We start from the raw sequence: 56,434 nt of genomic DNA on the forward strand, positions 1-56,434 counted from the left end.
CTGACGATCCTGCACGCCAAGGCTGAAAGCGCCGGACGGAAAGTGATCGCTGTGGACCCCCGCAACACCTCCCGGACCTGCCCTGAATGCGGGCATGTCTCAGCGGAGAACCGGCCCACCCAGGAGAAGTTCCACTGCGTTTCGTGCGGCCACAGCGCGCACGCGGACACGGTGGGCGCCCTGAACGTTCTACGGGCCGGGCTGGTCCGTCGCGACGCCAACCCGGCATAACGAGAAGCCCCCTCGTTCACAAGGGGGAGGAGTCACGGCGTTGTGATCCACTCCTGCTGACCGCCCTGTCTGCCTTGCCTGTTCCGGCCGCCCGCCCCCACAGTCCTGACTGCCGCCGAGCGGCAACGGTTGAAGAAGGCGGCCTACGGTCACAAGACTCCGCACCAGGCCAGGGTCCGGTCACAGACCGTGCTCCTGGCGGCTCGGGGCAGGTCCAACGCGCGGATCGCTGTCGGCTCTTCCCCGGCCGCCAACCAGGGCAGCCGATGAACCCCGGCAGCCTCCAGGCCCACCTGCGCGAGATCGGCGTCCCTCCACAGCGCGGCATGACTTCCGCGATCCGCCGACTTGTCCTCCAAGCCCCAGCCCCCGTCATCGCAAAGGCCCTCGGCTACCACGACAAGACCGCCACAGGCCTGGTCACCGAAGCCGGCGGAACCTGGAGCCGATACGCCCCCGGCGACCACGGCCGAACCTAATCCGAGAGGATCTCCAGGTCACTGATCACTCGCTTGCTTCCTCGTGGACCACCACTCGCGACCATCTCGCTGCAGCCATGTCCCGGCTTACCGAGACAGCAGAGATCGACCCAAGCGGAGTGCAGGAGTCGCTTGACCACAATGAACTGGAACTCGCCTTCGACGACCTTGTCGACCTGGGGCATGACCGTGAGCTTCCGCTGGCCTTCTGGCAGCACCTCGACATGGCAGCTCGTGAGATGAACCTCTACTCAGCCGCTCTCGACAAGCCGCACCTCACCTCAGCAGATCTCTGTCGTCGCCACATGGCAGCCGCATCGGAAAGCGAGGCACACGTTGAGTGACTGAACTCCTCCGCAGACAGTGAATACGCGACACCTCAACATGCGAGCCCACCAGTCCCGAGGCCGTTCCTCACCTCTGCCCGCCTCCGCGGGCGGATCGCCTTGGCATGGCCGACCTGTGGCCCCACGACCCCGGAAGCAAGGGCGCCTCTCGACTCGCCTCTGCTGCCCCGCAGTTGAAGGCCTTCAGCCGTCGGTTGGAAGCCTTCAGCCGTCGGTCGGCTGGATGAGGCGAGTCACGATCGCCAGGATCCCGGCGATCACCCGGAGACCCGTCGGGCCGGGCCGGACATTCCGTGCCGCGGCCGGCTGCATGTCCCACATCAGCCGCGCCACACCCCCGTAGTCGCACGCCACCAGGAGGAGTGCACCCACCGGGAGCAACCAGATCCACTCGATGTGCAACTTCTAACCCTTCGCCTGTCCAACAGCCGTCGTCCGCGGGCTTCGATGCGCGAACGGTAGCCGACTGAGCACACCGGTCGCAGTGCCGAGCCTACTTGTACTGGGCGATCTGGATCAGGTTGCCGCAGGTGTCGTCCAGCACCGCCGTGATGACAGGCCCCAGCTCCAGCGGCTCCTGCGTGAACTGCACCCCGAGGCCCCGCAGCCGGTTGAACTCGGCGTGCACGTCCTGCACGGCGAAGGAGGTGGCCGGAATGCCGTCCGCGACCAGGGCGGCCTTGTACGGCTTCACCGCGGGATGACCGTCGGGCTCCAGCACCAGTTCGGTGCCGTTCGGGTCCTCCGGCGAGACCACGGTCAGCCACCGGTACTCGCCGAGCGGGACCTCGGTCTTCTTCACAAAACCCAGGACGTCGGTGTAGAAGCGCAGGGCCTTGTCCTGGTCGTCGACGAAAACGCTGGACAGGTGGATCTTCATGGAGTGCTCTCCGGCACATCGGGCCTGAGCCATCGGGTCACCATGCGCTCAAGCGGTTCGGTGTTCAGATCGTGGAATTTGTAACGGCCCTCGCGTCGTGTCCGGACCAGGCCCGCTGCCTCCAGCACGGCGAGATGCTGGCTGATCGCCTGGCGGGACAGCCCCAGACCGTGTTTGGTGGCCAGCCGCGCGCAGATTTCGAACAGGGACTGCCCGTCCCGTTCCACCAGTTCATCGAGGATGCGTCGGCGGGTGGGGTCGGCCAGTGCCTTGAAGACATCCTCCGCCACAACCACACCATAGGCAAGTGGCCGCTTGCCTGACAAGCCGGATGCCCTCCCATCACCTGAAGCGCCCCCCGATGCGCCACCTGACACGGCGGCACCCGGATGGGCCGCGACCACAGAGCCGAAGGCGCGCCTACTCATCCGCTTGGCCGGGTGGGTCGAGAGCTCGACCCACCCGGGGTCGTCGCGGGCGCGGACACATTGCCGACGGCCCGCTTGAACTGCGGGCAGTCGACGATCGGCTCGTGGTCGCAGACCGCCGCGTGCCGGAGGCTGTCGCGGAGCCGTGTGAGCCGGCCGATCTGCTCGTCGAGGGTGCGGGCCTTGTCGGCCATGCGGTCGCGCAGGTCCGCGTCGGACGGCCGCGCCACCAGGAACCGGCCGATCTCGGCGACCGAGAGCCCGGCACTGCGCGCACAGGTGATGAGCTCCAGGCGTTCCAGCACGTCCGGGTGGTAGGTACGGCGGAGACCGTTGCGACCCGCGGCGGCGATCAGACCCTTCTTCTCGTAGAACCGCAGAGCCGAGGGCGCCAGCCCGGAGCGCCGCGCGACCTCGGCGATGTCCAGCAACGGTTCTTCCCTCACTTCAACGCCCCCTTGACTTGAATCGCGGTTCAAGTCGCAGCCTAGGCGCCATGAAGATCCACCACCTGAACTGCGGCTCCGTCCGCACGATCGAGGCCACCTACGACGGCCCGCAACCCGCACCCGCGGTGAACCACTGCCTGCTCATCGAGACCGATGCCGACGGCCTGGTCCTCGTCGAGACCGGACTGGGTCTCGGTGACATCCGGGACCCGAACGGCACGCTGGGCGCCGACTGGGTCGCGATGACGCAACCCGCGCTCGACGAGGAGGAGACGGCCATCCGCCAGGTCACCGGGCTGGGGCATGGACCGTCCGACGTGCGCCACATCATCGTGACCCACCTGGACGTGGACCACAGCGGCGGCCTTCCCGACTTCCCCGACGCGCGGGTCCATGTGCTCGCCGCCGAACTCGAGGCGGCGCGCGCCGAGGCGCCCAGCTTCCGCTACCGCCCCGCTCACTGGGCACACGAGCCCCACTGGGTCACCTACGATCCCGAGCCCGGCGAGCCGTGGTTCGGCTTCAGCGCGTTGCAGCCGAAGGGGCTGCCGGCCGAGATCAAGCTCGTCCCTCTCGGCGGTCACGCCACCGGGCACACCGGGGTCGCCGTGCACGGCGGTGACCGGTGGCTCCTCCACTGTGGCGACGCCTACTACTACCACCGCGACATCGGGGATACGAAGGAACCTCACCCCCTGCTGGACATCGTCCAGACGCGCTCGCAGGTGCATCGCGACCTGCGGCTGGGAACTCAGGCCCGGCTGCGTGAGCTGGTCCGCGACCACGGCGACCAAGTGGAGGTGGTCTCCGCACACGATCCATGGGAGCTGGCCCGTTATCGCCGCTGAACCGGCTGGCGGCGTCAGGCGGGAACCGGGATCCGCCCGGTTCCCGCCTGACGTCGGCAAGCAGTCGATGCCGCCACCGGGGCCGGTTCCGACCCGCCCCGAAGCCGCTTTCGGACTGGACGGCGTGGCCGACCGCCCCGAGCCTGCCGCCGTGGGCGATTCTGGCCTGGTGCATCGGCTGCGTGCCATCGCGCTCCAGCCCCGCTCGCACACGGGGCCGGAACGCGCCGAGCAGGACGGAGGAGGACGTATGACGACCCTGGCCGACCCTGTCCCCGGCGGACGTCCGAGTGAGGTCGAGCGGGCCACCGCACTGGGCGCGGAACTGTCGGCGCGGGGCGTGCACGGCATCGTGCTGGCGTACGTCGACACGGCGGGTATCACTCGGGTGAAGACCATTCCGACGGCCAGGCTCGGGCCCGCGGTCGCCTGGGGCGTGGGGATGTCACCGGTGTTCGACACCTTCCTGGCGAACGACTCCATCGTCACCACCGACGTACTCGGCTCCCCCGATGGTGATCTTCGCCTGTACCCCGACCTCGACCACCTGGTGGTCCTCGCCGGACAGCCGGGCTGGGCGTGGGCCCCGGTGGACCGGATCACCCAGGAGGGTGAGCGGCATCCGGGGTGCAGCCGGACCTTCCTCCGCCGTGTGGTCACGGACGCCGCTCGACGGTACGGCGTCACCTTCAAAGCGGCCATCGAGGTCGAATGGGCCGTCGGGCGGGGAGCCACGGCGGGCGACGAGTTCGTTCCCGCGACCACGGGTCCGGCGTACGGTGCCACCCGGCAGGTCGAGCTGAGCGACTACACCGTCGAAGTGCTGGCGGCGCTGGCAGCCCAGGGCGTGGACGTGGACCAGATCCACCCCGAGTACGCGGCCGGACAGTTCGAGGTGTCCGTGGCGGCGCTGGATCCGGTGGGCGCGGCCGACCGCAGTGTGCTGGTGCGGCAGACGATCCGCGCGGTGGCAGGACGCCATGGTCTGAGGGTCTCCTTTGCCCCGGCGGTCACCGCGGAGGGCGTCGGCAACGGCGGACACGTCCATCTCTCCACCTGGCGCGGCGGGATCAATCTCCACGCGGGTGGCGACGGCCGGTACGGAATGACGGCGGAGGCCGAATCGTTCGCCGCCGGCCTGCTCGCCCACCTTCCCGCGCTCACCGCGGTGACCGCCCCGAGCCCGGCGAGCTATCTGCGGCTCAAGCCCTCGCAGTGGGCCGGGGTGTTCGCCGTGTGGGGCCGTGAGACACGCGAGTCCGCGGTGCGACTGATCACCGGCACCGCGGGACTGCACGAGCAGGCCGCGAACCTCGAAGTGAAGCCGGTCGACCTGGCGGCCAACCCGTACCTCGCGCTCGGCTGCCTGATCACCGCCGGACTCGACGGCGTTGCTGCCTCCATGCCGCTGCCCGAGGAGGTGACCGGGGACCCCGCGCGGTTCACCGGCCAGGAGGCGCTGAAGCGAGGAGTGCGCCGTCTGCCGGAGTCACTCGAGGACGCCGTGGAAAGGTTCCGTGAGGACCACGAGCTCCGCACGGCGTTGGGGCCGGTCCTGGCCGACGCGGTCATCGCCGTACGCCTCGGAGAGACGGCGGCGGTGGCCGGGCTGGACGACGAGCACGTGGCGGCGGCGTACCGGTGGGTGTACTGATCGTGGCAGAGGACAGCGGATTTCCACGGACCGAGAGCGCCCGCTCATGAGCAGCACGCCACCGGCGGCCGGGCCGGTTCAAGAGGCCCTGGCCCAGCTGCCCCTCGTGGATCATCACTGTCATGGTGTCGTCACCGCCGATCTCGATCCGGAGGCGTTCCAGTCGCTCATGACGGAGGGCGATGTATGGCCCACAAGCGGGGTCACGCCTTTCGACACCCCGGCCGGCGTGGCCATCCGCCGGCACTGCGCTCCCCTTCTGGAGCTGCCGCGGCACGTGCCGGCCCCGGAATACCTCGCGCGGCGGGCCGAGTTGGGCTGGCGCGAGGTCAATCGCAGGTTCCTTGCCGCAGCCGGAACCGATGTGTTCTGCGTGGACACCGGCTACCTCCCGGAGCGCCTCACGACACCGGCGGAACTCGCCGTTGCCGCCGGCCGCCCGGCCGCAGCGGCGCACGAGGTGCTACGACTCGAGGCCGTCGCCGAGGCCGTGGCGGCCGGGGGAGTGGAACCGGACGAGTACGCGGCCGTGTTCCTCACCGCCATGAGCGAGGCCATGACCGAGCGACCCGCGGTCGCGGTGAAGTCCGTCGCCGCCTACCGCACTGGATTCGACCTGGACCCTCGTCGGCCTTCGAACGCCGACGTGACCGCGGCGGCCCGGCGCTGGCTGGCCAGGGAAGCGACAGGGAGTACCGCACGCGATGCCGAGGAGAACCCACCGGATCGCCCGCGGATCGACGACCCCGTCCTCGTACGGCACCTGCTCTGGGCAGCGGTGGACCTGGGGCTGCCGCTTCAACTGCACACAGGCTTCGGGGACAACGACATCCGGATGCACCGGGTCGACCCCGCCCACCTGACGGACTGGCTGCACCTCATCTCCGGCACCATCCCGGTTCTGCTGCTGCACTGCTGGCCGTACCAACGCCAGGCCGCCTTTCTGGCCGCCGTCTTCGAGCAGGTGCACCTCGATGTCGGGCTCACCCTGCACCACGTCGGTCCCGTCCGCGCCCGGGCGATCCTGGAGGAGGCACTGGAGGTCACCCCGTTCCGCAAACTCCTCTACAGCTCCGATGCCTATGGATTGGGCGAGTTCTACCAGCTGGGCGCTCTGGCTTTCCGGCAGGGTCTGGCCGGGCTGCTGCAGGACCGGGTGGATGCCGACGAACTGAGCCTCCCGGACGCGCTGAGGATCGCCACGTGGGCGGGGCGCGACAACGCCCTTCGTGTGTACGGGTTCTCTCCGTGAGAGCCGGTCGGTGACTTCGAGCCTGTCGAAGGCCGCTCGTGGGGCGGCCGCAGGGTGCCCGCGCGTCGCTCCACCGGTGTGATCGCGTCAGGAGGACACCCGGACGGCGCCGGGGCCCAGGGCCGGCTCGACTGCGGAACCGGCGACCTCCTGGCCGCAGGTACAGCGCAGTTCAACGTGGACATGGCCGCCGCAGCCGGAGTGTTCCAGTAGCACCGGTGCGTTTGCGGTGTCGCCGAGATGGGTGTCGCCGTACTGGAGGAGCGCCGCCAGGACCCATTGCAGGTCGTGTGCGCGGGGCGTCAGGTGGTATTCCGGGCGCGAGCGTTGTCCTGCCTCCTGATAGCTGCGGCGCTCCAGCAGGCCCGCGTCGACCAGTTGCTTCAGGCGTTCGGTCAGCACGCGGCGGGAGATCCCCAGGTGGTCCGCGATCTCGTCGAAGCGGTGAAGCCCGGCGAATACCTCGCGCAGGATGAGCAGGGTCCATCGCTCGCCGACCAGGCTCAGGGTCGCGGCGACGCTGCAATTACCAAGATCAAGTTCTCGCCACTCCATAGGGACAGGGTACCCCGGAGTTGTCATTCGGAACTCAGCCTTGACATCACCTGGGTTCCACTTCGAAACTTAGAGGCAGGGTCCTATTCGGCGGATGAGTCCGCCCGACGCAGCCAGGGACCTGATCGCATCCGTGACCTGCCCTGCACGATCACGGGCCGGGCATCCGTTGCGGTGCCTTTTGGCGGCGCCCCGCACCGCACCGGATGAGAGCCGGCGTGGCGGAACATTTCCATACCTCATACCGCTTCGATCCCGAACATGGAGGAAGCATGCCCCGCAACCAGGCAGTCGTGGATGCTTGCCGTCGAGCCTATTCCGGATTCGAGAAGAACGATTCATCCGATCTGGTGGCCCTGATGTCGCCCGACGTGATTTTTCACTTCCCCACGTCCCTTCCCTATGGCGGGACATTCCACGGCCGGGAGGGATTTCTCGCCTTCTATGAGGATCTTTTCGATCACTATTACGAGTACTTCGACTACGACGCGCACGCGGTGCTCGATGCCGGGTCGCACGTGGTGGTTCCCGTCAGGGCCAGGGCGAAGGCGAAGAACGGCCGCACCATGGAGAACGAGCACTGCCTGCTGTTCACCGTGGTCGACGGGCTGATCACGGAGGCGCGACTGTACGCGGACACCGCCAAGGGGCGTGACGTGATCGAGGGCCTTCAGGTTTACCCCTCGGCGGCCTCCTGAGCCCTGAACCGGCGCCGGAGCGCACCGGAGAGGTGCGCCGCATGCCGCCTCGAAATGCTTCCGGCCATACCTATCGGATTCGTCGAGTTCTTGCACTCGCCGGACGGGAAGAAATTCGAATGCCTCTGGGATACAACACTGCGGGCACCGGAGCGACCAAGGTCATCTGGGCCCACTCATGGCTGGCCGGCCAGGAATCCTACGACTGCCTGATCCCTTATCTCGACACCGAGCGTTTCACGTGGGTGTTTCCGGACTTCCGCGGCTACGGACGGTCCAGGGCGCTGGCCGGTGACTTCTCCGTCCGGGAGATGGGAAACGATCTCCTCCAGCTGGCCGACACCCTGGGATGGGACGACTTCCATCTGGTCGGGCACTCCATGGGCGGCCAGGCCGCGCAGTGGGTTTCCGGACAGCCGGAAGCCCGGTCCCGCCTGAGCAGCCTGGTGCTGCTGTGCGCGGTCCCCAGCCGGGCCTTCCCCCTCGACGCGGACGGCACCAAGCTGTTCGAGGAGGCCACCGAGAACCGTGATGCACGGGCCACGGTCATCACCGCAGTGACCGGCGGTCGACTCGGAACAGGTTTCGTTCGCTATGTGAACGAGGTGTCCCACAAGACGGCCGATCCTGCGGCCATGCGCGCCTATCTCCGTGTCTGGACCCAGGAGGACGTATCCGAAGAGGTGCGGGGGTACCAGCGCCCCGTCCTCGTCCTCACCGGCCGGCACGACCCCGTTCTGCCTGCTGCCCTGGCCGAACAGCAGATCGTGCCCCAGTACGCCGACGTGCGCAGCCTCGTCCTTGAGGGCGCGGCCCACCTACCCCCCATGGAAACCCCGGCCCGCACCGTCGCGCTGATCGAGGAGCACTTCCTGGGCGGGGCCGACAACGCGGGCGGCTGACGACCGGAGCCTGACCGTCCGCCTCAAGTCCCCCCTCGTCCGAGAGGCCACCAAGATGATCATCAATAGCGACGACCTGGATGCGAGGGCTGCCTACAAGCTCCTCATCGGGTCGGTCACACCGCGTGCGATCGGCTGGGTGAGCACGCTGTCGCCGTCCGGGATCGCAAATCTGGCGCCGATCTCCTTCTTCACCGTAGTGAGCCGAAAGCCCCCGATGGTGTCCCTGACCATACAGCCCCGGTCTGACGGGAAGACCCTCAAGGACACCCTCGTCAATATTCGGGACACAGGTGAGTTTGTCACCAATCTGGTCACCCTTCCCCACGCCCACTCCATGCATCGCAGCGCTGTGGAATTCGCCAGCGAGCAGGACGAGTTCGACGAGGTAGGTCTGGCCAAAGAGACCTGTGAAGTGGTCGAGGCGCCACGTGTGAAGGGCGCTCCGATCGCCCTGGAATGCACGCTCGACCGGATTATTCCGGCGGGTGAGGCGCAGGACCATGTCGTCTGGGGCAAGGTCGTCCGGTTCCACATCAGGGACGACCTGTACACCGAAAACGGACGGATCGATACGGGGGCCATCCCGACGGTCGGCCGCCTCGCCGCCGAGTACACCCTTGCCGACAACGCATTCGTCACACCCCTCTCAGACGACCTGCTGCGCGCACGCGTCGGCAGCCGTATGCGCCGCATCGACGAGCATCCGGACGGATGGTCGCCGGTGGACAGCGCCGACTGGTCCCCTTCGGGCTCCACCAAGGGGTAACCGGGACCACGCCACTTGAACCGATCGATCGCTGAACAGTGCCAACCCGCCCCATGTGAAAGGAAGATTTCATGCCCGTTTTCAACGCCCACGTTCCCGCCAACCGCTTCTCGTCCCAGCAGAAGCGCGCACTCGCCGACGCGCTCAACCAGTCCCTGGTACAGGGACTCGGAATCCCCGAGGGCGACCGCTTCATCATGATCAGTGAACATGGCGAAGACGAGCTGTTCCTTGACCCGACCTTCATGGGCATGCAGCGCAGCAGCGACGCCATGATCATCACCGTTCTCCTCGGGGCTCACCGCCCCATGGGGGACAAGCGGGCGGTGGCCGAGACCATCAACAGGCTGGTGGTCGAGGCCCTCGGCGTTTCACCCGACGACATATTCATCGCGCTGATCCCGGTGCCGAACGAGAACTTCTCCTTCGGCAAGGGCGAGCTCCAGCTCGCCGAAGGAGCGCCCCGCTGGTGATCGACGCCGATCACTTCCACCAGGTCTGAGGCCCGGTTTCACCTAGGAGGCCAATCATGGTTGAGCGCAAGGACGTCGAATTCGAAGCCGACGGCGGAGTCACGCTGCGCGGATGGCTCTTTCTGCCGGATGGGCCCGGCCCGCATCCGGCGATCACGATGGCCCACGGCTACGCGGGCGTCAGAGACCACGGCCTCGAACCCTTCGCGCGAACCTTCGCCGAGGACGGCTTCGTCGTCCTGCTGCACGACCACCGCACCTTCGGGGCCAGCGACGGCCTCCCACGGCAGGACGTCGACCCCTGGCGGCAGATCGCCGACTGGCGGCGGGCCATCTCCTACCTGGAGAGCCGCACCGAGGTCGACGCCGAACGGATCGGCCTGTGGGGCACCAGTTACGCCGGCGGCCATGCCATCGTGCTGGGCGCCACGGACCGCCGACTGCGTGCAGTGGTCTCCCAGGCACCGACCATCAGCGGCTACGAGCAGGGGCTGCGCCGCGTCGCACCGGACGCCGTGGCAGCCCTGGAGGAGTCCTTCGCCGAGGACGAGCGGGGACAGTTCCGCGGCGAGGCCCCGCGCACGCTGGCCATCGTGAGCAGTGACCCGGAGGTGCCCGCCTCCTACCGGTCGCAGGAGGCCATCGACTTCTACCTGCAGCCGAAGCCCGAGGGCGTGTGGGAGAACGAGGTCACGGTCCGTTCCACCCGCGCGGCCCGCATGTATGAACCCGGGACCTGGATCACAAGGGTCTCTCCCACTCCGCTGCTCATGGTGGTCGCGCTGAACGACACCGTGACGGTCACCGATCTGGCGCTCGGGGCCTACGAGCGTGCGCTGGAGCCCAAGCGGCTGCAGCTGATCCCCGGCGGACACTTCGACCCGTACAGCGACCAGTTCGACCAGGCGAGTGCCGCGGCCCTCGCCTGGTTCCGTGAATACCTCGCCTGACGAACCGGACCGTCCCCACGCAGGCCACCTCGCCGGTCCTGTCCGAGGGAACGTCCGAAGGAAAGACCATGCCCCACCTGATCTACTCCATCGACGACGGCCTCGCCACTCTGGTCCTGACCGACCCGCCGCAGAACCGAATCGATCCGCAGATGGCCACCGAGCTCGCGGAGGCCCTTGAGGCGATCGGCGACAGCAACGCGCGTGCCCTTCCGGTGCGTTCCGAAGGACCGGATTTCAGCTTCGGTGGTGACATCGTCGACTGGCCGGATGCGGACGTGCGGCGGGCGCGTGCCGCGGAATGGGCACTCACCTCCGAGCAGGTACCCGCCCGCGTGATGGCCGAGGCCGGCGTGGTGAATCGTGTCGTCTCCGACGACGCCCTGCCGACCGAGGCGACGGCGCTTGCCCGCAAGGCCGCCAAGGGCCCCACCCGCGCCTATGGCGCCCACAATTCCCCGCTGCGTGCCTGGGCCGTCGGAGGGGTGTCCGCGGCGGACGAGTTAATCTTCGACATCGCCATGCCACTCTTCGAGACGGACGACGTCAAGGCCGCTCTCGCCTCGGCAGTCAGGGCCTTCAACGCGGGGCTGCCCCGGCCCGCACTCGACTTCCGGGGCCGCTGACAGCCCGCGTCCCCGGGCACCGCCGGCGGCCCGGTCGCCCGGCTCGGAGGGCGTGGCCCGGCGACCGAAGCATCCGGAAGGACCGGCCCGCCTCCCCAATCGACCCACCGACAGAACGCAGAGAAGGAGACCAACGTGAATGAGTTGCTCGCCGGTGCCATCGAAGCCCATGGCGGGATCGAACGCTGGCAGGAACTGACCGAGGCACAGGCCACCATCGTCAGCGGAGGCGACCTGTTCACCACCAAGGGCCTGCCCCAGGACCCCGCGCCACGCCGGATGACCGTGCGACTGCATGAGGAGCACGCGTCGGTGACCCCCTTCGGCGCCCCCGACCAGACGACCGACTTCACGCCCGGACGCGTGAGCATCGAAAAACTCGACGGTCGAGTGGTGGCCGAACGCACGGACCCGCGGCGGTCGTTCTCCGGGCACGCGCTGGAGACACCCTGGGATCCGCTGGACCGCGCCTACTTCAACGGCTACGCCTTGTGGACCTATCTCACCACGCCCTTCCTGCTGGCCATGCCCGGCTTCACGGTCACCGACATCGCGCCGTGGCGGGAGGGAGACGAGATCTGGCCAGGACTGCGCGCCACCTTCCCGCCCCGGATCGCCAGCCACAGCACCCACCAGGACTTCTACTTCGGCCCCGACCGGCTTCTGCGGCGGCACGACTACCACGTCGACGTGGCCGGCGGATTCGCCGCGGCGCAGTACGTCTACGACTGCGTGGAAGCGGACGGCATCATGCTGCCCACCAAACGCCGGGCCTACCTCCGTGACACCGACGGCCGGCCCATCACGAGCCGGCTCATGGTCTCGATCGACCTCAGCAACGTCCGCTTCGGCTGACTGAGATGTCAGCCGGGACTCGCGGCGACGCGGGTGCCGGGCCCGCGGTCAGCGCCGGGTCCGAGCCCGCCCGCCGGACGGTCTCGGGCGCCGGGTGCGGTCAGACCGGCAGCAGGCGGGCGATCAGGGCGCTGAGCTGGTGGAGGTTGCGGCACTCGTGGATGTCCACGAGTTCGGCGTAGGCAGCCGTGGCGGAGTCGCCCGTGCCCCACAGGGAGCGCCGCTCGGGGTTCAACCAGTAGACGCGACGGGCCCGTTCGGACATCAGCCGTACCGCCGGCAGGTTCGGGTCACGAAAGTTCGTCCGTGCGTCGCCCAGGACGAACACCGTCGTACGGGAGCCGACCGCGTCGGCATACCGCTCGGCGAACTCACCGAAGGCGACGCCGTAGTCACTGCTGTCATGCCAGTCCGTCAGTACCGCCTCCGACCGGATTCGGGCTCCCAGCCCCTCGGGATCGGCCGCGCCGTGCACCACAAGCCGGGTCACCTCGTCGATGCGGTTGACGAAGGCGAACACCCGCACCTTGCTGAACTGGTCGTGCAGGGCCTGCACCAGCAGCATCGTGAAGTCCGAGAAGCCCGACACCGAGCCCGACATATCGCACAGCAGCACCAGTTCGGGCCGGACGGGACGACGTCTGCGCAGGACGGGCCGCATCGGCACCCCGCCCGTCGACAGCGATCCGCGCAGGGTCCGCCGCAGGTCGATGGTGCCGCGTGCGGCGCGGCGGCGGCGTGCGGCGAGCCGGGTGGCGAGCTTGCGGGCAAGCGGCTGAACCACCCTGCGCACCTCGGTGAGCTGCTCTCGCCGGGCGAACAGGAAGTCGACCCGGTCGAGGGGCGGGGGAACCGCCCGCCGGGCGATCTCGTCCCTGCCCCGTCGCTCGGCGACCCGGCGCCGGGCTTCCGAGGCGACCTGTCCGCGGAAGACGTCGATGCGCCGGCGGATCTCGTCCTCCAGCAGCCGGTCGGTGAAACCCGCCCCGTCCGCCTGTGCCCTGACATCATCGCGGACCCGTGCCAGCAGCGTCTGCGGGCGCAGCCGGTCAAGGGTCTGGTACGACGACCAGCCGTCCGATCCCGGTGAGGAGCCGTATCCGCCGAAGCCGTTCACCGCCTCGACCGCCAGCTGCCCCATCATCGCCTCGTCGTTGGCGGCGAGAGCGGCCGCGAGGCGCTCCCGAAGAGCTTCCCGGTCCGCGGGCGGCTGTGCGTCCGGTGCCCCCACACGGCTCGGGAAGTACACATCGAAGACCGAATCGAACACCCGCCGCTGTGCCTCACCGTGCAGCAGGGTGGCGGCCAGCCCCTCGCGCAGCCGCTCGCGGTCGGTGAGGCCGAGCGCCTGGAGGGCCTGCGCGGCGTCCAGTGTCTCCCCGGTGCCGATCCGGACGCCGTGCGCCCGCAGCGTGCCGACGAGACCCGTCAGCCGCTCGGCGACCCCTGCTTCCGTCGCGGGCGAGTTCACACGGCGCCCAGGTCGAGTTTGGCCGCCGCCTTGAGGATGTCGTCCTGGTGCTTGAGCAGCACGCCGAGGCTGTCGCGTACGACGGCCTCGTCGAGCGTGTCTGCGCCCAGCGCGAGCAGGGTGCGCGCCCAGTCGATGGTCTCGGCGACCGACGGGACCTTCCGCAGATCCATCGCACGCAGTGCTCCGACGACGCGTACCACCGACTCCGTCAACACCTCGTCGAGGGCCGGAACCTTCAGCCGGACGATACGCCGTTCCAACTCCTCCTCGGGGAACCCTATGTGGAGGAACAGGCAGCGGCGGCGCAGCGCCTCCGACAGCTCGCGACTCGCGTTCGACGTGAGGACCACGAAGGGCCGGTTGGTCGCGGTGATCGTTCCCAACTCGGGTACGGTGACCTGGAAGTCGCTGAGCACTTCCAGAAGCAGACCCTCCACTTCGACGTCGGCCTTGTCGGTCTCGTCGATCAGCAGCACCTTCGGGTCGTCGCCTCGGATGGCGGTGAGCAACGGGCGCGACAGCAGGAATTCCTCGCTGAAGATGTCGGTGCGCGTCTCGTCCCATGTCTCGTCACGACCCGCGCTGATGCGCAGCAGTTGCTTGGCGTGGTTCCACTCGTACAGCGCACGTGATTCGTCGACGCCTTCGTAGCACTGCAGCCGGACCAGTTGTGCCCCGGCGACCTGGGCCACGGCCTTGGCCAGTTCCGTCTTGCCGACCCCTGCAGGGCCCTCCACCAGGAGCGGCTTGCCGAGCCGGTCGGCCAGGAAGACCGTGGTGGCGACGGCCGGTGAGGCCAGATAGCCGGTCTCCGCGAGTCGGACGGAGACGTCGTCGACGGATGTGAACAACAACGAGGCCTCCGGCTCGGTGTGGCGGTGTCTGCAGCACTATCTAAGCGCTTGCTCATCCTACCTGTCACGTGTGACGGAGACCACGCGGCCTCGCGCCGTGGCCGGCTCCCTGGTCCGACCGGGCCGCGGTGTCCGCGTCGGCCCGGTGGATGGCGCGTGTCGTGAGCTCCTGGCCGTCGCCGTCCGCGGCGACGTTCCATCGCGCCGGGGCTTCTGTGGCTGGAACGCCCCGCGCCAGGTACGCATCGTGCGCCGCCTGACCGTCACCCTGTCAACGTGCACTCCTCCTCATTCGTGTTGGATCTTAAAACAGAGTTCTGTTTTACTGGCGACCATTGGCATATGAATGCCGAGGTGGACGGGGTGCGCACAGGCTCGCACTGTCCGCCGACGCGGTGGAGCGGGCGGGAGGGACACGATGACGACGAGCCAGGAGATACCTGCCGGTCAGGCGGATACGGCCAAGCGCGAGAGAGGCCTTGACCTGGGTGGGCTGCTGGTGAGGGCTGCGGAGCAGTTCCCGCGGCACGGGGTGCGCTACTGCACGGGAGAGCGGCCCCTCGACCACACCCTTTGCACCTATCCGCAACTCCTCGACGAGTCGCTCCGTCTGCTGAGTTCCCTGCGGGAGGCGGGGGCTCGTCCGGAGCAGGTCGTAGCGCTGTTGCTCGAGCGGCCCGAGGACTTCATTCCGGCCTTCTGGGCGTGCCTGCTCGGAGGGTTCACCGCCTGCCCGCTGGTCCCCGTCCGAAACGACCCGCAGCGGTGGGCAGCGCAGCTCAGCCACGTCAACACCCTGTTCGAGAGACCGCTCGTGGTCACCGACCGTCGTACCCGGCAGGAACTGCCCGCCGTCGAGGACCTGGCGGTCGCCACCTTCGAGGACCTGGTTCTGGCCGCGGCCGGCATGGACGCGCGCACTGTCGCGGTGACGGCTGCCGCCCCGGACGACGTCGCGCTGCTGGTGCTCACCTCCGGTTCCACCGGCGCTGCCAAGGCGGTGCGGCTCACCCACGGCAACCTTCTGGCCTCCATGGCCGCGAAGGCCGAGGTGCAGATGCTCGGCGCGGACGATGTGACGCTCAACTGGATCTCGTACGACCATGTCGCCGCGCTGCTCGAGGCACACCTGCTTCCCCTGTCCGTAGGGGCTGTCCAACTGCAGGCGTCACCGGAGTCGGTCCTGGCCGACCCGATGCGCTTCCTCGAGCTGATCGACGCCCACCGGGTGACGATGACGTTCACCCCGAATTTCCTGCTGGGGTTGATCAACAAGGCTCTCGACCAGCTGCCGGCTTCGCTTCCCCTGGACCTGTCCTGCCTGCGGCACATCGTTTCCGGCGGGGAGGCGAATCCGGTGGCCACGGGCACCGGATTCCTCGACCGGCTGGCCCCGTACGGGCTTCACCGCGGAGCCCTGTGGCCCGCCTTCGGGATGACCGAGACCTGTGCCGGCAGCATCTACAACCGGGAGTTCCCCGACGCCGACCACGGCGCCGAGTTCGCAGCAGTCGGGCGGCCCGTCGAAGGGCTGCGGATCAGGATCGCGGCAGAGGGCGGCAACACCCCCCTTGCCGATGGCGAAGTCGGCGAGGTGCAGCTCACGGGACCGATGATCACCGGTGGGTACTGGAACAACAAGGATGCGACCCAGACCGCGTTCACGGCGGACGGCTGGTTCCGGACCGGTGACCTCGGCCGGCTCACCGGCGGACGACTGAGCCTCGTCGGGCGGAGCAAGGACAGCATCATCGTCAACGGCGTCAACTACTACAGCCACGACCTCGAGTCGGTGCTCGACGACCTCGAGGGCGTGGAGAAGTCCTTCGTCGCCGCTTTCCCGACGCGTCCGCAGGGCAGCGACACCGAGCAACTCGCGGTCGCGTTCGCGGTCACCCCCGACGTGGCCGGCGACGAGGCGGCGCTGCACCGCCTGCTCATCGCGATCAGGAACAGTGTCGTGCTGCACTGGGGGTTCCGTCCGGCGCTGCTGCTGCCGCTTCCCAAGGACGCCTTTCCGAAGACGAGTCTGGGCAAGATCCCGCGAGCGCTCATGCGTCGCCGGCTGGAGTCCGGTGACTACGCCGGCCACCTGGAGTCGGTGCAGAAGCTGGTGACCCGTCAACTCGGAGGTCACGTCGCCCCTTCGGGCTTGGTGGAGGAGACCCTCGCGGAGCTGTACGGTGACCTCTTCGAGGCGGAACCGTCCACCATCAGCGCCACTGCCGGTTTCTTCGACCTCGGCGGTACCTCACTGGACATTCTGCGCCTCAAAAGGCTGATCTCCCAGCGCTTCCCCGGCGCGGAGCTTCCGGTACTGGCGATCCTCACCTCGCCCAGCATCCGCGAACTGGCCGCACGCATCGAGTCGGGCCGCGGCGCAGAGCCCGCCCCGTACGATCCGATCGTTCCGCTGCAGACCAGCGGGGACAAGACGCCGCTCTTCTGCGTCCACCCCGGGGTCGGCGAGGTGCTCGTCTTCGTGAACCTGGCCAAGTACTTCGTCCACGAGCGGCCCTTCTACGCCCTCCGGGCGCGCGGGTTCAACCCGGGGGAGAAGCCGTTCGGGAGCTTTGCGGAGATGGCCCGCAGCTACGCGGACGCGATCCGCTCCAAGCAGCCGCACGGCCCGTACGCGATCGCCGGATACTCCTTCGGCGCTGCGGTGGCCTTCGAGGTGGCCAAACTCCTGGAGGCGGAGGGCGAGCGCGTGGACTTCCTTGGAAGCTTCAACCTCCCCCCGCACATCAAGTACCGCATGGACGAACTCGACTTCATCGAGACCGCGGTCAACCTGGCAATGTTCCTGGATCTGATCTCCAAGCAACAGGCGAGCACACTGCCCGCCGAGCTGCGCCCGCTGAGCAAGCGGGAGCAGCTGAGCCGATTGATCGACATCGCGCCCCCGGACCGTCTCGCCGAACTCGACCTGGACCTGGAGCGGTTCACCGCGTGGGCCGAGCTCGCCAACGGCCTCACCGGCCTCGGCCGGACCTACCAGCCCACCGGCAGCGTCGCCCGGATGAACGTCTTCTACGCCGTCCCGCTCCGCGGCAGCAAACAGGACTGGCTGAACAACGAGCTGAAGCGCTGGGAGGACTTCACCCGCGAGGCTCCCCGGTACATCGATGTGCCCGGCGAGCACTACACCCTCATGGGGCCGAAGCACGTGGCCGTCTTCCAGTCCATCCTGCGGGCCGAGCTCGACCGGGCGCTGTCCGCACCCCCCTCCGCGCCACACCCGACCGGGCCGAGCGGGAACTGAGGGAAGGCAGAACACCCAGATGCTCGGAAAGAAGATCCTGATGACCGGGGCGACCGGTCTGGTGGCGCGCACGGCGGCCGAGACGCTCGCGGAGCACAACGAGGTGTGGTGTCTCGGCCGGTTCACGGAGCCGGAGGTGGAGCGACGACTCAGCGACCGGGGAATACGGACCTGGCGTTGGGACATGGCCGGTGACGGACTTGACGGGGTCCCCGACGACTTCACCCACGTGCTGCACGCGGCGGTCGAGCGCGGCGACGGGGACTTCGAGGAGGTGGTGGCGGTGAACTCCGTCGCCACCGGGCGCCTGATGACCCACTGCCGAGCCGCCGAGGCCTTTCTGTTCGTCTCCACCAGCGCGCTCTACGCACCCCAGGCTCCGGACCACCGGCACACCGAGGACGACCCGCTGGGGGCCGAGTCGGCATGGCTGCCGACGTACCCGGTCGGCAAGCTGGCCACCGAGGGCGCCGTGCGTGCGCTCGCCGCGACGCTCGGCCTGCCCACCACCATCGCCCGGCTCAACGTCGCCTACGGGCCGCACGGGCACGGCGGGCTTCCGGTCATCTTCTACCGGTCGATGCTTGCCGGACAGCCGATCGCTGTTCCCCACGCAGGTCAGCACTATTGCTCCCCGATCCACACCGACGACATCGCCCGTCACATTCCACGGCTGTGGGCCGCGGCAGGAGTACCCGCGACCGTCGTGAACTGGGGAGGAGACGAGGTCGTCGGCGTGCAGGACCTCATGACCCACGTCTCCGAGCTCACCGGGGTGCCCGTCGACTTCGTGCCGAGCGACGTCACCCGCGCTGTCATCGCGTTCGACGACACCCGCCGCAGAAGCATCGTCGGCGATTGCGAGAAGTCCTGGCGCGACGGGGTCCGGGAGGCCCTGGACGCGCACTTTCCCGGCACCGTCGAAGCCGGCACCAAGAGAGAGGTTTCCCACCGTGACCAGTGAAACGTCTGCCGAACCGCAAGTGCTGGGGCTGCTGGAACGCGCGCTGAGCGCCGGCTGCGCGGCCTCGCTGCGGGCTGCCGTGAAACTCGGCCTCGCCGACGCCCTCGGCGACACCCCGGCGACGGCGGACGACCTCGCCGCCGCGGTCGACGCCGACCCGGACGCGCTGCGGCGACTGCTGCGCTCGCTCACCTGCTATGAGGTCTTTGCGGAGGACTCCGGGGGCCGGTTCGTCCACACGGAGGTCTCGCGGCTGCTTCGTGCGGACGCTCCGGACAGCCTCAACCACCTCGTGCTGTGGATGACGGAGCCGTGGACCTGGGAGCTGTGGGGCCGTCTCGACGAGTCGGTTCGCACCGGGAAGGACGTATTCGTCGATCTGCACGGCCGGGAGTTCTTCGACCACCTGCACGTCGCCTGGCCGGAGTCCGCGGCGGTGTTCGACCTTGCGATGACCCAGGCGAGCAGGCAGTCCGCCACCGCGATAGCCGGCGCCCTGCCGCTGTCCGGCGCCCGGACCGTCGCCGACATCGGTGGCGGACAGGGTTTCCTGCTGGCCTCGCTGCTGGAGCACCACCCCGACGTCCGGGGGATCCTGTTCGACCGGCCGGACGTGGTGGCCAACGCCGACGCCCGGCTGCTCGACGGCGGGGCGCTCGCCGAGCGGGTGCGGCTGATGCCCGGCGACTGCCGTCAGGAGGTCCCGGCCGACGTCGATGCGTACGTCTTCAAGAACATCCTCGGGATGAACGACGAGGACGCCGTCGTCGTGCTGGGCAACGTCGTGAAGACCGCCCGCGCGGGCGCCCGGGTGATCATCGTGGAGAACTTCGTCGACGACGGCCCGGGGCAGAGGTTCAGCACCGCGATGGATCTGCGGATGCTCCTCACCGTCGGCGGCAGAAAGCACACCCGAGAGGGATTGCTCGGGCTCGTGGAGCGGTCGGGCCTCGTCGTCCGCGACGTGCGGCCGGTCAACTCCTACCAGCACATGATCGAAGCCACGACCCCCGCGTAGCCGCGGTGCGGCCCGCACAGGGCCGATCGGCACGGCAGTTGGTCCGAGGGAACCGGAGAAGGGTGGATGCACATGACCGAGGCCGCCGACGTACTGGTGGTGGGGGCGGGACCCACCGGCCTGCTGTTGGCCGGGGACCTGGCCGCCGCCGGGGTACGGGTCACCCTGCTGGAGCGGCGCCGGCACGCCGACGCCAACCTGACCCGCGCCTTCGCCGTGCACGCCCGCACCCTGGAGGTGCTGGACGCACGGGGCCTCGCCGACGAACTGGTCGCCCTCGGAAGGACGGCGCCGGTGGTAGGGGTCTTCGGCAAGCTCGAACTTCACCTGCACCGGCTCCGCACCCGCTTCCCGTTCGTGCTGATCACGCCGCAGTACAACCTCGAGGGGCTGCTGGAGCGGCGTGCGCTCGACGCCGGGGTGCGGATCGTGCGAGGTGCCGAGGTGGTGGCGCTGCGCCAGAGGGACGACGGCGTCGAGGTGGAGACGGCCGGCCAGGGCAGCTTCAGCGGCCGGTACGTGGTGGGGTGCGACGGCGTGCGCAGCGCGGTGCGGCGGCTGACCGGGATCGGGTTCCCCGGCCGGTCGGTGGTCCGTTCGGTGATGCTGGCCGACGTCCGGCTCAAGGACATCCCCGCCGAGGCGGTGACCACCAACTCCAACGAGTACGGATTCGCCTCCCTGGTGCCTTTCGGCGACGGCTGGTACCGGGCGATCGGCTGGGTCGCCGGGGACGACCGGCCCGATGACGCGCCGGTGACGGCGGAGGAGCTGGCCGGACTGCTGCTGCGGGTGCTCGGCTCCGACTACGGTATGCACGACCCGCGCTGGATCTCGCGCTTCCACAGCGACGAGCGGCAGGCCGTGCGCTACCGCGAGGGACGGGTGCTGCTGGCGGGCGACGCCGCACACGTGCACTCGCCCGCCGGGGGCATGGGCATGAACACGGGGCTGCAGGATGCCGTCAATCTGAGCTGGAAGCTGGCCGCGGTGGTTCAGGAACGGGCCGGGGAGCAACTGCTCGACTCCTACGAGCAGGAGCGCTACCCCGTCGGAAAGCAGGCGTTGCGTGTCTCCGGTTCCATCACCCGGGGAGTGCTGGGCACCCGCCGCAGCGGTCGACTGCGCCGACTGCGCGGCCTCGTACTGCCCCTGGTTTCCCGGGTGAGCTCGCTCACCGCGCTGGGGGAGCGTCTGCTCTCCGGCATCGGCATCGCCTATCCCGCGCCGCGTGGCAGCCACCGGCTCACCGGCCACCGGGTGCCCGACCTGCGGCTCGCGGGCGGGAGGCGGCTGTACGAGGTGCTGCGCGACGGCAGGTTCGTGCTGGTCACCCGGGGCCGGCCGGTGCCGGAGTCGGAGTGGCTCCACATCGCCGCTCCCGCCGGATCCCTGCGCAGCACCCTGTTGATCCGCCCGGACGGCCATATCGCCTGGGCCGCTGAGGACCCGGACACCGGGCAGCTGCGTGCTGCGCTGGATCGTTGGCCGGTGGCGGTTCGCTGAGCCGCGCTCAGGCCGAGCCCTCCCGGCGCGGCCGCGTGGCGATGGCCGGGGCGGCCGGGCCGCCGCCACCGGGGCAAGGCGGTTCGGCAGCGTGACGCCGCAGAAACGTCCCCGACATGCGGACGTAGATCACAACACGGACACAGCGTCACTCGAGGATCACTGAAAGTGCTTGTCCGGGTGCATGATGCCGCCACCACCGGCCTCCGAGGAGACCCATGCGCCGCACTTGCATCTCGATACTCGCCACTGCCGCACTCATGCTGACCGGATGCTCCAACTCCGACTCGGGCAGTGACAAACCGTCGGCGCCGAGCCCCGCCGGGACGGCCGGCTCGGCCTCCGACCCCGCCCGTGCACGGCAGATCGCCGCGTGCGCCGCCGCGATCACCGCCGCGAAGAACGACTCCGCGGACAGCGGTCTGCCCCAGTGCGCGAAACTGTCTCCGGACGACTACCTCAAAGCGATCAAGGACGCGAACAAGCGATAACGCGCGCGCTGCAGAGGCGGATCGACGAGCCCACGGCGTCCGCCGCGGTCAGCGATCAGGATGCGGCCCCGCACAGGCCGAGGAGCCCGGCGGGTGCCGTAATCCAGCATGAAGACCGCCGCACCCGGTGCGGCCGCGACCGGCCACGGCGGCGGCGGGTACAGGGTCGGTGTCCCAAAGCGGACCCCCCGAGGCGTGCGTCAAGGGCCGTACCGGTCGTCTTCGGCCAACTGAAGCGGAAGCCGGCAGGGACCGGGCCCCCCGGGCGACCGCGACAACCCGGCGGTCGAAGGCAGTGGTCACGGGGCGGTTCGGGCCTGCCGTGACCGGTCGGTCCTGCGGGGCGGGTGGCCCACGCGACCGTCCTGATCTGGCGGCGAACCACCGGCGATATTCAGTTAAAACGGCTGGAGCGGCCGACTCGGGGGTTTTGAAGGGTACCGTCGTGAAACATCTCGGTGAGGTTGAAAAAAATTCCTTCGGAAGGAAACGAGTTGTCGCTCACCGCCGGGCCCGATCGCCGACTCCTTCACGTCCTCAGCCCTTCCCATGACGGTTCTCTGATCGCCGAGTTGGCCGGTGGAAAAGGGAGAAACCTCCACGCTCTGACGGAGTACGGTTTTCAAGTACCGCGCTGGTCCGTGCTCGGCCTCGACGTTTTCGGAGAATTTTGCCGCGGCAGCGGGCTGGAGGAGCACCTGGGAGACCTGCTTGGCGATGGCTGGGCGGGCAGGGCGCGGCAGATCGCCGAAGAGATCGCGCGTCGGATCGAGGCCGCGCCGCTCGACGGGCGCATCGCCGGGGCCATCGCCCTGGCCTACCGGCAGGCCGGTGGCGGCCTGGTGGCCGTCCGCTCGTCCGGCCCGGAGGAGGACGGTTCGCAGCACTCCTTCGCCGGCCAGTACGACAGCTTCCTCAACGTTTCCGGGCCGGAGGAGGTCATCGCCCATGTGCGCCGCTGCTGGGCCTCCGGATTCTCGGAACGCTCCCTGCGCTACCGCGCACAACGCGGACTGCCGCCCGACACCCGAGGCGTCGCCGTCATCGTCCAGCGCATGGTGCCCGCCGAGCGCAGCGGCGTGCTGTTCACCGCCGACCCGACGACCGGCCGCACGGACCGCTATGTGGTCAGCGCCGTCCACGGACTGGGGGAGGGGCTGGTGTCCGGCGCGGTCGACGCCGACACCGTGGTCCTGGACGCCACCACGGGGGAAACGCTGCGCACGCTGATCGGCGACAAGCAGGAACGCTACGAGGCCGGCAGCGGACCCGGCTGCGAAGTGACGCCGGTCGTCGACGTGGACCGCACGGCACTGTCGCTGACCGCCGACGACCTGGCCCGGCTGCATGTCGTCGGAAGGCGCGCCGTCGAACACTACGGTGCCCCGCAGGACATCGAGTGGGCCATCGCCGACGGCACCCTGTGGGTCCTGCAGAGCCGGCCCGTCACCACCCTCGCTCCCACGGCCCGCACCGCGCCCGAACCCGAAGGGGAACTGCGGATCTGGGACAACTCCAACATCATCGAGAGCTTCAGCGGTGTCGTCTCCCCCCTCACCTACAGCTTCGCCGCCGACGTCTACGCCAAGGTGTACGAGAGCTACGCCCGCGCACTGGGCGTACGCGGCGAGGCACTGCGCGAGGTGCAGGAGTGGACCCCGCACCTGCTCGGTTACGTCCATGGACGGGTCTACTACAACCTGTACCACTGGTACCGCATGGTGCGCCTGGCGCCGCTCTATCCACTCAACCGCCGAGTTCTCGAGAAATCCCTGGGCGTCGCGGAGAGCGTTTCCGACGAGACCGCCGAGTCCCTTCATCCCTTTACACCTCGGACCGGCCTTCGCGGCCGGATTTCGCGGCTGACCCGTACGGTGATCTTCGCCGGAAGGTTCCTGACCATCCGGAGATCCGTGGAGGTCTTCCACCGGGATTTCCACCGTTCGTACGCGATCTTCAACAATGTCGATTACGACGCGCTGCCCGGTGACGAAACCTACCGCCGATTCCGTCGACTGCAGAGGGAACTCATCGAGAAATGGGGCCCGATGCAGGTCCTGGACGCCACGATCCTGCTTTCCATCGGCCTGCTCGCTCTGCTCACCCGCAGGTGGTTGCCCCATGCCCCCGAGTGGTTCACCTGGGCCGCGGCCGCCCCGGGGGGCAACGTCGAGTCCGCCGAACCGGTGTGGGCCCTGGCCGCGCTGGCCGCTGAGGCGCATGCCGACCCCGAGGTCCGGAACCTGCTGGAAAACACCCTCGACACCGACGCCTACGGAGCGCTGCGCGAGGCCGGCCATACCGGGTTCCTGGCCCACGTGGACGCGTACATCGCCGACTACGGCTACCGCAGCCCCGACGAACTCAAGCTGGAGGTCCCCGACCTCCGCGAGAACCCGGCGGGACTGTTCACCCTGCTGCGGGACGCGCCCCGGAACGGTACGGGAGGCGGCGCTTCCCACAGCACCGGCGAGGCCGACGCCTACCTCGACCGGCATCTGCACGGTCCCCGCCGCTGGGTGTACGAGCGCATCCGGGGCAAGGCCAGGGCGGCGCTCGCCGACCGGGAACGGTTGAGGTTCTGCCGCACCCGTGCCTTCGGCGCGGCCAAACGCATGCTGCGTGCCCTGGGGCGCGACTTGGCACGCACCGGAGCCATAGAGACCTGGAATGACGTGTTCATGCTACGTCTGGAGGAAATCCGGGGCGCCTATGAGGGCATGATCGTGCACACCGAGCTGAAGGAACTGGCCGCGCTGCGCCGCAGGCAACTAGCCGCCGACGCGGCACTGCACGCCCCGTCCCGCTTCTCCACCCGCGGCGCCCCCTACTGGTCGCGCAACCTGGAGCGGGCGGGCTGGACCGCCGAACCGGCCGCCCGCGGCGGTGCCCGCGAACTGCACGGCACACCCTCCTGCCCCGGCACCGCCGAAGGACGTGCCGTGGTCACCGACACCCCATGCGACGTCGGAGGCGGCATCCTGCTCGCCTACCGCACCGACCCCGGCTGGGTGGCCGCGCTTCCCTCGGCCGCCGCTCTCGTCATCGAACGCGGCAGCCCGCTGACCCATGTCGCCGTCGTGGCACGGGAGCTGGGCATCCCGACCGTGGTCCAGGTCAAGGGCGCGACCACCGAGATCGGCACCGGCATGCTGCTGCGCGTCGACGGCGCCGCCGGAACGGTGACCGTACTCGGCGACCCACCAGACGGCGGCGCGACCGTACATCCGGACGCTCCCAGGAGGGAGACACATCCGTGATCCTCACCGAGGACCACCTGCAATCCCTGCTCGACAAGTCCCTCGCCGAACTGCCCGGGGGCACCGAGTGGGCGGTGGCGCTCGAAGGCTCCATCGCCGAGGGGTTCGGCAACTCCACCTCCGACATCGACTTCCTGCTCATCGACCGTTCCGAGAACGACCTGCCCACCATGCCGTCGCTGCTCTTCGTCGACGGCCACAGAGTGGAGATCCGCACCCGCTCGATGGGCCAACTCGCCGACCAGTTCCGCATGCTGGAGGAGGGGGCGAAACGGCCCGGACGGCTCTCCGAGGATCTGCTCAACCGCTGCCAGCGGCTGCTGCACAGTCACCCGCTGCGCGGCCATGCCCTGGTCGACGAGGCCAAGGCGATGCTGCCCCTCGAGCGGTTCCGGCGCATCACCGTCGACTGGTGGGCGCACCGGGCCCGTCAGTCCCTGCGACACGCGATGGCGCTGCTGTGCCTCGGCGAGACGGACGAGTCGGTCGACTGGAGCCGCGCCGGACTCGTGCAGACGGTCAAGTCATGGGCGGCCGAACTGGGCGAGACCTACCTCGAACCCAAGTGGCTGCCGATGCAACTGGACCGGGCCGCCCGGCCCGACGTGCGCGATCGGTACTGGGAGCTGGCAGCCGTCGCCCCCGCGCCCGGTGACGTCGGCGCCGCCCGCGATCACCTGACCGCGTGCCTCGCCTTCGCCGAAGACCTCGGTCTCACCGGGGTACCCTGGCGGACCGAGCGGCTCACCGTGGAACGTGCCGCCGGGGTGACCACCTGGCAGACCGGCGAGCGGGTGCACGTGATCCGTGGACGGCGCGAGGTGTTCGCCCTGGGCGACCGTGCCGGAGCCGTCTGGCGCTCCCTCGTTCTCGGGCGGCCGCTGCCCCAGGTTCTGGCGGCGTCCGCGGACACGGGCGTCGCCGACCCCGGCCCGCGGCTCGCCGCGTTCCTGCGCTACGGGCTGATACGGCTGGCGTGGAAGGGCGGGGGTACGGTCATCCCGTCGCTGCCGCTCGCCGCGCCGCCCGGTCCCGTCACCCCACCCCCGTCCACCGTGCAGCCGCTGCTGTCGGTGCACGGGGCCGCTGTCAGCGGTCCTGACGGCATCGACCTGGTGCCGCTGCCCGCCGATCGGTTCGCCGCCGCCACCATGGCCCTGGTGTGGTCCAACGTGGTCGTCGAGAACGCCGTCGAGGATCTGACCGGCGCACTGGAGCGCGGTCAGTGGCGGGTCGCCGAACTCACCGCGCGCCGCGCCCTCCATGCGGCGCTGCGCGGACTGTTCAGCGCCCACGGGGTCAACCCGCTGCCCGCCGATTTCGATCTGGCCCGCCGTATGGACCTGTTGCCGCCCGCCGCCCGGCCGATCCAGGCGCGTGCCGAGGAACTCCTCCGGCGCACCGTCGACTCGGCGGAGAGCGGCGACGCCCTTCTCGCGGAGCTGCGCGCCTGTGTCGCCCTGGTGCGGAACACCGTCGGTGCCGGTGCCTTCCCCTCCTCGTTCGACTCCGCCGACACCTGGCGGGCCACCCTGGAACTCGGCTACGACTGGCTGCGCATCGGCGCCTATCTCGACGCGGAACTGCCCATCGAGGAGGCCCGCGATCTGCTCGCCAGCAGTGGTGTCCAGCCCCACCAGGCCGCGTGACGGCCCGCCGTACGACACCGGACCGCACACGCACCCCAATACGTCTGCGCATTACGGCGGCCCGCCAGCCTCCCGGCGACCCGCCCCCTCACGACCAAAGCCACCACCCGGCAACCTGGAGGACCGACTCATGGCCGGCACGACGACGGTGTTGGTGACCGGTGCCAGTGGCCTCGTCGGCGCGGAGGTGACCGCCCGGCTCACCGCCGCGGGCCACACCGTGCTGGCGCTGCTCCACAGCAACGGCGACCTCGTCCGCAACAACGGCAGAAAACTCACCCCAGGGCCCGGAGCCCTTATCCGGATCACCGGCGACATCAGCCGCCCCGGCCTCGGGCTCACTCCTGACGACCGGCACATCGTCGCGACCGCCGACCGGATCGTGCACTGCGCCGCCGTCACCGACTTCGGACTGCCCGAGGAGCGGTACGAGAACATCAACGTGACGGGCACCAGGCACGTGCTCGACCTCGCCCTCGCCGGCCGTACCCCACTGGTCCACGTCAGCACCGCCTATGTGTGCGGGGAACGCGACGGCACGGCCCGCGAGGACGAACTCGACGTCGGCCAACGCCCCGGCAACGCCTACGAGAAGAGCAAACTCACCGCCGAGACCCAGGTCCGCAAGGCCGCTGCGGAAGGCCTTCCGGTGACCGTGGTGCGCCCGAGCATCATCACCGGAGCATCCCGCACCGGCCGCGTCCGTGACTTCAAGACCATCTACCCCGTGCTCAAGGTCCTCACCAGGGGATTGGTGCGCACCGTGCCCGGCCACTACGACGCCGCACTCGACCTCGTCCCGGTCGACCGCGTCGCCGACCTGGTGACCGAGGCCGCCACCCGCCGGGAGGACGCCGAAGGCCTCACCCTGCACGCCGTCGGGCACGAGCTGACCCTGAGGGATTTCTCCGACGTCCTCGCCGAGTACCCGTCCTTCCACGTGCCCAGGTTCGTCCCCCCGTCGGCCTTCTCCGCGTCCGCCCTGCCCGACCGCGAACGCCCCTACTACGGCCGGATCATCTCCCTCTACGACACCTACTTCAGGCGGCGCATCCATTTCGACGACACGCAGACCGCCGCCTTCAGCGGTTCTCCGGCGCCCGCGGGCGGACGGCCCTACCTGCGGCGCCTCCTCGACCACTGCCTCAGGACCGGCTACCTCGGCGTCGCCTCATCCCACAAGCCGACCACGGCCCGACCCGACGGGAGGACCCTTTGACGACCCGGCCCCGCCCCGCCGAGACCCGGCACGGCATTCCGGTCTCACCGCTGCTCGCCTGCCATCCGGACAAGCAGCGGCTGTACGGCGCGGACACCTACTACCAGGAGAGCTACGAACAGCTCGCCGCCCTCACCGACGACGTCATCGGCTTCGCCCACCGCCATGCGGCCGTGCTGCTGAAGCCGGACGCCGTGGTGGCGCGCAGGCTGTATGCCGCCGTCGAGTGGCTCACCGAGCACGGCTACCGGATCGTCGGCGCGGCGGTCACACGGCTGACCCGCACCATGATCCGGTCCCTGTGGTACTTCCAGTGGAATCTGGCCACCCCCTGCCGCAGGCGGCTTGCCGCGCTGTTCCTGGAGGACGCCGATGCCCTCGTGCTGCTGGTCCGTCCCGGACACGACCCCGAGGTCCCGGCCTCGGTCGAACTCACCCGGCTCAAGGGGCCCACCGACCCGGACGCCCGCAGGCCCGGCCAGCTACGGCACCTCCTCGGGCGCTACAGCTATCTGCTCAACCTGGCGCACACGCCCGACGAACCAGCGGACGTGCTCAGGGAGTTGGCCGTACACTTCGACGAAGCCGGGCGCCACCGCCTCTTCTCCTGCGCGTTGGCGGAAGAGGACCGCACAGCCGACGCCCTCGAGCTGGCCGACCGGCTGTATGCCGCCACCAAGCCCCGTGAACTGGACTTCGAACCCGCGGTCGAAAGGTTGCGTGACGTCGTCTCCCGCCACTTGGGCGTCGACCCGGCCGCCACTCCCCGTTCTCTGCTGGAATCGGCCTGGGAGCATGGCATCGACCTCGACCCGTGGGACACCGTCATCGTCGGCTCCACGGTGCTGCCCATGCGACAGCCCCACCGCGTCCCGGTGCTGGACGGGGCCGGCGTCGACACATGGCGCCGCCACCTGGACGCCATCCGCACCACGCTGACCTGAGGAGCGGCCATGCAGTTCGCCCGGACGCTTCCGAAGGAACTGGTTCATCGAGCCGCCGTCGCGGAGGTCTTCCTCACCGACGCCCAGCGCCACGGCGAAGGGGAAGTGATGCTAGCCGCGCAGCTTCCCCGACTCCACGCCTTCTACGACGACACCCTCGGCCCCCGCACCCATCACGACCCGCTGTTGTTGCTGGAGGCCTGCAGACAGGGAATCTTCGTGGTGGCCCACCGCTACTTGGATGTCCCCCTGGGCCACAAGTTCCTGCTGCGCTCCGTGGAGTTCGAGGTGCCGGACCCGGCTGCCCTCGAGTACGGTGACGCCCCCACCGAGGCTGTCATCGGCACCCGTATCGAGCACCGGTTCCGGAGCCGGTCAGGGCCGACGGGTCTGCGACTGCGCTTCACCGCGTCCATCGGCGCACGTGAAGCCCTGCTGGCCTGCATCGACTACTCCTGGATGCCGCCGCAGGACTGGACCCGCATGCGAGCCGGTCAGCGCGATGCACTCGGTCTTTCCCAATCCCCCGTCGCGCTGCCGGGACCACGGATCGATCCCGCCCTGGTCGGCCGCCGTGACCCGGCCAACGTGGTGATCTCACCGCCGCACGCCTCGGGCGACGGCATACGCACGGCCCGCCTGGTGGCCGAGACCGCGCACCCGATCCTGTACGACCACTGGGTCGACCATGTGCCCGGGATGCTGGAGCTGGAGGGATTCCGGCAACTGGCCGTGACGGCCTCCCACGCCGAGGGCACGGTGCCTGCACCCCGGGCGCTGCCGGTGGGTCTGGCCGTGCGGTTCCGCTGCTTCGCCGAGATGGACCTGCCCCTGGAGTGCAGCACCGCCCGGGTGCTGCCCGGCGCCGACATCGAGTGCACACTCCACCAGGCCGGATCCCTGGTCGCCGAGGGCCGGATCAGCCTGGCGGACCGGAAACGGGCCGATCTGGCAGGGGTCGGCGGGGGCCCCGGAACCCACAGGTGCCCCTGAGACCGACACGGCCGATACAACCGACATGACCGATGCGCCCAGACCCGTGACCGAACAGGGGGACACCCCTCGTGACCACCGTCGCCGTACCTCAAGTACCCGTCCGGCTGGCCCGTTTCGTGCTGCGTATGTTTCGGCCCCACATCTACGCCACCTACGGACTGCTGTGGGTCCTCGCTCTGGAAGGCTCGGCGGTGGCCCTGACCGGCACGGCCTGGCGGCCGTCCGGCGCCACCTGGGTCCGGGTCGTCAGTGTCGTCCTGGCACTGCTGTTCCTGCGCATGCTCGACGAGGAGAAGGACCTCGAGTACGACCGCGTGCACCATCCGGACCGGCCGCTCGTCACCGGTGCCATCAGCGTCGTCGAACTCCGTGGCGCCGTCGCCGCGATCACCGTGGTGGTGGCGGCCCTGAACGCGACCCAGTCGGCGACGGCCGTCCTGCTGGTCCTCGCGGCCCTCGGCTACGGAATCCTCCTTGCCGTTCTGGAAAGACTGTCCGCGCCGGTGCGTGACCGGCAGCTGCTCAACCTCGCCGTCACCTACCCGGTGCAGCTGCTGCTCGGCGTCTATGTGTACGGCTCGCTCGTCGCCGCCGGGACCGTCACCGCCGACTGGCACGGGGCGGTGCTGCTCGTGCTGTGCGCCTGCGTGTTCCTGCATGTCGAGTTCGCCCGCAAGACGGCATGGGAGGCGGAGCCGGGTGCCCGCCTGTACTCGGCGCGGATCGGTCCCCGGCGCAGTGCGGGGGTCACCGCGGGCTTCGCGGCCGGAGCGGTCGGCTGCCAGGTGCTGCTCTTCGCTCCGTACGGCCCGCTCGGGCTGCTGCCCTGTCTGACGGCGGCACTGCCGGTGTGGGGCACCCGCAGGTTCCTGGCCACGCGCCGCGGCGGCTGGCCGCTCCCGGCGGCGATGGGCTTCGTCGTGGGAACCTACCTCCTCCTGGCCGTCGAGGCGGTGCTGCTCCCGTGACCGGTCAACTGCCCCTCTCCTGCGAAGAGCTGCTGACCACCACACGCTCCGTGCGGCGCGGCCTCGACCTCGAGCGGGCGGTGGACCCCGAACTGGTGAAGGACTGTCTGCGCATCGCCCTTCAGGCACCCAACGGCGGCAACCGGCAGAACTGGCGCTGGATCCTGCTCACCGACCCACGCGTCCGCGCGGCGGTCGCCGAGGTGTACCGGGTCGCGTTCTACGACCGTAACGCCGCGGCCCTGGAGCGGCTGGACGAGGAATCCGAAGCAGCCCGATCCGTGCTCACGGCCGCCCGCGGGCTGGCCGACCGACTGCACCGGGTGCCCGTTCTGGTCATCCCCTGCCTGGAACTGGCCGACGGCCGGCTGCCGACGGGAAACCAAGCGGGGCTGTGGGCGTCGCTGCTGCCGGCCGCCTGGAGCTATGCCCTGGCCGCCCGAAGCCATGGTCTGGTCACCACCTGGACGTCGGTCCATCTGGACCGCGAGCAGGAGGTCGCCGACCTGCTGGGCCTGCCGCCCACCGTCCGCCAGGGCGCGCTGCTGCCCACGGCGTACCCGCTGCGTACCGGCTTCCGGCCGGGACCACGCCATCCACTGGAGGAAGTCCTCCACCACAACGGCTGGCAGGACCCCGACTGAACGACGTACGGCTTGCGGGGCGTTTCCGTCAGCGGCGTCTCGGTCATCCCGGGCACCGGCGGATCGCGTGCCGACCGGGGCGAACCGATCGGCACCGGTCGCGAGGAGCGACGGCATGGCCCCGGTCAATGGCTCGGCTTGCTCGAGCCGTCCCAGGCGGCGGAGACCGGGTTCGCCGCGGGCAGCGGTGCGGCGGTGCTCGTGGGCGGAATCCAGGCGCAGGCCAGTGAGCCGCCGATCAGGCCGGGGATCAGCCCGAGGAAGAGGCCGCCGAAGTTGGCGACGGGAAACGAGACAAGGGCGAGCAGCAGGGTGGCGATCCCCATGAAAACGTGAACGTGCGGCTGGAACCAGAGGGAGACACCCAGGACCACGAGCAGGACCCCGATGATCAGGGATCCCGCTCCGGATGTGGTCGACAGCGCCAGCGCAATGCCCTGCAGCTTCAAGTGCGTGTACGGGAAGTACATGATGGGTAGGCCGGCGGTGAGGGTGAACAACCCTGCCCAGAAGGGCCGTTCACCCCGCCACGCCCTGAACCGGAGCCGGATGTCGTCGGCGATGGCGCGTGGCCCTGAGCGATTGCTGAAGGGATCCAAGAACACGTGTCTTCCCCTGGTGAGGGCGGGCGGACATGAGGCGAGCAGGCGCCGGGCCGCATGGGCCGGCGCAGGTCGACCCGGCATCGTCGACCCGGCATCAGAAGCAGCGATGCCGGCCTTGCTCGAGCCGGAGATTGAGGCCGGGGATGTTCAGTGTTCCGGCCGTGACCGCGACCGAGGTCACGCGCACGTCGGTCAGGAAGGCCGACTGCGCCTGCTGTGCGAACACGTTGGGGTCGAAGAACCGCGATTTCCTGTCTCCCGGATTGATCGGCCCTTTCCTGATGGCACCCGCCGCCACACCGATATCGATGTCGGTGGTGTTCGCCTGAGCGGCCGATACGGAAGTCGCGTCGATGAACAAGTTGGTCGCCTCGACGCGCCGCCGTTCGCCGCCGGTGAGCACCAGGGTGTACGGACCCAGAACGGGGACCGGGAGCTCCACGGACAGGCACAGCCCACTGATGTAGGCACGCCGGAAGCCGAGGACCACGACCGGAACGAGGGTGCCTTTCTTGGCAACGTCGATCATGGGGTAGATGCTCACACCGCGGGCGCGCAGCGTGTCCGCGGCGACCTGGAAGCGCTCGCCGGAGATGAGGAACGAGGCGGCCAGTGCTCCTTGCGCCATGCCGATGCCGAGGGCCGCGGATGCGGTGGCGCCCGCGATGAGGACGCCGGCGAAGCGTTTCCAGCACGTTCTGCCGGAGCGGTGCAGCATTCCGCCTCCTCGAACGTGCAGATGCCCTCACCCGTGCCGGACGGACGAGGACGGGTGAAGTGCTGGTGGCCTGGTGACGGAGTCTAGACTTCCGGGCAGGACAGCCGACGGCACGTCAGGTCGGCCGGTCGGGTGATATGCCTGATCAGCATCCATTTGCGCTGGTTCCGGCGTTGTCGGCTGCGGGTGTGTGTCCCGCGGCGACTCCGGCGCACCGATGAGCCGAGAGCACGGGCCGGCGCCGTCCGGACCGCGACCGGGACCCGGTTTCCGAGAGGCAGGGTCAGGCGGAGCGGTCGCAGAGTTCGTCGACGTACGTGTGCACATCGGCCTCGGTCAGTGTCCAGGGCAGGAAGACGGCCCTGTAGATGATGGGGGCGACGACCCGGTCGATGACATCGTCGCCGCTGAAGGTACTGCCGGACCGGGCGGCGAATCCGGCTGCTTCCGCCCGCCGGTCGCGCAGACAGTCCGACTCCCTCTCACCGGCTGCGGCGGCCCCGCCGCGCAGGAGGGCGGCGTTCACCGGGATGCTGTAGTGGCCGATCAGCTCCTGGGCCCAGGCGGTCAGATCGGCCCGCAGGTCGCCGGTGTCGGGAAGACCGCGCTCGGGGTCGAGGCGGTAGGTCGCCAGGTCGTTGATCATGGTCCGCGCGTCGCCCCACCGTCGGTAGATGCTCGAGTGATTCACTCCCGCGCGCTCCGCGACCATGGGAATGGTGATGGCCTCGCTTCCCCCTTCGGTGATCAGTTCTTCGACGGCCTTCCTGATGGACGTCAGCACCACCGCGCTGCGGCCGCCGGTCCGCCGCCGCGGGCCCGATTCTGCAACCATGCGCCCCACTGTAACGCACAGTACTTGGCATTAAGTCCACTGTGCTTTAAAGGTGGCCCTGGGGTGGGTCCCACCGAACCAAGGCATGGCCGCAGCGCTGGCCCTGGCCTCGCGGCCCCCGATGCAGGCCGGTCCGGCAGGTCCCGTCGTCCGTGGCGTTCGCTGGGCGGCTGCTGTCTTCAGCTGTTCGCGCAGTACCGCATCACGACACGCGGCTGACCCGGGACTCGCCACCGGCGCTCAGACCCACGCCGTTCCATGCCTCCAGTACGGCTCGGTGTTCCTCGCCATCGCCGTACCGGCTGAGCGCGGCGGCTGCAGTGAGCCGGGCAAAGTCCGCGAACTGGGTCGTTGCATCGAGCTCACCGCTCGTCAGGGCGTCCCACCAGATCTGACCTGCTCGCTCCCATGCCTTGCCGCCCAGCTGTTCGGCCAGCAGATAGAAGGCCCTGCTGGGAATCCCCGAATTGATATGGATACCGCCGTTGTCGTTCCGGGTGTGGACGTAGTCGTCCATCACCGCCGGTTGCGGATCCTTCCCCATGTCCACATCGTCGTAAGCGGTGCCTGGAGCCTTGATGGACCGCAGGGCGACGCCGTTGATGCCGGGTGCAAGGAGGCCCACGCCAAGCAGCCAGTCGGCTTCCTCGACTGTCTGCTGTTCGGCGTACTGCTTGGTCATGACACCCAAGACGTCGCGGATCGAACAACGGAGCGCCCCGTGCTGCCCTTCGACTCCCATGGACCACAGTTCGGGCAGTCCCTTGCATAGTTCGGTCGCTATGACGTCGACGTGGGTGAACCGGGAAAAGTACCTGTTGTCCCCGTCGCCGAGGAAGAGCACTTCGTTGCGCATGAAGGCGTTGTTGTAGTTGGTGCCGTAGTGGACGACAGCCGCGAAGGGCGTCCCCCGTTGGTGGAGGTGGTCTCGGCCGAACACCTCGCGCAGGAAGGTCGCGGTCGCCACGAGGCCGTCGTAGGCCTCGTCAATCGCCGGATCACCGGTCGCATCCTCGCCGGCCAGGCGCGCCACCGGGTGTTCCTTCAGCTCGTCGCTTCCCGCCGCGTCGAACACGATGTACTGGGTTCGATCAGTCGAAGCCGTGTTCCCGTCGACCACGACGCGGCCGTCGGTGAGCCGTATCCCGAGACGGGGCAAGATCCGCATGGAGTACCCCGTGTCGGCCATGCGCTCTTGCAGATACGTGGGGATCGTTCCCGATGTGGATGAGACGCCCGTGCGCGAAAGGGGCCGTGCATTCCTCAGCCGACCGGTCACGACGTCAAGTCGGGCTCTTGGTATGTGGGCCACGCGCCCGATCTCGCCGATGGCCGCCACCAGATCCTTGACCGCGTCCCGGGCGAGCGCCTCACGATGCCCCGGCGAGAGAGAGTTCCCGTCGATGAAGGGCATGAATTCCAGGGCCTCGTACCCACGGAGCACGGCCTCGAAGGACGCGCTTCTGCGGCGGCGCGCGAGCACGCCGCTATTGCTGTCCCACGCATCACGGCTTGGCGTGGGCGCCGCCCAGTGCCCGTACGTTCTGAAGTACGCCACAGCGGTGCATTCCCTTGTGAGCTCGGCGTAGATCAGTCGGGCAGCTGTACGAATGCTGCTGCGTGTGCGCAGCACCGCGCCAGCCGCTGTGGCCAGCGCGCCTCCGGCTACGCCAAGCAACGTGGAGATCAAGGTGCTGTCGATTTCCCCCACCCCCGTGAGCCTCCGCCAAGCCATCGTCCCGGAATCAGGCTCCCGTGCCAATGCCCAGTGATGGCAGAGCCGTTGGGGCGGCACCCTCGCTCACGGAGACTGGTGAGGAGAGCGCCACGGCGGCCCTGTACGAGCGAGGAGTGCAGCGTCGGCGCTAGGCACGCCCGGCGCGCAGGAAGCCGGCCGGCAGGCAACGCCCAGGCTGCTCCTGCTTTCCAATCCTGCCGCCATGGCGTTGCGCGGCGCCGTCGCGTAGTCCGGGAGCGTCTGCCGGAGGTCGCGCGCCGACATCGCCCGGGGATCCGCGGTGGGCTTGCGCCCAGTCGGCGTCGGGGCTAGCAGCCCGGGTTGACGGCCGAGGACGCCACAGGTTTGCCTTCTGGTGCGGGGGGTGAGGGATTCCGGGCGCGGGTGTCGCGTGTCGCAGGGCGCTGGATCACCTCATCAAGGCACATATATGCGCGTTAGCCGATGTTAGCGCCCCTTGCACTCTAACGCCAACATCTGTGCTTCAAGGTGGACCCTTCCCCCCTCATACCGGCGGTCCTCGGCGGCTGCCCCGAGCGGTCCGAGCCCGCCGGGCGATCAAGGAATGCGAGCGGCTTCACACCCGCTGTCAAGCCGCCCTCAGAGCCGGTGATTTTTCGGCACACGCAGGGCCCCACGGAGTCCGCGCCGGATGGACGTCAGCGCGGAAAAGGGCGAACAAAGCAGTCCGGCGAACCACTGATGCTTCGTGGGCCTGGCACCGGCAGTCCGGTTGCGAGGAATTGAGGGCAGAGTAGCCTGAATTCGACCAATGCTGCCTGACCTGGAGGTAGGCACATGTTTGTCCGACTACTGCGGCGTCGTATGCCGCGTGGGCTCGTCCTACTCGGCAACGGCCGTCTGATCCGGGGCTACAGCGGCGGATTCTACGACGGTCACGGATACCTGTCCTGACACCGCCCACGAGTCGAACTAGGCCTGCCGCAGACGCCGCGGCAGGCCTACCTTGGAGGACATGCGGTGGCAGAGGACCCCGATGCCCTGGCAGCCATGACGCGGATCCTGTCACCCCATTGCCGTGTCACCAGGATGTCCAGCGGAGCGCTCATCGCGGACTGGAAGCGGACGCGTTTTCTTGGAATGGCGACGGCAGACGTCCGGAAGTTCTCTGAGGGAAGCTCTCAGGAACGTGCCGAGCTCGTCACCGGTCTCATCCGTTCCGGGTGTGCGACTGGCCGCCGAAAGGAGCATTCCGACCTCGAGGTCGCGCTCTGGCTTCGCGGAGTGCACCTGTTGATCCGGACTCTGGGATTCGGGCGCGTCCTTCGGCTCCTGCCGTTGGCCGCCCCGGATTATGCCCGTGCGGAGCCTGCCTCCGCGGAGGATGTCGCACGGCTGAAACGAGCAGTCCAATCACATGGCCGCACAAGCTGGTTCGTCAATGACGACTGCAAGGCCGAGGCCGTCACGGCCTTCGTCCTACTGCGGCGGCGCGGCCTGAGTGCCGTGCTGCACGTGGGTGCGCGCGAGCATCCGCTGGCCTTTCACGCCTGGACGTCCTCAGCCGGCCTGTGCATCCCGGATGCCAATCCGCGCGGGCACGCGTTCACTCCGGTTCTCTCGATCAACGGCGGAGGGCAGTGAGGTGGAAGCGCTCCGCCTCGAGTGGGCCGGTGGCTCTCCCAAGCTCTCGGCGGCCGGGCCCATGGCGCGTCAGGGGCTCGTGACGACCGTCTCCTCCCGGGTCGGCACCGCGGTGGTCGTCGGCTGGGTCGGTTCGGTCCGTGACCGCGTGGGGGGCGCACGCGACCTCCTCGACGACTTCGGCCGGCCGGGAGCCACACCGCGGCTGCCGACCGGCGACTACGCGGCTGTCGTGATGTGCCGCGACCGCATCCTGCTGATGCGGGACGAGCAGGCCCGCATCCCGCTGTACTTCAGGGAGTCCGGTGGCCGTGTGACCGCGGTGAGTACCTCGGTGCGCCACCTGGGCGGCGGAGCAGAGCTGGAACCTCGTTACTTCTGCCGATACCTGACCGGCAACATGGCGCAACCCCACTCGGAACTCACGCCTTTCACCGGGGTACAGCGGGTACTGGGCGGCGAGGTGGTGGAACTTTCGATCACCGGGCAGATACGCGGCCGGGTGTTACGACATGTGCGTCAGGCCCACGATCCCTCGGCACAGGCATCACACGGCACCGTTCTCGGCGGAGCGGCCAGGGACCTGCGCCTCGCGCTGGAGACCGCTGTCGGGCGACGGATGGGCAGGATGACGGCATGCCACGTCTCCGGCGGCACCGACTCCACCAGCGTCGCGTTGCTCGCAGCACGTCTGCTGGCCGCGCGGGAGGACCACTCGGACGACCTTGTCCTGCTCGCCGGGCGCTTCGGCAGGGGAGAACTGGCCGGGGAGCAGCCGTATCTGGACGAGGCGGTGGAGGAGATCCGCCGTCGGGCACCTGCAGCTCGCCCGATGATGGTCGATGCGGATGACGTAGCCGACTTCGACGACTTCCAGCGCCATGCGGGGGACGCGGACGAGCCCTACGCCCACGCCTTCCGCGCCCCGTTCTGGGGCAGGCTTCACGCGGCTGCGGCGGACTTGGGCTGTGACGTCCTCATGACGGGCTGCGGGGCCGATCCGATTGTGGACGCCAACCCGCTTCACCTGCACAGACTGGCACGCACTGGGCAGCTTCGGCAGATGACGAAGCAGGCACGTGCCTGGGCCGCGGGCAGCGAGAGGGGTTTGTGGGACGTCGTCTGCGCCCATGTCGTGCGGCCGGCTCTTCCGCTGGCAACCGAACGGATCACAGCGTTCGTCCACCGCCGCGGAACGGTGCTCGGCGGCCTCGGCAACTTCGCCCGACCGCGATGGCTGCGCTCCGGGTTCGCCCGGGCCCACGGCTACCGGGAGGCCAGCATCGCGGAGAGCCGCTTCGTGTACGGGCGAAAGCCGGAAGAGTCCCTCTACGACGCGGCAAATTACATCGCCGCTCCCGACCCGCTGTCCTGGCACCGCGCACGACAGGACGGGTTCTTCCTCTCGCATCCCTTCCTAGACCCGGAGGTCGTCGCCACGATGCGCCGCCTTCCCGCCGAAGCAACGTTCCTTCCGGGCCGTCCGAAGGCCGTTCTGCGCGAGGCCATGGCAGATCTGCTCCCGTCCCGGATCCGCAGCCGGTCGGTCAAGATCCCCTTCAACGAGCTCTACGCCCGCGGCCTACGGACGCACGGCGACGAACTCATCGACCTCTGCCGCTCCGCGAGGCACCCGCTGATTGCGGAGATGTTCGACGTCGAGAAGCTGTGCCGGGCAGTGAGGGAGGCACAGCTCGGCATAGGGGACCCGTACTCCTGGGATCGTATGAACAGTTCTCTCGCCGTGGTGGTGTGGCTGGAGCGATTGGAGCCGCGGTCCCCTGCGGACGATGCGGCGGTCATCCCGGTCATCGCAGGGTCTTCTTGATGTCCCACAGCGTCTGTTCGATCGGGCCCGTGTCCGCGTCGACAAGACCGTACCGGCCTTCCGTCTCCCGTTTAGTCGTTTCCTCGCCGTTTCGCGCAATGACTGCCGACACTCTTGCGCCGTGCGTGCCGAAACACCAATAGACGGTTACGTAGCGGGGTTCCCTCGTCCGATCGTTGATCGGATTGTTTTCATGCACCCTGCCGCGGTAGACGATGGCGTCGAGGTCCATTGTCTTCATCCACTGGGGCTCCTGACCGCCATCCCATGAGTACCCTTTAAATTGAAGTGGCGGTCCCAGGACGAGCCGGTCCTTGCGCGCGAAGCTGGCCGAGGCGTAGAACGCCACCCGGTCGTACGGTGCGTCGATGGGCATTTGCACAACCACTCGGGTGGCAAAGGCGTCGTTTGCCTCGATAAAATGTCCGGGACCCATCAATGGTTGCGCGGCCACCAGCTCACCGGGCTGGTGGATCTCCCTTCGGGAGAGCGGGCTCCTCTCCAGGGACCTATTCCACTGCTCGGCATCAGTTCGCCACTGCTGGCGGAGCCGGTCATTGTCGCTCAGCGGCACCCGTTCCCCCATAGCGTGTATTTCGCTGCCGAGCACGTAGAAACCCACATTGCTGTGGTTCTCGATACTGATGTCGACCGGCACGGCGAATTCCTTACGGTTCTGACTCAGTACAGGCTTCTCCGTGGTCACCTTGATGAGAGGCTTGGCCCCGTGCTGGGACGGCTCATAGAGGTTCTGGTAGCCGAAATTGGCTATCGCGATGACCGAGGGGACGATCAATGCCGCGGCCAGCCGCTTCGGAGTGGGGATCACGGCCGATGTCCGCCACAGCGTGAAGGCAGCCCATCCCGAACCCGCCGTGAGCATGCCCAACTCCGCCTGATAGGGCGGGGAATCACCGTCCCATATCTCCATCAGGAGCACGGCGTTGGCCAGGAATGCCACGCTCGCGGCGAATAGAGCGACCACTCCGGAGTACGCAAAGCTGTTCCAGAACCAGTGGTCCACGACGGCGGCAGCGCCCAACAACGTGGTGAGCGAGACCGCGACGAGGACGGCACCGGTGATACGACCCGGGAAGGTCATGGCCTTCTCGAGGTTGTCGATGCCGAACCGACCCAGCAGCAGCGTCGTCCCGACGAAGACCAGCAGGATCAGCACCACCGCCACCCGTGACCGTCTGGTTCTCGTCGGCACCCGTCGCGCCCGGGCGTGCGAGCCGGCGCCGGACCTGGGCGTGGGCTTCACGTGATCACCTCCTGACCTCGCAAACCGTGCGCACAGCGCCGGCCATGCCGACGGCAACGACGAACGGACAGGCACCCTTTGGCGACCGGGCAGAGCCCGGCCGGTCGGCATCGAAGTACCCCAACAGGACCTGAATCACGAATGCGTTCCCTGGCCAACTCAACCCGTGGGTACGCCGACCGCATCCCAGGCCTTGAGCACCGCCTCACGCTCCCGCGGCCCGTAGGCGGCCGCGGCGTCCGCCGTCAGTTGCGCGAAGGACTCGAAGTCGGCGTCGGGGGCGAGAGCGCCACCGGTGAGTACGTCGTACCAGATACGGCCGGCGCGATCCCAGGAATGGCCGCCGAGCGCAGTGGCGACGAGATAGAAAGCGTGGTTGGGGATGCCCGAGTTGATGTGCACGCCGCCGTTGTCGGCGAAGGTCTGCACATAGTCGTCCATGTGGGCAGGTTGTGGATCCTTGCCGAGTTCGTCGTCGTCGTACGCGGTGCCGGGCGCCTTCATCGAGCGCAGCGCGACGCCCTGTACACCGGGGCGCAGCAGTTCCTCTCCGATCAGCCAGTTTGCTTCCTCGGTCGTCTCGCCCTTGGCGTACTGCTCGACCAGTGACCCGAATACGTCGGAAAGGTGCTCGTTCAAGGCTCCGGACTGGCCCAGGTAGGTCAGGTTGGCGGTGTATTGGGTGACGCCATGGGTGAGCTCGTGGCCGATCACGTCGGGGGACTGGGTGAAGTCGCCGAAGATGCGACCGTCCCCGTCACCGAAGACCATCTGCTCGCCGTCCCAGAAGGCGTTGTCGTAGTCCCGGCGGAAGTGAACGCTGGCATCCAGCGGTAGGCCGGCTCCGTCGATGGACAAGCGGGACAGGGTCTGCAGATAGAAGTCGAAGGTGGCTCCGAGGCCGTCGTAGGCGTGATTGACCGAGCTGTCCGCTACATCGGCCTCGCCCTCTCCGCGGATGCGTCTGCCGGGCAACTCCTGCCGGTGCTCGACGTCGCAGACGGTGCGGTCGGGGTGGTCGGGGGCCCGCGTCGGCGGGGCGGCGGTCGGGCCGATCTCGGCCGTCAGTCTCCGCTGCACGCGCTGTGCCGCGTCGAGCGCAAGGGTGCGACGTGCAGACTCGCGTACGGCCGGGTCCTCGGCTCGGGCCAGCCGGTTGAGCAGATGCGGTGGCACGATCGCACACGGTGTCGTGGCCACGGACCTGAGCGAGGAGCCTCGGATGTCGTGGGTCATGGGATGTGCTCCGATCGGTGCGGGCAGCGGTAGCGGGGGGCGGCGCACCCTTGTCACCGCGGGGGCCGGCGGCCTGATCCGAGCCCGTGTGCCCACCTCGAGGCAGTGCCGTGAAGACAGTGCTGCCGTTCCGTCAGATGCCGGTAAGAACGGAGCGGCCCCCGAGGTGCTGGGTACGGAAGTGCTCGAGGGCGTCGGCAATAGCATCAGTCTCCGCCCGCCACCTGGGGCCTGCAACTTCGCCCCTGGGGCGGCGCGCGTCATGTTCGATCAGTGCCGCAGAGGCTAGACGGCGTGAACGGACTCCGGTCGCGGGAGCGGGCCGGATTCGGCATTCTGGAGACATACCCGAGGTATGGATGCCGTAGGCCGTCAAGGCGGACCTTCAGCGGAACACCGTCGAGACCGCCGGTATCCCCCGACGAGAAGACCGGGACAGCCGCTGCCAGACGCCGGCCGCGCACAGCACCTCCCGGTCCGGCGGCGGATTGCGCCCCGGGTACCGAAAGTGCCGCTCGCGCAGTGCCAGGAGCGGTTGCAGGCAGTAGCACCCGGGAATGGCTGGTGCACCTAGTCCTGGTTCTTGCCGCTGTCCACGATGACCGGCGTGCCGCGCGAATCCGTACCGCACGGCACCGCGTAGACGGGGTGGGCTTTGGCGGCTTCCTTGTATGCCTCCAGGCACTGGTTGTACAACACCTTGTCGCTCAGCGACTGCTGGATGATCTTGTTGGCGCGGGCGATGCCCTCCGCCTCGATCCGCTTGCGCTCCGCCTCCGCCTTGGCGGTGCGCGCCGCCTCGCGGGCCCGCTCGGTGGCTTGCTCCTGCTGGATCTTCTTGTCGATCTGGTCCTGCAGCCGGTCCGAGGGCTTCACATTGCGCAGGTTGACGGCCGTGACGTCGATACCGCGCGGTGCCAGGCGCACCTTGATGAGGTCGGCGATCTCCGAGCCGATCTCTCGCGGGCGGAGGCATAGCCCTCTTCGCTGGTGTGCTTCGCGAAGACATTGCGGATGATCTCGCGGCTGTCCGGCAGCACGAGGCGCTGCTGGATGCCTTCCTCGTTGCCCGCCAGTCGGTACAGCGCGATCGCCTTCGCCGGGACCACGGCCCACTTGATCGTGACGTCCGCGTACAGCACCCCGCCCTGTGAGGAGCGGACCTCGACCACGTCCTTGTCGTTGAGGTCGAGGTCCACCGGGCGGGTGGAGAAGGACGTGACATCGGTGAACGGCGATGTGAACTGTATGCCGGAGGTCAACGGCGTGCCGACCCTGCCGAAGGTCACCGGCACGCCGACCTCGTAGGCGCTCACGACGTGGACGCAGGCGAAGAACCCGGCCAGTACGCCCGCCACAGCGCTGAGCGCCGCCCCGAGCTTCCAGCCACCGGCGGTGCGACCGCGGCCGACGAGAAGCAGCACGATCGCCGCTATGAGCAGCAGAATGGACAGCACGAACACAGGTATCCCCCTCTGGAAACGGATACGCGCCACCTCGGGCGCGACCCGGGGCGCATCGTAGTGGGCCCCGGCACCTGGGCCGTACGCAGACCCCGAGGTTCCCTCGGGTGGTATGCCAACTCCTTGGCCCCGGCGGACGATCCGCTCGCCACCCGGGGCATCGACGACTGCCTCGCCGCACTGTCACGCCAACCCACTGCGCTGCAGGGCAGGCGAATGGGATGGCGCCGCCCGGATCAGTCGACGCCTCCGTCGCGCTGGTCGTGGAGGCGAACCTCGAGGCAGGGCCAGTGCGCGGTCCACCGCGTCAGATCGTGCGCGGTCGGCAAGCCCTGCGGACCAAGCGACTTGACCGGCAGAAACCGCACGAGCGTCCCGCAGGTCCCGTCGGCCTGCAGAGGCGTCAGGTCAGTCACCGGAACACCGTGTTCGTAGCGTTGGGTCCAGGCTCCGTTGCGGCGGCGGTTGGTGTGGATCAGCCACTCACTGAGCGCCGCCACGACGGACATGCCGCGACGGGGATACCCGTCCGGAAGCCGCTCGGCATCCGGGAAGTCGAAGAACCGCAGGTCCTTCGATGCCATCACCGGCTTCTTCACGATCCGGCCGTGCTCATCGACGCGAGTGTCGGTGCCTCGTCCGTCATCTGCCACGGACACGGAGCCGTCGCGGTGCAGAGTGATCAGGCATCGTCCCCTCGCTCGACTCGCTGCCTCGTCGGCGGCATAGGCAACGACCTCGAGGAGGAGGTGCCTTGGGCCCCCGGGGGCGAACTTCGCCGGCTCTTGGCGAATCCGAGCGAGATGGCCCAGGTCCACGACACTGGCCCAGTCGTGGGTGGTGTTGATCCAGGAAGCTCCTGATCCATTCATCCGGCAAGTATCGGTCACCCGTCGCGGGGCCGTCCTCCCGAGCCGCCCTGTCGCGAACGACTCAGCGGCGCAGGACGGTCTCCCGGTGCCAGTGGGCGATCTGCCGTATCGCGGCCGGGCTCTTGTCGACGACTTCCGTGATCCGGCTGCATCCGCCTCACGGCCCGACCCGGATTGCACCGACCCGGGCCGGTCCGGCGGCGCACCGCACTCGGTGAGTCCCGCCATCCGGGCGGGCCCTTCCCGCCGGTCCGGCACGGTGCCGGGCCGGGAGCGCGGCCTGCGCGCACACTGATGCCCTCGGGAGCAGGCGGGAGCAACTGTGGACGACCTCACCCTTCAGGGAGCGCGGAAGGACGTTGGCACGGGTGGTGACGGCGCCCCGGCCCAGCCGGGAGTCATCGGCATCGCGTTCGCCGCCGTACTGACAGCCGCACTCGCCAGTGGATCCTGGCAGTGGTTCGCCACGTACATCGGGGTGACGCTGCTCGCACTGGTCTTCTGCTTTCATCGCCTGCCGGGGTGGACACCCGGTCTGCGCAGCGCGTACCTGCTGCATCTCGTGGCGTATGCGGTGGTGGTGGGGCTGTGCGTCGCGATCACGGTGGCTCCGATGCTGCAGCGCTGGCCGTGGTTGTTTCCCATGCCGGGCACACGCAGCGAGTGCCGGGAGCTGGGCACATACGAGCGCGCAGTCGTCGAGGCCTCGCTGGGAGACCTCGCCGGTCGTGAACGCACCGCCGTGGCTTACGCACAGGACATCAAGGGCCATGAGGCCGTGGCCGACTGCCTGTCAGCCACCACCACCCTGTGGCTGCCGGTGTACGGGCTCGGCGCGGCCCTGCTGGTGGGTCTGGGCGCATGGTTTTTCGACCGGAACCGGCACCGGAGGAGGCCGTGACGTGACTGCACGGAGTCCTGCCGGCCGAGCCGAACGCGGTGAGTGACAAAAACCAGGTCGACGGCGGGCTCTGGGGTGCCTGATCATGCTCTTATGCCGCTGAGAGACACCCTTGCCCGAGTCGACGCAGACCTGGCCGCAGGCCGGGTTCCCGTCGCACGTCAACGTCTGCGCGGGCTGGTGTCGTCCTTTCCGAACGACCTGATGCTTCGCCGCCGACTGGCCGAGGTGTACCGGCTGTACGGAGAGCCTGCGGAAGCCGGTCGCTGGATGTATCTCGAACAGGACCGGGACGCAGCCGAGACCTCCGCCTTCGAGGCGCGATACCGCACAGCTCCACAGCGCATGCGGGCACTTGCCTGGCATGGTCCCGAGTCGCTTGCCCCATCGGACTTTGCCAGAGGACAACTGGCAGCGGTACGAGCAGCATCCTCGGCTGCCATCGGACGCCCCGTCGACTGGGACACGTTGCCATCCGGGTCTACGGCAGACGGCAAGGCAGGCGGGCTCGCCGACTTCATGGCCGGGGCCGGATGCCTGGTGGCGGCCCTTGCCTTCCTGGCGATCTGGGTGAACGGGCTCGTTGCCCTCTTTGACTGACTCAGGTCGCTGGGGGCCGCCGGGGGCCATGGATCAGATGAGGTGTCCGGTGCGCCGTTGTCCCTGTGTGCGTGTGTACTCGGCCTCGGCGAGGACCGAGGCCATCAGCTCGGAGTCGAGGGTGGATGCGTCGGCGAGACGAGCGCCCGCGGCGTGGGCGTTGAACAGGAGTTTGGTGACGCGAAGAGCGGCGGGGGAGCGGCGGAGGATGGGTTTGGCCCAGGCCGTCACCGCAGCGTCGAGTTCCTGTTCGGGTACGACGTTCTGCAGGATGGACAGGGCCTGAGCCTCGTGAGCGGTGAAAGCGCGGCTCGTGAGGAAGAGTTCGCGGACGCGCGCCGCGCCTACCTCCGCGAGGAGCCTGGGGAGGAGACCGCCCCAGGCAAGGGGCAGGCCGAGGGCGAGCTCGGGCAGCCGGAAGGTCGCGGTATCGGCTCCGACCCGGAGGTCGCAGGCCAGGGCGAGAGCGAGGCCGGCGCCGATGGCTTTGCCCTGGATTCGTGCGATGGTCACCGCCGGGTTGTTCGTGAGGGCCTCACAGACGCGGCGGGCCTTGGTCCCGGAGACGCGGATAGCGCTGCCGGTGGGATCGTCGGTCAGTTGTTCGGCGAACTCGGTGCGGTCTCCGCCGAGGCAGAAGTCGGTGCCGGCTCCGGAGAGCACGATGACGCGGATGTCGGGGTCTTGCTCATCTAGGACGGCCAGGAGCTCGTCGAGCAGCGTGTCGGTGACCGTATTGCCCTGGTCGGGCGTGTTCAGCTCGATGAAGAGGACGGGCCCCCGCCGGTCGGCCCGCAGCGTCTTGAGGGTCTGAACGGTGTAGGTGGCCGGTGTCGGCAGGGCGCTCATGTCGTCACTCTCAGGGAGGTCACGTGCCGGAACACCATGCGCGGTGCGTAGCTGGGGCCGGCTGCGAGTGTGAGGGTCGGGAATCGTTTCAGCAGGTGGGTGAGCAGGGTTCGGGCTTCCAGACGCGCGAGGCCCGCCCCGAGGCAGTAGTGGGCGCCGCCGCCGAAGGTGAGGTGGGAGCCGCCGCGGAGGATGTCGAAGGCGTGGGGGTTCTCGTTGCGGCGGGGGTCGTGGTTGGCGGCGCCGTACAGGACGTGAACCACCTGGTCCTTGGCGATGGGCACGCCGGCCAGGACGGTGTCGTCGGCGGCGATGCGTGAGTTGAGGTGGATGGGCGGGTCGTAGCGCAGTGCCTCGTCGATGGCGTCGTCGATGTGCTCGGGGTGGTGGCGCAGCCAGTCCCATCGGGCCGGTTGCTCCAGGAGAAGCCAGACGGCGACGGAGAGCAGGGTCGCCGTGGTCTCCAGGGAGGCGATGGTGATGAACATCGTGAGGTGGTAGAGGATGCGGTCCGCACCGGCCCGGTCGTCGGGCAGCTGGGCATCCCAGTGCCGGATCCATCCGGAGAGGGCGTCCCCGCCGGGACGGGCTCGGCGTTGCCGGATGAGGTCGTTGAAGAAGGCCCGGAGCTGGAGGGTGGCATCCGCGGAGATCGCGAGCTCGCTCTTGGTGGGCAGGAGCTCCTGGGCGTGGACCTGGCGGTGTGTGAGGTTCAGGATGTGCGCGTAGTGCTCGGCGGGGATGTGGAGCCAGTGCCCGACGGTGCGGATGGGCAGTTGCTCGCTGACGGTGGTGGCGAAGTCCGCTTCGCCGTGTTCCCGCATGTTCTCGGCCAGGGTGTCGAGGAGCCGGCTGACATGTGCCGTGATGTCGGGCTGCATCTCCTCGAGGGTCCGGCGGTCGAAGAGATTGCCCAGGCTGCGTCGTCGGCTGGTGTGGGCCGGGGCGTTGAGGCGGGACAGGGTGTGGCTCATCTCCTGAGTGGCAAGCGCCTGCCAGCGTTCCGGGTCGGGCTGCCGTTCCTGCCAGGCGATGTCGGGCACGAGCCAGTTCCTGCCGCGCAGGACCTGGCTGCATGCCTCGAATCCGGTGACGAAGTAGCCGCCCCATGGGGCGGGGACGACGTCACCCATGGCGCGTAACTCGTCCCAGAGGGGCAGAGGGTTGGTCTGTCCCTCAGGAGACCGCAGGCGCCGGAGAACGGAGATGACGGCGCGACGGTCGGTGGTTATGCCGCTTATGTCATCCACAGCGGTCACGCAGAGCTCCTCGTCTGGGCCGGGCGCTGCCGTTACTGGCGGAACCTACCCTTCCTCCGCCTGCCGTCATGCGCCGCTGCGTGTTGCTCCTGTCACATGCTGTGTGCTCTAGACACGGAAGATATCGAGGAACGTGCTCCAGAAGCCCTTCCTGGCCGGCCTGGCTTGCTGACGGGGTACCGGCACGGTGGATCCACGGGGCGGTTCCGCTGCCGTCGAGCGCGTGGGCTGTGCGGGGGACTGGAGTGCGGCCACCCGGGTGCCCGGAGTCGGGGTGAAACGGACCGGAAGACCGGCCAGCGCCCGGTGGAAAGGACCCGGTCGCCACTCCTGCGATTCCGCCGGGGCGTCGAGGGTCAGGTCGGGCAGCGCGTTGAGGATCGCCTCGATCGCGGTCAGGGCGATCACGGTCGCCGGCGACTTCGCCGGACAGGCGTGCGGGCCGGCACCCCACGCGAGGTGGGCTCCCTTGCTGAGGGACTGGCGGGCCTCCCTGAGGGCGGGGTCGTTGTTGGCGGCCCCGAAACTGATCACCAGCGGAGTGTTGGCCTCGACGTGGACGCCGCCGAGGTCGACGTCGTGGAGGGGGTAGTGGGTGGCGTAGTTGGCGATGGGCGGGTTGTTCCACAGAACGTGGTCGAGCGCTTCCTCGGTCAGCATGCTGCCGCCCCGGCCCGAGGGGCCGCTGGTCAGCAGCAGGAGCAAGGCGTTGCCGATGAGATTGCGCTCGGGTTCGACGCCGGCGCCCATCAGCATGACGAGCTGGTCCTTGAGCTCCTCGTCGTTCAGCCCGGCAGGGTGCTGGATGAGCCAGGAGGTGACGTCGTCGCCGGGCTCACGCCGCTTGAGGCTGATCAGCTCCATGAGGCAGGCGGTGAGCTCCTCGTTGGCCCGCACGGCGTCCCTGCCGTCGAAAATCGCGGACATCGAGCTGGTGAGCCGGTCGCCGATGTCGGCCGGGCAGCCGAAGAGCCGGTTGAACAGCAGCAGAGGCAGCAGTTTGGCGTAGTCGTTGATCAGGTCGGCCCGCCCTCGCTCGCTGAACTGGTCGATCAGGAAAGCGGCAATGGGCTCGACGTCACGGCGGAGCCTGCCGATATTGAGCCGGTCGAGGCTGTCGGTGACGGCCTTGCGCAGCCGAAGGTGGACGGCACCGTCGGTGAACAGGCAGTTGGGACGGTAGGCCATCATCGGCAGCACCGGGTTGTCCGGCGCTATGAGGCCCTCGTTGAGTGCCTTCCAGCGACGGGGGTCCCGGCTGAAGTCCGTGGTGTTCTGCAGCACTTTGAGGGCAGCCTGGTACTCGGTGACGAGCGTGGCGTCCACACCCGGAACCAGTTCCACCGGGGCCGCGGGCCCGAAAGCGCGCATCTTGGCGTAGATGCCATGGGGATCGGCGGCGAAGTCCTGGCCGTGCATGGGGCATCGTGCAGGCGCACCTGGTGCGGCGACTGACTGCTGGAATTCCATGAGTGTTCGGTTCCTTTGTGTTCCCGGCGTCCTTGTGGCCCGGGGTGGGGGTGCAAAGGGGGGCGCGGGATCAGGCCGTACGGGTGAGGAGATGCCGTACGAGAGTGATCAGGGCTCTGCCCGATGACTCTCGATTCCGGGCGTCGCAGTACGAGACCGGAGTATCGGGCAGGAGATCGAGCGCCTCGCGGATCTCGGCCTCGTCGTAATGGCTCTGCGGCGTGAAGCTGTTGACCGCGATCGAGTACTCGAGGCCGTACCGCTCGACCAGGTCGATGACGGCGAACGAGTCGGCCAGCCGGGCGGGATCCACAAGGATCAGCGCGCCCAGGGCGCCGCGGGCCATGTCCTCCCACAGCTGCATGAACCGCTGCTGACCGGGTGTACCGAAGAGGTACAGCACGACCTCGTCGCCCAGGGTCAGGCGCCCGAAGTCCAGGGCCACGGTGGTCGTCACCTTGTCCGGTACCCCCCGAAGATCGTCCACGTGGGCGGACGCCTGGGTCATCTTCTCCTCGGTGCGCAACGGGGCGATCTCGGACAGCGAGCCGATGAACGTCGTCTTGCCCACAGCGAAGTGCCCCACCACGAGAATCTTCGCGGTGGTCGTCACTGCGCCTGACACGTACCGGGGCTCAGGCGTAGAGAGTTTGGAGTCCATTCAGCACCTTTTCGATGAGGGCTCTGTCGGCAGCCTGGGCGGGGGGTGGTGCGGCGCGGCGCAGCAAGTGGCCTTGCTCGGCTAAGTCGGTCAGGAGGAGTCGGGCGACTCCCACCGGCAGGCCCAGATGCGCGGCCACTTCGACCACGGCCAGATACCCCCCCGCGCACAACTCCCAGATGGCGCGTACCTCCGGGCTGGCACCCAGCGGCAGTTCCCGGTCGGGCGCCAGGGTGACGAGCGTGTGCAGCGACAGATCATCGGCGGAAGGCAGACGCCGTCCGCCGGTGATGACGTAGGAGCGGACGAGTTCGCTGGAGACCGGAGCATCCTCGCCGTGCGCCGTCATGCCTCAGCACCAGCGCTCTGCCGCGGCTGCGTGCTCAGTGCCTGACCCAAAGCCTTGACCTGCTGCTGCATGCGGATCGACATGACCTCCATGTCGACGTCCAAAGCCGCGGAGACCGCCAGGTAGGCTCCGCTGCCCGCTGCAATCAGGAAGATCCAGCCGCCGTCGTACTCCATGAGCGTCTGCTTCCAGATCCCCTTTCCGCCCGCCACGAAGCCGGCGACAGCCCGGCTGAGCGACTGCATCGAGCTCATCGCGGCCGCGTTGGTCTCCGCGTCGTCCCGGGGAATTTCGCTGGAGCGTTCGAGGAGCAGGCCGTCGGCAGAGACGAGAATCGCATGACGGGCGCCGCGCACGTTCAGCACGTCGTTCAGCACCCAAGACAGATCGGGCTTCCCTGCGGGGTTCACTGGTCCTGAGATCCTTCCGTGGTGGTCGTGTCCCGCCCGAGGAGGGTTCCGCGTGCGAAGGCCCCGATACGCGACGCGGTCACCTCACCGTCGTGCTCCGGCTCTGGTTCGAGTTCCGGGGAAGAGGTCGGCTGAGGCACCACCGCGGCCGCTCGACGCCGCCTCGGCAGTCCGCCCGCCGTCGTGCCGACGATCGGCACCGGCGACCGCGCCGGGCCCACGCGCGGCGCAGGCGCTGATGCTTCGGTGCCCCTCGCGGCCTGGCTGTCCGACGCGAAGTCGGGCTCGGGTGCATCGTGGGTCAAGAGGCTCTCCGGCAGGAGGATGACCGCGCGGACGCCGCCGTACGGCGAGACGGAATCGACCGAGACCTTGAAGCCGTACCGGGCAGCGAGCACTCCGGCAACGGCGAAGCCAACCCGAGGCGGGTTGCCGAGGCTGGTGATCGAGACGGGTGCCTGCGGGTTCAGCAGGGCGGCGGCACGGTCCTTCTCTTCTTGGCTGATGCCAAGGCCGGCGTCATCGATGATCAGACACACACCGGTCGGGACGGCCTGGATGTTGATCTCGACGGGCGTGCCGGGCGCACTGTAGTTGGTCGCGTTGTCCAAAAGCTCCGCGAGGACGACCGCCACGGGCTCAACGGCCGTGCTGGTGACCGAGACGTTCACCTGCGAGTGGATCTGCACCCGGTCGAAGTGCTTGATGCGCCCCTGCGCGCTGCGCGCCACGTCGTACACGGAGGCAGCAGCCTCACGGCGGCCGAGCCAGCCGCCGCACAAGGCCGCGATGCCTTGGGCGCGCCGGCCGAACTGGCTGTTGGTGTGGTCGATCGTCATGAAGTCGGCGAGGAGTTGCGGGTCGTCGCCGTACTTCAGTCTGGCCAGGTCGCTGATGGAGCGCTGCTGTTCGTCGGCGAGGACCTGCAGGGTCCGCATCCACGCCCTGAGAACGTCTTTCGTCTCCGCTTCGGCGTCACGGCGCACCTCCGCCAAGGCACGCTCCTGTTCGGAACGCAGGCCTGCGTTCTCGATGTGGAGCCTCTGGGCCTCCGTGCGGGTGCCGTGCAGGTCTGCGCTCAGTTCGGCGTTCTGCTTGCGCAGCGCCATGTTGGTTCTCCGGGCACGCATCACCGCGACAACCGCAGCAAGCAGTACCACTAGCAAGATCCACAGAAGTGGATCCCTGGTGAATGACGTCATCAGACTCTCTTCAAGTCGCATCGCGGGGGGTAGGTACAGGCCGCGCGGCAGTGGCCGCAGTCGCGAGCCTCGCACCGCGCTGCGGGCCTCACTCGCGGACCAACGGCTACTCCTTCGCGATGGGGCCTCGAGACTGACTTGTCCCCCGTGACGCGTACATGACGCGGCGCCAGCCTACTGTAAGTGTGATGATCTTAGCAGTGCGCAAAGTGTCAACGCCCTTTCGCTGACGCCCACTTGACACCTAGAGGAAGACTCTCTCGGTCTTCATTTCAACCACTTCGTTGCGTAGTCGCGGTCACAGACCGTCGCAGAAACGTTCCTTTGGAATGGCGATGCCGCCTACGTTCACCGGCGGCCGGGGGAAGGCTGCGTGTCACCGCCAACCGCCTACGATGCCTCGCGTCGCCCCGGGCTGCCTCCGGCTGGTCGGTCAGCCGACCGCAGCAGCGCCGCATGCGACCGGACGGCGCGTGTTCACGACGGGGCCTGTTCTGAGTTCAGATCACTGACGGGTTGCTTCGGCTCCCGGGAGGCTTCCGGCTGCTGCAGGAACGATCTGTGACGCGTGGTGATGTGACTGATGCCGATGGGAGTTGATCGAGCCGCATCTGCCGTTGGGCGAACGTGGGCCGATCCCTGACCTGCGCAGCCACCTACTTCAATGCGGTGATCTGGAGGTTCCGTACGGGGGGCCCTGGCGCGACGTTCCGCGCCGGTACGGATGCTGGTCGACGATCTACGACCGGTTCCGGGTTCGAGGGGGTTGACCCTCACGGTTCGACATCGAGGCGGGGCGACGTCAGCTGGTTGAGGGGGACCCTGCCGTCCAGTACGTCCAACGGTGTGGTGACCACGGGCAGGCCCCGGACGATGTCGTCGGTCAGCAACTGCGTCTGCGCGAGCACCGCCATTTGATCCCAGTAGATGCGCTCGCTCCGCACACGCGGGCCTCGGAAGTCCACGACGGCGATGACGGGTATACGGACCTGCTGCCCGGTGGGTGCCAATCCAGGCAGAATCCAGGGCACCTCGATGTCGTGGGTGAACGACACGATCATTTCGTCTACGAGGCTGTCGTCTCCCACCGTGCGGGATATCGAACGCACAGTGAAATCGACCGGGTTCCGCCCAATGAACCAGCGTGCGTAGAAGTCCTTGACGCCGTCGTACCCACTACCGCCCATGGCGGTCGGCACATGGACGACGATGGGGTCGTCGTCCATCGTGGCCATCGTGGCCTCCACGTCCTGCGCCACGAACTCGCCGGCGGTGTGGGCTTCCCAGATACGCTCCATCGTTGCGCGATCAGCCATGCCCGCTCCTGACAGTAGGCGTCTCGGCTGCGCGGGTGTCTCGGGTCTCGGGATAGCCCTACGCCGCTGACCATTGCGCCGCATCCCCTTCTTCTGGACGCGAGGAAAACACCGCAGATTCAGGATAGGCAGGTGTGGGTCCGCGCGCACTCTTAGGCGTTTACCGAGTTCGGATCACGAGTCTGGACATTCTGCTGCCCTGGCAGGATCCGGGGCGGTAGACAGGCGGAATGGCTCGGGATGATCTCACGGACGACGAGTGGGCGGTGATTGAGCCGTTGCTGCCGCTGGGCGAGCGCGGTCCGATTCCTGACCCGCGGCGACTGGTGAACCGCGTGATGTGGCGGTTCCGTACGGGCAGTCCGTGGCGGGAGATGCCCCAGCAATACGCGTCCTGGTCCACCGTCTACGAGCGGTTCCACCTGTGGGCAGGCGGAGTTCGGACTGGTGAGCGTGGACTCCACGTCTGCCCGGGCCCACCACCACGCCGCCGGGATGATGCTGGACGGTCGCCACTGACAAGGCGTACTCAGTCCCGCGCCAACCGCGCTTACCTGCGCCGACGCAAGATCCGGGCAGTGATCCCGGAAAAGACCGACCAGGCCGCCAACCGCAAGAAGCGCGGCTCACGTGGCGGACGCCCCGTCAGCCACGACGCGGCCTTGTACAAGGAGCGCAACACGGCCGAACGCTGCATCAACAAGATCAAGGAATGGCACCGGCTCGCCACCCGCTACGACAAGACCCCGGCCAGCTACCTGGCCGGACTCCACTTACGCGGAGCCGTCATCTGGCTCCGCAGCCTCCAGCCCGTCTAAAGATCTGAACTCGGCACACGCCCTAGGGCGCGTATCGAGTCGTGATCAATCTGCGAGAGTCGCCCTCGCGACGGGCCCTGGACCGGTAGGCCATCTGGCGCGACGCGATCGCAGCTGACGGACGAGGAGTGGGTGTTCATCGGCACCGTACTCGCCGATCGGCGGGTACGGCCTGTGCCCGGCGTGGCCGCTTCGACCGGGTCATGGAGCATCTCGGGGCCGTCTCGGAATACCTTGGGTATGGATGAGGCTGAGCTGATCATGGGTGAGATTCTTGTGATTGGCGCGACCGGCAATGTCGGCCGACAAGTTGTTGTCCAACTCCTGGTCACGGATACCGCCGTGCGTGCATTAGCGCGTGAGCCCGAGCTGGCCGAGCTACCTGAGGGGGTCAAGGTAGTGGGCGGGGACCTGACCCAGCCGGACACGCTGGAGGGAGCACTGGCCGGGAGCGACACGGTGTTCTTGATCTGGCCGTTCCTTACGACTGAGGGCGCCCCTGCCGTACTGGAGGCGATTGCGGGGCATGCCCGCCGCATCGTCTATCTCTCATCGTCGGGTGTGAACGAAGACGCCGAACGCCAGACCGACCCGATCAACCAGCTCCACGCCGACATGGAGCGGCTGATCGAAAGGTCCGGCGTAGAGTGGACTTTTCTACGGTCGAACACCATCGCCTCCAACGCGCGAGGGTGGGCCGAGCAGATCCGCACCACGCACGTCGTTCGAGGTCCCGACATCGCCGCCACGGCGGTGATCCACGAACGCGACGTCGCGGCCGTGGCGGTACATGCACTGACCGATGACGGGCATGCGGGCATGAAGCACGTCCTGACCGGCCCGCAGGTACTCAGCAGAGCCGAGCAGGTACACACGATCGGGGAAGCGATCGGCCACCCTGCGCGCTTCGAGAAGGTCCCGGTAGAGGTCGCACGTCAGCGGATGCTCGCCGACGGCAGGCCACCCGCTCTCGTCGAGGCCCTGTTGGCCAGCGCTGATACTCGACCCGAGTCGAACCTGATCACATCCACGGTGGAAGAGATCATCGGAGCGCCGGCGCGCACGTTCCGCTCATGGGCGGAAGAGCACGCGGACAGTTTCCGCTAGGGCGGACATCGAGTCGCGATCGATCTGCGGGATTCGCGCTCGAGGCGGGTCCTGGATCGGTAGATCATCTTGCGTGACGCGAGCGCAACTGACGGACGAGGAGTGGGGGTTCATCGGGCCGTACCTGCCGATCGGCAGGTACGGCCCGTACCCCGAGTGACTGCGGCAGCAGTTCGAGGGCGTGATCTGGCGGTTCAAGGCCGGCGGGCAGTGGCGGGAGATGCCGCGGGAGTTCGGTGCCTGGTCGACCGTTCACAACCGCTTCCGGCAGTGGCGTGACGGCGGCGTCTTCGAGGCCCTGCTGGAGGGCCTGATCGCAGCAGCGGCGAAGCGGGGTGAGGTGGACCTGTCCCTGGTCAGCATCGATTCCACGACCGCGCGCGCTCACCACGACGCTGCAGGGATGCACCTGGACCAGGACGTCCTCACCGCGCTGGAAAAGGCCGCCGCGGGGGAGAAGAAGGCCAGGTCAAAAGGGGCAGCCTTGAAGAACAAAACGGGCAGGACGCCGAGACCTACCCCGAGCGGGAAGTGCGACGGCGCGTCCGGCGTCGGCGAAAACTCCGGCTGAAGGCCGCTCTCCTCGGACGATCCAGGGGCGGGCAGACCAGCAAGGTCCACCTCGCCGCCGACCGCAAGTGCCGACCGCTGGGGTTCATCCTGACCGCAGGCCAGGCTGCGGACAGCCCGCAGTTCATCCCCGTGCTGGGGAAGATCCGGGTCCGTGGCCCCGTCGGCCGCCCCCGCATCCGGCCGGACGCGGTCGCCGGGGACAAGGCCTACTCCTCTCGCGGAAACCGGGCTCACCTGCGCCAACGTGGCATCAAGGCAGTGATCCCGGAGAAGCGGGACCAGGCCGCCAACCGGAAGAAGAAGGGCAGCAGGGGCGGTCGGCCCGTCAGCCACGACGCCGACCTTTACAAGGAGAGGAACACCGTCGAGCGCCTGATCAACAAGCTCAAGGCCTGGCGAGGCATCGCCACCCGATACGACAAGACCCCAGAGAGCTACCTCGCCGGCCTCCACCTCCGCGCCGCAGTGATCTGGATCAAAGCCCTCACCCAGGTCACCTCTTGATCACGACTCGATACGCGCCCTAGTCACCACGGCGCGATTCCCGCTGCCCAAGACAGCCCGGCACGCCTTGAATCGACGGTCAATGACCCCTGAGTGGCCCAGGAATTCGCTTCGCGAATGGCCCGCTCAGGAGGGCCGCAGGGAGCCTAGGGTCGGTCGGGTGACGAACTCCGTGGACTTCTACTTCGATCCCATCTGTCCCTTCGCGTGGATCGCCTCCCGGTGGATCCTGGAGGTCGAGCGCCGGCGCGAACTCGACCTGCACTTCCGCGTGATGAGCCTGTCGGTACTCAACGAGGGCCGCGAGAACCTGCCGGAGCGCTACCGGCGCCTGCTGGACACCGGCTGGGGCCCGGTCCGGGTGTGCATCGCAGCGGCCGAACACCACGGCGACCACGTCCTGCGGGACCTCTACACTGCGCTGGGGACCCGCCTGCACGACCAGGACCGGGCGGCCGACGGCGCCCTCATCCGCGAGGCGCTGGCCGAAGTGGGCCTGCCCATCGAGCTCGCCGAGGCGGCGCATGTCACCGACTACGACGACGCCCTGCGCAAGAGCCACCACGAGGGCATGGACCCGGTCGGCGAGGAGGTCGGCACCCC

The 56,434-nt window shown here is 68.6% G+C and carries 56 protein-coding genes and 3 pseudogenes (1 of these 59 cut by a window edge); 35 read left to right on the plus strand and 24 right to left on the minus strand.

Features of this window, described 5'->3' with window-relative positions:
- The 3 genes from LZ604_RS29925 to LZ604_RS29935 all read left to right on the plus strand — a co-directional run.
- Positions 1 to 231, plus strand: a 231-nt coding sequence (locus LZ604_RS29925) for a zinc ribbon domain-containing protein (RefSeq protein WP_234518944.1), incomplete at its 5' end; no start/stop codon positions are given.
- A gap of 266 nt (positions 232 to 497) precedes the next feature.
- Positions 498 to 710 carry a hypothetical protein gene (locus LZ604_RS29930; RefSeq protein ID WP_234518946.1) on the plus strand — a complete coding sequence of 71 codons (213 nt, stop codon included), beginning with the start codon at positions 498 to 500 and terminating at the stop codon, positions 708 to 710.
- A gap of 77 nt (positions 711 to 787) precedes the next feature.
- Positions 788 to 1,054 (plus strand): hypothetical protein, encoded by a 267-nt coding sequence (locus tag LZ604_RS29935; RefSeq protein ID WP_234518947.1) that lies wholly within the window; start codon positions 788 to 790, stop codon positions 1,052 to 1,054.
- A gap of 207 nt (positions 1,055 to 1,261) precedes the next feature.
- On the opposite strand, the gene LZ604_RS29940 is transcribed toward LZ604_RS29935, so the two are convergent.
- The 4 genes from LZ604_RS29940 to LZ604_RS29955 form a co-directional block, all read right to left on the minus strand.
- Positions 1,262 to 1,459, minus strand: a complete 198-nt coding sequence (locus LZ604_RS29940; protein WP_234518948.1) for a hypothetical protein — start codon at positions 1,457 to 1,459, stop codon at positions 1,262 to 1,264.
- A gap of 91 nt (positions 1,460 to 1,550) precedes the next feature.
- Positions 1,551 to 1,937: a VOC family protein gene (locus LZ604_RS29945; protein ID WP_234518949.1), complete on the minus strand. Its 387-nt coding sequence runs from the start codon at positions 1,935 to 1,937 to the stop codon at positions 1,551 to 1,553.
- Positions 1,934 to 2,227 carry an ArsR/SmtB family transcription factor gene (locus tag LZ604_RS29950; RefSeq protein WP_234518950.1) on the minus strand — a complete coding sequence of 98 codons (294 nt, stop codon included), beginning with the start codon at positions 2,225 to 2,227 and terminating at the stop codon, positions 1,934 to 1,936. The genes LZ604_RS29945 and LZ604_RS29950 overlap by 4 nt, the downstream gene beginning before the upstream one ends.
- Positions 2,228 to 2,361: 134 nt before the next feature.
- Entirely contained in the window at positions 2,362 to 2,811 is a 450-nt protein-coding gene (locus tag LZ604_RS29955) for a MerR family transcriptional regulator (RefSeq protein WP_234518951.1), read from the minus strand.
- A gap of 50 nt (positions 2,812 to 2,861) precedes the next feature.
- Here LZ604_RS29955 and LZ604_RS29960 point away from each other — a divergent pair, with 50 nt between their 5' ends.
- The 3 genes from LZ604_RS29960 (at position 2,862) to LZ604_RS29970 (ending at position 6,568) form a co-directional block, all read left to right on the plus strand.
- Positions 2,862 to 3,662, plus strand: coding sequence for an MBL fold metallo-hydrolase (locus LZ604_RS29960; RefSeq protein WP_234518952.1), 801 nt, complete (start codon positions 2,862 to 2,864; stop codon positions 3,660 to 3,662).
- Between the two features lie 250 nt (positions 3,663 to 3,912).
- On the plus strand, positions 3,913 to 5,316 hold the full coding sequence (locus tag LZ604_RS29965; RefSeq protein WP_234518953.1) for a type I glutamate--ammonia ligase: 1,404 nt from the start codon (positions 3,913 to 3,915) through the stop codon (positions 5,314 to 5,316).
- A 46-nt stretch (positions 5,317 to 5,362) separates the two neighbouring features.
- Positions 5,363 to 6,568 (plus strand): amidohydrolase family protein, encoded by a 1,206-nt coding sequence (locus tag LZ604_RS29970; protein ID WP_234518954.1) that lies wholly within the window; start codon positions 5,363 to 5,365, stop codon positions 6,566 to 6,568.
- An 87-nt stretch (positions 6,569 to 6,655) separates the two neighbouring features.
- Here LZ604_RS29970 and LZ604_RS29975 read toward each other — a convergent pair whose 3' ends face one another.
- Entirely contained in the window at positions 6,656 to 7,123 is a 468-nt protein-coding gene (locus LZ604_RS29975) for a winged helix-turn-helix transcriptional regulator (RefSeq protein ID WP_234518955.1), read from the minus strand.
- Positions 7,124 to 7,395: 272 nt separating this feature from the next.
- Between LZ604_RS29975 and LZ604_RS29980 the strand changes: the two genes are divergently transcribed.
- The 7 genes from LZ604_RS29980 to LZ604_RS30010 all read left to right on the plus strand — a co-directional run bounded on the left by LZ604_RS29980 (position 7,396) and on the right by LZ604_RS30010 (position 12,396).
- Positions 7,396 to 7,821, plus strand: coding sequence for a nuclear transport factor 2 family protein (locus tag LZ604_RS29980; RefSeq protein WP_234518956.1), 426 nt, complete (start codon positions 7,396 to 7,398; stop codon positions 7,819 to 7,821).
- 119 nt (positions 7,822 to 7,940) lie between these two features.
- The gene (locus LZ604_RS29985) at positions 7,941 to 8,723 is read left to right on the plus strand and encodes an alpha/beta fold hydrolase (protein ID WP_234518957.1); all 783 of its coding nucleotides are present in this window, start codon (positions 7,941 to 7,943) and stop codon (positions 8,721 to 8,723) included.
- A 55-nt stretch (positions 8,724 to 8,778) separates the two neighbouring features.
- On the plus strand, positions 8,779 to 9,492 hold the full coding sequence (locus LZ604_RS29990; protein WP_234518958.1) for a flavin reductase family protein: 714 nt from the start codon (positions 8,779 to 8,781) through the stop codon (positions 9,490 to 9,492).
- Positions 9,493 to 9,563: 71 nt separating this feature from the next.
- The gene (locus LZ604_RS29995) at positions 9,564 to 9,965 is read left to right on the plus strand and encodes a tautomerase family protein (RefSeq protein WP_234518959.1); all 402 of its coding nucleotides are present in this window, start codon (positions 9,564 to 9,566) and stop codon (positions 9,963 to 9,965) included.
- 56 nt (positions 9,966 to 10,021) lie between these two features.
- A complete protein-coding gene (locus LZ604_RS30000; protein ID WP_234518960.1) occupies positions 10,022 to 10,915 on the plus strand; it encodes an alpha/beta hydrolase in 894 nt (297 codons plus the stop codon).
- Between the two features lie 68 nt (positions 10,916 to 10,983).
- On the plus strand, positions 10,984 to 11,541 hold the full coding sequence (locus tag LZ604_RS30005; RefSeq protein WP_234518961.1) for an enoyl-CoA hydratase/isomerase family protein: 558 nt from the start codon (positions 10,984 to 10,986) through the stop codon (positions 11,539 to 11,541).
- Positions 11,542 to 11,676: 135 nt separating this feature from the next.
- Positions 11,677 to 12,396, plus strand: coding sequence for a hypothetical protein (locus tag LZ604_RS30010; protein WP_234518962.1), 720 nt, complete (start codon positions 11,677 to 11,679; stop codon positions 12,394 to 12,396).
- 100 nt (positions 12,397 to 12,496) lie between these two features.
- Here LZ604_RS30010 and LZ604_RS30015 read toward each other — a convergent pair whose 3' ends face one another.
- Both LZ604_RS30015 and LZ604_RS30020 read right to left on the minus strand, forming a co-directional pair.
- A complete protein-coding gene (locus LZ604_RS30015) occupies positions 12,497 to 13,867 on the minus strand; it encodes a vWA domain-containing protein (protein WP_234518964.1) in 1,371 nt (456 codons plus the stop codon).
- Positions 13,864 to 14,721 carry an AAA family ATPase gene (locus LZ604_RS30020; protein WP_234519013.1) on the minus strand — a complete coding sequence of 286 codons (858 nt, stop codon included), beginning with the start codon at positions 14,719 to 14,721 and terminating at the stop codon, positions 13,864 to 13,866. The genes LZ604_RS30015 and LZ604_RS30020 overlap by 4 nt, the downstream gene beginning before the upstream one ends.
- A gap of 421 nt (positions 14,722 to 15,142) precedes the next feature.
- Between LZ604_RS30020 and LZ604_RS30025 the strand changes: the two genes are divergently transcribed.
- The 12 genes from LZ604_RS30025 (at position 15,143) to LZ604_RS30080 (ending at position 31,648) form a co-directional block, all read left to right on the plus strand.
- Positions 15,143 to 17,989 (plus strand): non-ribosomal peptide synthetase, encoded by a 2,847-nt coding sequence (locus LZ604_RS30025; RefSeq protein WP_234518965.1) that lies wholly within the window; start codon positions 15,143 to 15,145, stop codon positions 17,987 to 17,989.
- 40 nt (positions 17,990 to 18,029) lie between these two features.
- The gene (locus LZ604_RS30030; RefSeq protein WP_234518966.1) at positions 18,030 to 18,953 is read left to right on the plus strand and encodes an NAD-dependent epimerase/dehydratase family protein; all 924 of its coding nucleotides are present in this window, start codon (positions 18,030 to 18,032) and stop codon (positions 18,951 to 18,953) included.
- Positions 18,943 to 19,971: a methyltransferase gene (locus LZ604_RS30035; protein ID WP_234518967.1), complete on the plus strand. Its 1,029-nt coding sequence runs from the start codon at positions 18,943 to 18,945 to the stop codon at positions 19,969 to 19,971. The genes LZ604_RS30030 and LZ604_RS30035 overlap by 11 nt, the downstream gene beginning before the upstream one ends.
- A 72-nt stretch (positions 19,972 to 20,043) precedes the next feature.
- Positions 20,044 to 21,477, plus strand: coding sequence for an FAD-dependent monooxygenase (locus LZ604_RS30040; RefSeq protein ID WP_234518968.1), 1,434 nt, complete (start codon positions 20,044 to 20,046; stop codon positions 21,475 to 21,477).
- 218 nt (positions 21,478 to 21,695) lie between these two features.
- Positions 21,696 to 21,968: a hypothetical protein gene (locus LZ604_RS30045; RefSeq protein WP_234518969.1), complete on the plus strand. Its 273-nt coding sequence runs from the start codon at positions 21,696 to 21,698 to the stop codon at positions 21,966 to 21,968.
- A 572-nt stretch (positions 21,969 to 22,540) separates the two neighbouring features.
- Positions 22,541 to 25,228: a phosphoenolpyruvate synthase gene (locus LZ604_RS30050; protein ID WP_234518970.1), complete on the plus strand. Its 2,688-nt coding sequence runs from the start codon at positions 22,541 to 22,543 to the stop codon at positions 25,226 to 25,228.
- Positions 25,225 to 26,877 (plus strand): hypothetical protein, encoded by a 1,653-nt coding sequence (locus LZ604_RS30055; protein WP_234518971.1) that lies wholly within the window; start codon positions 25,225 to 25,227, stop codon positions 26,875 to 26,877. The genes LZ604_RS30050 and LZ604_RS30055 overlap by 4 nt, the downstream gene beginning before the upstream one ends.
- Positions 26,878 to 27,007: 130 nt before the next feature.
- Positions 27,008 to 28,096, plus strand: coding sequence for an SDR family oxidoreductase (locus tag LZ604_RS30060; RefSeq protein ID WP_234518973.1), 1,089 nt, complete (start codon positions 27,008 to 27,010; stop codon positions 28,094 to 28,096).
- Entirely contained in the window at positions 28,093 to 29,040 is a 948-nt protein-coding gene (locus LZ604_RS30065) for a nucleoside-diphosphate kinase (RefSeq protein ID WP_234518974.1), read from the plus strand. The genes LZ604_RS30060 and LZ604_RS30065 overlap by 4 nt, the downstream gene beginning before the upstream one ends.
- A gap of 9 nt (positions 29,041 to 29,049) precedes the next feature.
- A complete protein-coding gene (locus LZ604_RS30070) occupies positions 29,050 to 30,033 on the plus strand; it encodes a ScbA/BarX family gamma-butyrolactone biosynthesis protein (RefSeq protein WP_234518976.1) in 984 nt (327 codons plus the stop codon).
- 128 nt (positions 30,034 to 30,161) lie between these two features.
- Positions 30,162 to 31,004: a UbiA prenyltransferase family protein gene (locus LZ604_RS30075; RefSeq protein ID WP_234518978.1), complete on the plus strand. Its 843-nt coding sequence runs from the start codon at positions 30,162 to 30,164 to the stop codon at positions 31,002 to 31,004.
- On the plus strand, positions 31,001 to 31,648 hold the full coding sequence (locus tag LZ604_RS30080; RefSeq protein ID WP_234518981.1) for a nitroreductase family protein: 648 nt from the start codon (positions 31,001 to 31,003) through the stop codon (positions 31,646 to 31,648). Before LZ604_RS30075 ends, LZ604_RS30080 begins: the two co-directional genes overlap by 4 nt.
- Before the next feature lie 125 nt (positions 31,649 to 31,773).
- On the opposite strand, the gene LZ604_RS36410 is transcribed toward LZ604_RS30080, so the two are convergent.
- The 4 genes from LZ604_RS36410 to LZ604_RS36130 form a co-directional block, all read right to left on the minus strand.
- On the minus strand, positions 31,774 to 32,334 hold the full coding sequence (locus LZ604_RS36410) for a DUF6114 domain-containing protein (RefSeq protein ID WP_372482229.1): 561 nt from the start codon (positions 32,332 to 32,334) through the stop codon (positions 31,774 to 31,776).
- A 13-nt stretch (positions 32,335 to 32,347) separates the two neighbouring features.
- Entirely contained in the window at positions 32,348 to 32,971 is a 624-nt protein-coding gene (locus LZ604_RS30090) for a DUF6230 family protein (protein ID WP_234518983.1), read from the minus strand.
- Positions 32,972 to 33,254: 283 nt separating this feature from the next.
- Complete coding sequence (locus LZ604_RS30095; protein ID WP_234518984.1) at positions 33,255 to 33,806, minus strand: TetR/AcrR family transcriptional regulator; 552 nt, start codon at positions 33,804 to 33,806, stop codon at positions 33,255 to 33,257.
- 202 nt (positions 33,807 to 34,008) lie between these two features.
- A complete protein-coding gene (locus LZ604_RS36130) occupies positions 34,009 to 35,517 on the minus strand; it encodes a M4 family metallopeptidase (protein WP_234518986.1) in 1,509 nt (502 codons plus the stop codon).
- 1,008 nt (positions 35,518 to 36,525) lie between these two features.
- Here LZ604_RS36130 and LZ604_RS30105 point away from each other — a divergent pair.
- Positions 36,526 to 37,149, plus strand: coding sequence for a lasso peptide biosynthesis B2 protein (locus tag LZ604_RS30105; protein ID WP_234518988.1), 624 nt, complete (start codon positions 36,526 to 36,528; stop codon positions 37,147 to 37,149).
- Between the two features lies 1 nt (position 37,150).
- On the plus strand, positions 37,151 to 38,977 hold the full coding sequence (locus LZ604_RS30110) for an asparagine synthase-related protein (protein WP_234518990.1): 1,827 nt from the start codon (positions 37,151 to 37,153) through the stop codon (positions 38,975 to 38,977).
- Here LZ604_RS30110 and LZ604_RS30115 read toward each other — a convergent pair.
- The 5 genes from LZ604_RS30115 to LZ604_RS30135 all read right to left on the minus strand — a co-directional run bounded on the left by LZ604_RS30115 (position 38,958) and on the right by LZ604_RS30135 (position 43,593).
- The gene (locus tag LZ604_RS30115; RefSeq protein ID WP_234518992.1) at positions 38,958 to 40,163 is read right to left on the minus strand and encodes a hypothetical protein; all 1,206 of its coding nucleotides are present in this window, start codon (positions 40,161 to 40,163) and stop codon (positions 38,958 to 38,960) included. The genes LZ604_RS30110 and LZ604_RS30115 overlap by 20 nt on opposite strands.
- Positions 40,164 to 40,400: 237 nt before the next feature.
- The gene (locus LZ604_RS30120; protein ID WP_234518994.1) at positions 40,401 to 41,477 is read right to left on the minus strand and encodes a M4 family metallopeptidase; all 1,077 of its coding nucleotides are present in this window, start codon (positions 41,475 to 41,477) and stop codon (positions 40,401 to 40,403) included.
- A 570-nt stretch (positions 41,478 to 42,047) separates the two neighbouring features.
- Entirely contained in the window at positions 42,048 to 42,404 is a 357-nt protein-coding gene (locus LZ604_RS30125) for an SPFH domain-containing protein (protein ID WP_234518995.1), read from the minus strand.
- Positions 42,350 to 42,934, minus strand: coding sequence for an SPFH domain-containing protein (locus LZ604_RS30130; protein WP_234518997.1), 585 nt, complete (start codon positions 42,932 to 42,934; stop codon positions 42,350 to 42,352). Before LZ604_RS30130 ends, LZ604_RS30125 begins: the two co-directional genes overlap by 55 nt.
- 242 nt (positions 42,935 to 43,176) lie before the next feature.
- Positions 43,177 to 43,593 (minus strand): hypothetical protein, encoded by a 417-nt coding sequence (locus LZ604_RS30135; RefSeq protein ID WP_234518999.1) that lies wholly within the window; start codon positions 43,591 to 43,593, stop codon positions 43,177 to 43,179.
- Positions 43,594 to 44,134: 541 nt separating this feature from the next.
- Between LZ604_RS30135 and LZ604_RS30140 the strand changes: the two genes are divergently transcribed.
- Together LZ604_RS30140 and LZ604_RS30145 are read left to right on the plus strand one after the other, a co-directional pair.
- Positions 44,135 to 44,713 carry a hypothetical protein gene (locus tag LZ604_RS30140; protein ID WP_234519001.1) on the plus strand — a complete coding sequence of 193 codons (579 nt, stop codon included), beginning with the start codon at positions 44,135 to 44,137 and terminating at the stop codon, positions 44,711 to 44,713.
- A gap of 93 nt (positions 44,714 to 44,806) precedes the next feature.
- The gene (locus LZ604_RS30145; RefSeq protein ID WP_234519003.1) at positions 44,807 to 45,313 is read left to right on the plus strand and encodes a DUF6584 family protein; all 507 of its coding nucleotides are present in this window, start codon (positions 44,807 to 44,809) and stop codon (positions 45,311 to 45,313) included.
- A 33-nt stretch (positions 45,314 to 45,346) separates the two neighbouring features.
- Here LZ604_RS30145 and LZ604_RS30150 read toward each other — a convergent pair whose 3' ends face one another.
- The 7 genes from LZ604_RS30150 to LZ604_RS30180 form a co-directional block, all read right to left on the minus strand.
- Entirely contained in the window at positions 45,347 to 46,162 is an 816-nt protein-coding gene (locus LZ604_RS30150; RefSeq protein ID WP_234519004.1) for an enoyl-CoA hydratase/isomerase family protein, read from the minus strand.
- Positions 46,159 to 47,421 carry a cytochrome P450 gene (locus LZ604_RS30155; RefSeq protein WP_372482230.1) on the minus strand — a complete coding sequence of 421 codons (1,263 nt, stop codon included), beginning with the start codon at positions 47,419 to 47,421 and terminating at the stop codon, positions 46,159 to 46,161. Before LZ604_RS30155 ends, LZ604_RS30150 begins: the two co-directional genes overlap by 4 nt.
- A gap of 108 nt (positions 47,422 to 47,529) precedes the next feature.
- Positions 47,530 to 48,840: a cytochrome P450 family protein gene (locus tag LZ604_RS30160; protein ID WP_234519005.1), complete on the minus strand. Its 1,311-nt coding sequence runs from the start codon at positions 48,838 to 48,840 to the stop codon at positions 47,530 to 47,532.
- 121 nt (positions 48,841 to 48,961) lie between these two features.
- On the minus strand, positions 48,962 to 49,552 hold the full coding sequence (locus LZ604_RS30165) for a GTP-binding protein (protein ID WP_234519006.1): 591 nt from the start codon (positions 49,550 to 49,552) through the stop codon (positions 48,962 to 48,964).
- On the minus strand, positions 49,527 to 49,901 hold the full coding sequence (locus LZ604_RS30170) for a DUF742 domain-containing protein (RefSeq protein WP_234519007.1): 375 nt from the start codon (positions 49,899 to 49,901) through the stop codon (positions 49,527 to 49,529). The genes LZ604_RS30165 and LZ604_RS30170 overlap by 26 nt, the downstream gene beginning before the upstream one ends.
- Positions 49,898 to 50,311, minus strand: coding sequence for a roadblock/LC7 domain-containing protein (locus LZ604_RS30175; protein ID WP_234519008.1), 414 nt, complete (start codon positions 50,309 to 50,311; stop codon positions 49,898 to 49,900). The genes LZ604_RS30170 and LZ604_RS30175 overlap by 4 nt, the downstream gene beginning before the upstream one ends.
- Positions 50,308 to 51,513, minus strand: coding sequence for an ATP-binding protein (locus LZ604_RS30180; RefSeq protein ID WP_234519009.1), 1,206 nt, complete (start codon positions 51,511 to 51,513; stop codon positions 50,308 to 50,310). The genes LZ604_RS30175 and LZ604_RS30180 overlap by 4 nt, the downstream gene beginning before the upstream one ends.
- A 596-nt stretch (positions 51,514 to 52,109) precedes the next feature.
- On the opposite strand from LZ604_RS30180, the gene LZ604_RS36415 reads away from it, so the two are divergent.
- On the plus strand, positions 52,110 to 52,283 hold the full coding sequence (locus LZ604_RS36415) for a transposase (RefSeq protein WP_372482231.1): 174 nt from the start codon (positions 52,110 to 52,112) through the stop codon (positions 52,281 to 52,283).
- A gap of 3 nt (positions 52,284 to 52,286) precedes the next feature.
- Here LZ604_RS36415 and LZ604_RS30190 read toward each other — a convergent pair whose 3' ends face one another.
- On the minus strand, positions 52,287 to 52,829 hold the full coding sequence (locus LZ604_RS30190; RefSeq protein ID WP_234519010.1) for a nuclear transport factor 2 family protein: 543 nt from the start codon (positions 52,827 to 52,829) through the stop codon (positions 52,287 to 52,289).
- Positions 52,830 to 53,059: 230 nt separating this feature from the next.
- On the opposite strand from LZ604_RS30190, the pseudogene LZ604_RS36420 reads away from it, so the two are divergent.
- The 5 genes and pseudogenes from LZ604_RS36420 to LZ604_RS30210 all read left to right on the plus strand — a co-directional run.
- Positions 53,060 to 53,248, plus strand: a pseudogene (locus LZ604_RS36420) (transposase); the annotation flags it as partial.
- 89 nt (positions 53,249 to 53,337) lie between these two features.
- Positions 53,338 to 53,647, plus strand: a pseudogene (locus tag LZ604_RS36425) (transposase); the annotation flags it as partial.
- Between the two features lie 132 nt (positions 53,648 to 53,779).
- Positions 53,780 to 54,754 carry an NAD(P)H-binding protein gene (locus LZ604_RS30200; RefSeq protein WP_308283690.1) on the plus strand — a complete coding sequence of 325 codons (975 nt, stop codon included), beginning with the start codon at positions 53,780 to 53,782 and terminating at the stop codon, positions 54,752 to 54,754.
- A gap of 73 nt (positions 54,755 to 54,827) precedes the next feature.
- Positions 54,828 to 55,831 (plus strand): annotated as a pseudogene (locus tag LZ604_RS30205) (IS5 family transposase).
- Positions 55,832 to 55,991: 160 nt separating this feature from the next.
- On the plus strand, positions 55,992 to 56,434 hold the 5' portion of the coding sequence (locus tag LZ604_RS30210) for a mycothiol-dependent nitroreductase Rv2466c family protein (protein ID WP_234519011.1). The gene runs 163 nt beyond the window's last position; the window shows 443 of its 606 coding nt (coding positions 1-443); its start codon is at positions 55,992 to 55,994; its stop codon lies beyond the right edge, outside the window.

The sequence above is a fragment of the Streptomyces glomeratus genome (assembly GCF_021462825.1).
GTDB lineage: Bacteria > Actinomycetota > Actinomycetes > Streptomycetales > Streptomycetaceae > Streptomyces > Streptomyces glomeratus.

What these genes read in the sequence shown, in the direction of transcription:
- LZ604_RS29930 (WP_234518946.1), top strand. Translation starts at nt 498, where the DNA reads ATGAACCCCGGCAGCCTCCAGGCCCACCTGCGCGAGATCGGCGTCCCT.
- LZ604_RS29935 (WP_234518947.1), top strand. Translation starts at nt 788, where the DNA reads ATGTCCCGGCTTACCGAGACAGCAGAGATCGACCCAAGCGGAGTGCAG.
- LZ604_RS29945 (WP_234518949.1), bottom strand. Translation starts at nt 1,937, where the DNA reads ATGAAGATCCACCTGTCCAGCGTTTTCGTCGACGACCAGGACAAGGCC.
- LZ604_RS29960 (WP_234518952.1), top strand. Translation starts at nt 2,862, where the DNA reads ATGAAGATCCACCACCTGAACTGCGGCTCCGTCCGCACGATCGAGGCC.
- LZ604_RS29965 (WP_234518953.1), top strand. Translation starts at nt 3,913, where the DNA reads ATGACGACCCTGGCCGACCCTGTCCCCGGCGGACGTCCGAGTGAGGTC.
- LZ604_RS29970 (WP_234518954.1), top strand. Translation starts at nt 5,363, where the DNA reads ATGAGCAGCACGCCACCGGCGGCCGGGCCGGTTCAAGAGGCCCTGGCC.
- LZ604_RS29975 (WP_234518955.1), bottom strand. Translation starts at nt 7,123, where the DNA reads ATGGAGTGGCGAGAACTTGATCTTGGTAATTGCAGCGTCGCCGCGACC.
- LZ604_RS29980 (WP_234518956.1), top strand. Translation starts at nt 7,396, where the DNA reads ATGCCCCGCAACCAGGCAGTCGTGGATGCTTGCCGTCGAGCCTATTCC.
- LZ604_RS29985 (WP_234518957.1), top strand. Translation starts at nt 7,941, where the DNA reads ATGCCTCTGGGATACAACACTGCGGGCACCGGAGCGACCAAGGTCATC.
- LZ604_RS29990 (WP_234518958.1), top strand. Translation starts at nt 8,779, where the DNA reads ATGATCATCAATAGCGACGACCTGGATGCGAGGGCTGCCTACAAGCTC.
- LZ604_RS29995 (WP_234518959.1), top strand. Translation starts at nt 9,564, where the DNA reads ATGCCCGTTTTCAACGCCCACGTTCCCGCCAACCGCTTCTCGTCCCAG.
- LZ604_RS30000 (WP_234518960.1), top strand. Translation starts at nt 10,022, where the DNA reads ATGGTTGAGCGCAAGGACGTCGAATTCGAAGCCGACGGCGGAGTCACG.
- LZ604_RS30005 (WP_234518961.1), top strand. Translation starts at nt 10,984, where the DNA reads ATGCCCCACCTGATCTACTCCATCGACGACGGCCTCGCCACTCTGGTC.
- LZ604_RS30025 (WP_234518965.1), top strand. Translation starts at nt 15,143, where the DNA reads ATGACGACGAGCCAGGAGATACCTGCCGGTCAGGCGGATACGGCCAAG.
- LZ604_RS30030 (WP_234518966.1), top strand. Translation starts at nt 18,030, where the DNA reads ATGACCGGGGCGACCGGTCTGGTGGCGCGCACGGCGGCCGAGACGCTC.
- LZ604_RS30040 (WP_234518968.1), top strand. Translation starts at nt 20,044, where the DNA reads ATGACCGAGGCCGCCGACGTACTGGTGGTGGGGGCGGGACCCACCGGC.
- LZ604_RS30045 (WP_234518969.1), top strand. Translation starts at nt 21,696, where the DNA reads ATGCGCCGCACTTGCATCTCGATACTCGCCACTGCCGCACTCATGCTG.
- LZ604_RS30060 (WP_234518973.1), top strand. Translation starts at nt 27,008, where the DNA reads ATGGCCGGCACGACGACGGTGTTGGTGACCGGTGCCAGTGGCCTCGTC.
- LZ604_RS30070 (WP_234518976.1), top strand. Translation starts at nt 29,050, where the DNA reads ATGCAGTTCGCCCGGACGCTTCCGAAGGAACTGGTTCATCGAGCCGCC.
- LZ604_RS30075 (WP_234518978.1), top strand. Translation starts at nt 30,162, where the DNA reads ATGTTTCGGCCCCACATCTACGCCACCTACGGACTGCTGTGGGTCCTC.
- LZ604_RS36410 (WP_372482229.1), bottom strand. Translation starts at nt 32,334, where the DNA reads ATGCCGGGTCGACCTGCGCCGGCCCATGCGGCCCGGCGCCTGCTCGCC.
- LZ604_RS30090 (WP_234518983.1), bottom strand. Translation starts at nt 32,971, where the DNA reads ATGCTGCACCGCTCCGGCAGAACGTGCTGGAAACGCTTCGCCGGCGTC.
- LZ604_RS30095 (WP_234518984.1), bottom strand. Translation starts at nt 33,806, where the DNA reads ATGGTTGCAGAATCGGGCCCGCGGCGGCGGACCGGCGGCCGCAGCGCG.
- LZ604_RS30120 (WP_234518994.1), bottom strand. Translation starts at nt 41,477, where the DNA reads ATGACCCACGACATCCGAGGCTCCTCGCTCAGGTCCGTGGCCACGACA.
- LZ604_RS30145 (WP_234519003.1), top strand. Translation starts at nt 44,807, where the DNA reads ATGCCGCTGAGAGACACCCTTGCCCGAGTCGACGCAGACCTGGCCGCA.
- LZ604_RS30150 (WP_234519004.1), bottom strand. Translation starts at nt 46,162, where the DNA reads ATGAGCGCCCTGCCGACACCGGCCACCTACACCGTTCAGACCCTCAAG.
- LZ604_RS30160 (WP_234519005.1), bottom strand. Translation starts at nt 48,840, where the DNA reads ATGCACGGCCAGGACTTCGCCGCCGATCCCCATGGCATCTACGCCAAG.
- LZ604_RS30165 (WP_234519006.1), bottom strand. Translation starts at nt 49,552, where the DNA reads ATGGACTCCAAACTCTCTACGCCTGAGCCCCGGTACGTGTCAGGCGCA.
- LZ604_RS30170 (WP_234519007.1), bottom strand. Translation starts at nt 49,901, where the DNA reads ATGACGGCGCACGGCGAGGATGCTCCGGTCTCCAGCGAACTCGTCCGC.
- LZ604_RS30180 (WP_234519009.1), bottom strand. Translation starts at nt 51,513, where the DNA reads ATGACGTCATTCACCAGGGATCCACTTCTGTGGATCTTGCTAGTGGTA.
- LZ604_RS30190 (WP_234519010.1), bottom strand. Translation starts at nt 52,829, where the DNA reads ATGGCTGATCGCGCAACGATGGAGCGTATCTGGGAAGCCCACACCGCC.